The organism is uncultured Treponema sp. (genome assembly GCF_945873775.1).
Taxonomy (GTDB): domain Bacteria; phylum Spirochaetota; class Spirochaetia; order Treponematales; family Treponemataceae; genus Treponema_D.
Genome location: NZ_CAMCEC010000010.1, coordinates 1 through 57,671, shown reverse-complemented (window position 1 = coordinate 57,671; position 57,671 = coordinate 1). Strand labels below are relative to the sequence as shown.

Annotated in this window: 51 protein-coding genes, 2 tRNA genes, 1 rRNA gene and 1 pseudogene (1 of these 55 running past the window's edge); 34 read left to right on the top strand and 21 right to left on the bottom strand. The window is 36.7% G+C overall.

The features are described from left to right. From Q0N70_RS06805 to Q0N70_RS06770, 8 genes are all read left to right on the top strand, one after another. Positions 1–750: the 3' portion of a hypothetical protein gene (locus Q0N70_RS06805; protein WP_294015221.1), read on the top strand. The gene continues 204 nt to the left of window position 1, outside the view; the window shows 750 of its 954 coding nt (coding positions 205–954); its start codon lies beyond the left edge, outside the window; its stop codon occupies positions 748–750. Positions 751–764: 14 nt separating this feature from the next. Then, positions 765–3,299, top strand: coding sequence for a methyltransferase domain-containing protein (locus Q0N70_RS06800; protein ID WP_294015219.1), 2,535 nt, complete (start codon positions 765–767; stop codon positions 3,297–3,299). Between the two features lie 35 nt (positions 3,300–3,334). Continuing rightward, positions 3,335–4,903 (top strand): ATP-grasp domain-containing protein, encoded by a 1,569-nt coding sequence (locus Q0N70_RS06795; protein ID WP_294015217.1) that lies wholly within the window; start codon positions 3,335–3,337, stop codon positions 4,901–4,903. After that, positions 4,900–5,931, top strand: coding sequence for an N-acetylmuramoyl-L-alanine amidase (locus tag Q0N70_RS06790; protein ID WP_294015215.1), 1,032 nt, complete (start codon positions 4,900–4,902; stop codon positions 5,929–5,931). Before Q0N70_RS06795 ends, Q0N70_RS06790 begins: the two co-directional genes overlap by 4 nt. 2 nt (positions 5,932–5,933) lie before the next feature. Then, the gene (locus Q0N70_RS06785; protein WP_294015212.1) at positions 5,934–6,398 is read left to right on the top strand and encodes a GerMN domain-containing protein; all 465 of its coding nucleotides are present in this window, start codon (positions 5,934–5,936) and stop codon (positions 6,396–6,398) included. A gap of 128 nt (positions 6,399–6,526) precedes the next feature. Beyond that, on the top strand, positions 6,527–7,612 hold the full coding sequence (locus Q0N70_RS06780; RefSeq protein WP_294015209.1) for a flagellar filament outer layer protein FlaA: 1,086 nt from the start codon (positions 6,527–6,529) through the stop codon (positions 7,610–7,612). Between the two features lie 127 nt (positions 7,613–7,739). Further along, positions 7,740–8,993 carry a tetratricopeptide repeat protein gene (locus tag Q0N70_RS06775; RefSeq protein ID WP_294015207.1) on the top strand — a complete coding sequence of 418 codons (1,254 nt, stop codon included), beginning with the start codon at positions 7,740–7,742 and terminating at the stop codon, positions 8,991–8,993. A gap of 93 nt (positions 8,994–9,086) precedes the next feature. Beyond that, a tRNA-Glu gene (locus tag Q0N70_RS06770) sits at positions 9,087–9,158 on the top strand. A gap of 253 nt (positions 9,159–9,411) precedes the next feature. Here the strand turns inward: Q0N70_RS06770 and Q0N70_RS06765 are convergent. Next, positions 9,412–10,614, bottom strand: coding sequence for a YidE/YbjL duplication (locus Q0N70_RS06765; RefSeq protein ID WP_294015205.1), 1,203 nt, complete (start codon positions 10,612–10,614; stop codon positions 9,412–9,414). 185 nt (positions 10,615–10,799) lie between these two features. Continuing rightward, positions 10,800–11,807: a 2-hydroxyacid dehydrogenase gene (locus Q0N70_RS06760; protein WP_013701384.1), complete on the bottom strand. Its 1,008-nt coding sequence runs from the start codon at positions 11,805–11,807 to the stop codon at positions 10,800–10,802. A gap of 202 nt (positions 11,808–12,009) precedes the next feature. Here Q0N70_RS06760 and Q0N70_RS06755 point away from each other — a divergent pair. The 5 genes and pseudogenes from Q0N70_RS06755 to rrf all read left to right on the top strand — a co-directional run bounded on the left by Q0N70_RS06755 (position 12,010) and on the right by rrf (position 15,571). Beyond that, positions 12,010–12,231 (top strand): annotated as a pseudogene (locus Q0N70_RS06755) (DUF6110 family protein). A 48-nt stretch (positions 12,232–12,279) separates the two neighbouring features. Next, positions 12,280–14,352, top strand: a complete 2,073-nt coding sequence (locus Q0N70_RS06750; RefSeq protein ID WP_294015203.1) for a heavy metal translocating P-type ATPase — start codon at positions 12,280–12,282, stop codon at positions 14,350–14,352. A 3-nt stretch (positions 14,353–14,355) separates the two neighbouring features. Continuing rightward, positions 14,356–14,658: an HMA2 domain-containing protein gene (locus Q0N70_RS06745; RefSeq protein ID WP_294015201.1), complete on the top strand. Its 303-nt coding sequence runs from the start codon at positions 14,356–14,358 to the stop codon at positions 14,656–14,658. Positions 14,659–14,721: 63 nt separating this feature from the next. Then, entirely contained in the window at positions 14,722–15,324 is a 603-nt protein-coding gene (locus Q0N70_RS06740) for a flavin reductase (RefSeq protein WP_294015199.1), read from the top strand. Between the two features lie 138 nt (positions 15,325–15,462). Beyond that, positions 15,463–15,571, top strand: a 5S ribosomal RNA gene (gene rrf, locus Q0N70_RS06735). A gap of 285 nt (positions 15,572–15,856) precedes the next feature. On the opposite strand, the gene Q0N70_RS06730 is transcribed toward rrf, so the two are convergent. Further along, positions 15,857–16,201: a hypothetical protein gene (locus Q0N70_RS06730; protein ID WP_294015197.1), complete on the bottom strand. Its 345-nt coding sequence runs from the start codon at positions 16,199–16,201 to the stop codon at positions 15,857–15,859. Between the two features lie 114 nt (positions 16,202–16,315). On the opposite strand from Q0N70_RS06730, the gene Q0N70_RS06725 reads away from it, so the two are divergent. The 11 genes from Q0N70_RS06725 (at position 16,316) to Q0N70_RS06675 (ending at position 32,681) form a co-directional block, all read left to right on the top strand. After that, positions 16,316–16,534 carry a helix-turn-helix transcriptional regulator gene (locus tag Q0N70_RS06725; protein WP_276752278.1) on the top strand — a complete coding sequence of 73 codons (219 nt, stop codon included), beginning with the start codon at positions 16,316–16,318 and terminating at the stop codon, positions 16,532–16,534. A 3-nt stretch (positions 16,535–16,537) separates the two neighbouring features. Beyond that, the gene (locus Q0N70_RS06720; RefSeq protein WP_276752276.1) at positions 16,538–17,524 is read left to right on the top strand and encodes a restriction endonuclease subunit M; all 987 of its coding nucleotides are present in this window, start codon (positions 16,538–16,540) and stop codon (positions 17,522–17,524) included. Next, on the top strand, positions 17,524–18,564 hold the full coding sequence (locus tag Q0N70_RS06715; protein WP_294015192.1) for a virulence RhuM family protein: 1,041 nt from the start codon (positions 17,524–17,526) through the stop codon (positions 18,562–18,564). The genes Q0N70_RS06720 and Q0N70_RS06715 overlap by 1 nt, the downstream gene beginning before the upstream one ends. 1 nt (position 18,565) lies before the next feature. Continuing rightward, positions 18,566–22,591, top strand: coding sequence for an Eco57I restriction-modification methylase domain-containing protein (locus Q0N70_RS06710; protein WP_294015190.1), 4,026 nt, complete (start codon positions 18,566–18,568; stop codon positions 22,589–22,591). Between the two features lie 14 nt (positions 22,592–22,605). Then, positions 22,606–23,472, top strand: coding sequence for a hypothetical protein (locus tag Q0N70_RS06705; protein WP_294015188.1), 867 nt, complete (start codon positions 22,606–22,608; stop codon positions 23,470–23,472). After that, the gene (locus Q0N70_RS06700; protein ID WP_294015186.1) at positions 23,469–26,900 is read left to right on the top strand and encodes a DEAD/DEAH box helicase; all 3,432 of its coding nucleotides are present in this window, start codon (positions 23,469–23,471) and stop codon (positions 26,898–26,900) included. The genes Q0N70_RS06705 and Q0N70_RS06700 overlap by 4 nt, the downstream gene beginning before the upstream one ends. Before the next feature lie 248 nt (positions 26,901–27,148). Continuing rightward, positions 27,149–28,489, top strand: coding sequence for an ATP-binding protein (locus tag Q0N70_RS06695; protein ID WP_294015184.1), 1,341 nt, complete (start codon positions 27,149–27,151; stop codon positions 28,487–28,489). 1 nt (position 28,490) lies between these two features. After that, positions 28,491–28,775, top strand: a complete 285-nt coding sequence (locus Q0N70_RS06690) for a hypothetical protein (protein WP_294015182.1) — start codon at positions 28,491–28,493, stop codon at positions 28,773–28,775. A 205-nt stretch (positions 28,776–28,980) separates the two neighbouring features. Next, positions 28,981–29,160, top strand: a complete 180-nt coding sequence (locus Q0N70_RS06685; RefSeq protein WP_294015180.1) for a hypothetical protein — start codon at positions 28,981–28,983, stop codon at positions 29,158–29,160. Between the two features lie 260 nt (positions 29,161–29,420). After that, the gene (locus tag Q0N70_RS06680; RefSeq protein ID WP_294015178.1) at positions 29,421–31,025 is read left to right on the top strand and encodes a DEAD/DEAH box helicase; all 1,605 of its coding nucleotides are present in this window, start codon (positions 29,421–29,423) and stop codon (positions 31,023–31,025) included. A gap of 15 nt (positions 31,026–31,040) precedes the next feature. Next, positions 31,041–32,681, top strand: a complete 1,641-nt coding sequence (locus tag Q0N70_RS06675) for an ABC-F family ATP-binding cassette domain-containing protein (protein WP_294015176.1) — start codon at positions 31,041–31,043, stop codon at positions 32,679–32,681. Positions 32,682–32,758: 77 nt separating this feature from the next. On the opposite strand, the gene Q0N70_RS06670 is transcribed toward Q0N70_RS06675, so the two are convergent. From Q0N70_RS06670 to Q0N70_RS06630, 9 genes are all read right to left on the bottom strand, one after another. Continuing rightward, positions 32,759–34,711 (bottom strand): hypothetical protein, encoded by a 1,953-nt coding sequence (locus tag Q0N70_RS06670; protein WP_294015174.1) that lies wholly within the window; start codon positions 34,709–34,711, stop codon positions 32,759–32,761. 9 nt (positions 34,712–34,720) lie between these two features. Further along, positions 34,721–35,833: an RIP metalloprotease gene (locus Q0N70_RS06665; protein WP_294015172.1), complete on the bottom strand. Its 1,113-nt coding sequence runs from the start codon at positions 35,831–35,833 to the stop codon at positions 34,721–34,723. Beyond that, positions 35,830–36,945 carry a 1-deoxy-D-xylulose-5-phosphate reductoisomerase gene (dxr, locus tag Q0N70_RS06660; protein WP_294015169.1) on the bottom strand — a complete coding sequence of 372 codons (1,116 nt, stop codon included), beginning with the start codon at positions 36,943–36,945 and terminating at the stop codon, positions 35,830–35,832. Before dxr ends, Q0N70_RS06665 begins: the two co-directional genes overlap by 4 nt. Continuing rightward, entirely contained in the window at positions 36,945–37,826 is an 882-nt protein-coding gene (locus tag Q0N70_RS06655) for a phosphatidate cytidylyltransferase (protein WP_294015167.1), read from the bottom strand. The genes dxr and Q0N70_RS06655 overlap by 1 nt, the downstream gene beginning before the upstream one ends. Continuing rightward, entirely contained in the window at positions 37,823–38,536 is a 714-nt protein-coding gene (gene uppS / locus Q0N70_RS06650) for a polyprenyl diphosphate synthase (RefSeq protein WP_294015165.1), read from the bottom strand. The genes Q0N70_RS06655 and uppS overlap by 4 nt, the downstream gene beginning before the upstream one ends. Positions 38,537–38,541: 5 nt before the next feature. Beyond that, entirely contained in the window at positions 38,542–39,081 is a 540-nt protein-coding gene (gene frr / locus Q0N70_RS06645; protein ID WP_013701401.1) for a ribosome recycling factor, read from the bottom strand. A 91-nt stretch (positions 39,082–39,172) separates the two neighbouring features. Further along, positions 39,173–40,009: a translation elongation factor Ts gene (tsf, locus tag Q0N70_RS06640; protein WP_294015163.1), complete on the bottom strand. Its 837-nt coding sequence runs from the start codon at positions 40,007–40,009 to the stop codon at positions 39,173–39,175. A 19-nt stretch (positions 40,010–40,028) separates the two neighbouring features. Further along, positions 40,029–40,895 (bottom strand): 30S ribosomal protein S2, encoded by an 867-nt coding sequence (rpsB, locus tag Q0N70_RS06635; protein ID WP_294015162.1) that lies wholly within the window; start codon positions 40,893–40,895, stop codon positions 40,029–40,031. A gap of 136 nt (positions 40,896–41,031) precedes the next feature. Further along, the gene (locus Q0N70_RS06630) at positions 41,032–41,622 is read right to left on the bottom strand and encodes a nucleoside triphosphate pyrophosphatase (RefSeq protein WP_294015160.1); all 591 of its coding nucleotides are present in this window, start codon (positions 41,620–41,622) and stop codon (positions 41,032–41,034) included. Positions 41,623–41,677: 55 nt separating this feature from the next. Between Q0N70_RS06630 and Q0N70_RS06625 the strand changes: the two genes are divergently transcribed. Next, positions 41,678–41,751: transfer RNA gene (locus Q0N70_RS06625), tRNA-Arg, on the top strand. A 154-nt stretch (positions 41,752–41,905) separates the two neighbouring features. Here the strand turns inward: Q0N70_RS06625 and Q0N70_RS06620 are convergent. The 3 genes from Q0N70_RS06620 to Q0N70_RS06610 all read right to left on the bottom strand — a co-directional run bounded on the left by Q0N70_RS06620 (position 41,906) and on the right by Q0N70_RS06610 (position 44,083). Next, a complete protein-coding gene (locus tag Q0N70_RS06620; RefSeq protein WP_294015158.1) occupies positions 41,906–42,643 on the bottom strand; it encodes a HEAT repeat domain-containing protein in 738 nt (245 codons plus the stop codon). A gap of 69 nt (positions 42,644–42,712) precedes the next feature. Continuing rightward, positions 42,713–43,315 (bottom strand): hypothetical protein, encoded by a 603-nt coding sequence (locus tag Q0N70_RS06615; RefSeq protein WP_294015156.1) that lies wholly within the window; start codon positions 43,313–43,315, stop codon positions 42,713–42,715. Between the two features lie 96 nt (positions 43,316–43,411). Continuing rightward, positions 43,412–44,083: a hypothetical protein gene (locus Q0N70_RS06610; protein ID WP_294015154.1), complete on the bottom strand. Its 672-nt coding sequence runs from the start codon at positions 44,081–44,083 to the stop codon at positions 43,412–43,414. Positions 44,084–44,242: 159 nt separating this feature from the next. Here Q0N70_RS06610 and coaD point away from each other — a divergent pair, with 159 nt between their 5' ends. From coaD to rnc, 4 genes are all read left to right on the top strand, one after another. Continuing rightward, a complete protein-coding gene (gene coaD, locus Q0N70_RS06605) occupies positions 44,243–44,740 on the top strand; it encodes a pantetheine-phosphate adenylyltransferase (RefSeq protein ID WP_273352761.1) in 498 nt (165 codons plus the stop codon). A gap of 148 nt (positions 44,741–44,888) precedes the next feature. Next, the gene (gene rpmF, locus Q0N70_RS06600) at positions 44,889–45,077 is read left to right on the top strand and encodes a 50S ribosomal protein L32 (protein WP_013701408.1); all 189 of its coding nucleotides are present in this window, start codon (positions 44,889–44,891) and stop codon (positions 45,075–45,077) included. A 14-nt stretch (positions 45,078–45,091) separates the two neighbouring features. Further along, entirely contained in the window at positions 45,092–45,328 is a 237-nt protein-coding gene (acpP, locus tag Q0N70_RS06595) for an acyl carrier protein (RefSeq protein WP_013701409.1), read from the top strand. 153 nt (positions 45,329–45,481) lie between these two features. After that, positions 45,482–46,228 carry a ribonuclease III gene (rnc, locus tag Q0N70_RS06590; protein ID WP_294015147.1) on the top strand — a complete coding sequence of 249 codons (747 nt, stop codon included), beginning with the start codon at positions 45,482–45,484 and terminating at the stop codon, positions 46,226–46,228. A gap of 4 nt (positions 46,229–46,232) precedes the next feature. On the opposite strand, the gene Q0N70_RS06585 is transcribed toward rnc, so the two are convergent. Beyond that, the gene (locus Q0N70_RS06585; RefSeq protein WP_294015145.1) at positions 46,233–47,636 is read right to left on the bottom strand and encodes an HD domain-containing protein; all 1,404 of its coding nucleotides are present in this window, start codon (positions 47,634–47,636) and stop codon (positions 46,233–46,235) included. A 40-nt stretch (positions 47,637–47,676) separates the two neighbouring features. On the opposite strand from Q0N70_RS06585, the gene Q0N70_RS06580 reads away from it, so the two are divergent. Continuing rightward, positions 47,677–48,363, top strand: a complete 687-nt coding sequence (locus tag Q0N70_RS06580; protein WP_294015143.1) for a hypothetical protein — start codon at positions 47,677–47,679, stop codon at positions 48,361–48,363. On the opposite strand, the gene Q0N70_RS06575 is transcribed toward Q0N70_RS06580, so the two are convergent. Further along, complete coding sequence (locus tag Q0N70_RS06575) at positions 48,360–48,716, bottom strand: hypothetical protein (RefSeq protein ID WP_294015141.1); 357 nt, start codon at positions 48,714–48,716, stop codon at positions 48,360–48,362. The two genes, Q0N70_RS06580 and Q0N70_RS06575, sit on opposite strands and share 4 nt — an antisense overlap. 75 nt (positions 48,717–48,791) lie before the next feature. On the opposite strand from Q0N70_RS06575, the gene Q0N70_RS06570 reads away from it, so the two are divergent. Genes Q0N70_RS06570 through Q0N70_RS06560 form a run of 3 tightly spaced genes read left to right on the top strand, consistent with a single transcriptional unit; the run spans position 48,792 to position 51,601 of the window. Further along, on the top strand, positions 48,792–49,622 hold the full coding sequence (locus Q0N70_RS06570; RefSeq protein ID WP_294015139.1) for a hypothetical protein: 831 nt from the start codon (positions 48,792–48,794) through the stop codon (positions 49,620–49,622). A 19-nt stretch (positions 49,623–49,641) separates the two neighbouring features. After that, on the top strand, positions 49,642–50,022 hold the full coding sequence (gene aroH / locus Q0N70_RS06565) for a chorismate mutase (protein WP_294015137.1): 381 nt from the start codon (positions 49,642–49,644) through the stop codon (positions 50,020–50,022). A 1-nt stretch (position 50,023) separates the two neighbouring features. Then, complete coding sequence (locus tag Q0N70_RS06560; RefSeq protein WP_294015134.1) at positions 50,024–51,601, top strand: glycogen synthase; 1,578 nt, start codon at positions 50,024–50,026, stop codon at positions 51,599–51,601. 66 nt (positions 51,602–51,667) lie between these two features. Here the strand turns inward: Q0N70_RS06560 and Q0N70_RS06555 are convergent, their stop codons facing one another. The 4 genes from Q0N70_RS06555 to Q0N70_RS06540 all read right to left on the bottom strand — a co-directional run bounded on the left by Q0N70_RS06555 (position 51,668) and on the right by Q0N70_RS06540 (position 57,146). Beyond that, positions 51,668–53,368 carry a P83/100 family protein gene (locus tag Q0N70_RS06555; protein WP_294015132.1) on the bottom strand — a complete coding sequence of 567 codons (1,701 nt, stop codon included), beginning with the start codon at positions 53,366–53,368 and terminating at the stop codon, positions 51,668–51,670. Positions 53,369–53,433: 65 nt separating this feature from the next. Continuing rightward, positions 53,434–55,167 (bottom strand): hypothetical protein, encoded by a 1,734-nt coding sequence (locus Q0N70_RS06550; RefSeq protein ID WP_294015130.1) that lies wholly within the window; start codon positions 55,165–55,167, stop codon positions 53,434–53,436. Next, on the bottom strand, positions 55,164–56,384 hold the full coding sequence (locus Q0N70_RS06545) for a methyltransferase (protein WP_294015128.1): 1,221 nt from the start codon (positions 56,382–56,384) through the stop codon (positions 55,164–55,166). Before Q0N70_RS06545 ends, Q0N70_RS06550 begins: the two co-directional genes overlap by 4 nt. 108 nt (positions 56,385–56,492) lie before the next feature. Continuing rightward, positions 56,493–57,146, bottom strand: coding sequence for an HAD family phosphatase (locus Q0N70_RS06540; RefSeq protein WP_294015126.1), 654 nt, complete (start codon positions 57,144–57,146; stop codon positions 56,493–56,495). Between the two features lie 204 nt (positions 57,147–57,350). Here Q0N70_RS06540 and rpmE point away from each other — a divergent pair, with 204 nt between their 5' ends. After that, positions 57,351–57,566: a 50S ribosomal protein L31 gene (rpmE, locus tag Q0N70_RS06535; protein ID WP_013701421.1), complete on the top strand. Its 216-nt coding sequence runs from the start codon at positions 57,351–57,353 to the stop codon at positions 57,564–57,566. Positions 57,567–57,671 lie beyond the last annotated feature (105 nt).

Here is a 57,671-nt window from a genome sequence, read left to right as displayed (position 1 = left end):
AAAGCCGTAGATTCATTTGCAAGGCATTTTCCTACTGTAAAATTTTTAGTTGCATTGGAAAATGTATCGCAAGGCGAGCTTTTGAACATTGCTTTTTCTGAAGCTGAAACTCAGTATGTTTTAGTTGTTCAAGAAGAAATGTGTCTTGAAAAATTTTCTTTTGATGCTTCTATGGTTTTTAAGTTTATGAAGAAAAATCAGTTTTGCATTGCTCCAAGGCTTTTTTCTGACAGTTCTACAAAACTTCCTGTTGCGCTTTTTCCTTCAGCAAGAAAATCTGTTTTTGAAGTTGAAGCAGATTCCGTTTTTTTAGACGGGCAGCCAACTTTGTATCCGGCTGATTATGCAGGTTTTTATAACCGTGAAAAATTTATTCTTCTTGGCGGAATTGACTATACGATTTCTTCTGAATACTGGCAAAAAATTGATTTCTTTTTTAGATCATGGCTCTGGGGAGAAAAAATAAATTTATCCACAGGATTTGAGTTTAAATACACAGGTGCAATTCCCGAAGAAAACCTAACGGTAGATATTTCGTATCTTAGATTTTACTTGAAAAATCTTTTGCCTGTTTTTTTATCCGATCATGCAAAAATATCGTGGCTTTCATATTTTGCTTTTAAATTAAAAAGTTCTTGTGGATTTGTTGAGTCAATGCGACAATTTAAAGATGCCATGCGATGGACAAAAGAAAATCAGTATAGATTTAAAACAGACGCTGTTGCTCTTATTGAAAACTGGGGAAAGTAATTCCGAGGTAAAAGATGAATTTAAAAAAAATAAAAGAAGGAATTAAAAAAATTGTTGCTGGAAAAAAACGTGTTGTTGTGATTGTCCAGTGCCGTTTGTCTTCCACAAGGCTTCCTCGGAAAGCTCTTTTACCTCTTGGCGGAAAAACAATTCTTGAATGGACTTTAGCTTCAATGAAAAAAATTGAGGCTTCAAAATATTTTCTTGCCGTTGATGAGGAAAGCAGAGAAGAGCTAGAGCCTATAGCAAAAAAATGCGGCTGGGATTTTTACGCTGGCTCACAATCTGATGTGCTTGACAGATTTTGCAATGCTATAAAAATTTCCAAAGCCGATGTTGTTTTAAGAGCGACAGCAGACAATCCTTTTTTATTTTATGAAGCAGCGCAAAAACTTGTTAATGAATATTTTTTGAGAGAAAAAATTTCTCCTGTTGACTACATTACATTTTCAGGACTTCCTCATGGTTCTGGAGTTGAAGTGTTCAATGCGGACTCTTTGCTCGAAGCTGCATCAGAAACGGAATTGCCTTATGACCACGAGCATGTAGGCCCTGCGCTTTATAATCATTCTGAAAAATATATTTGCGCATTTGTAAAAGCTCCGCAGGAATTTTATTATCCAGATTATAGAACTACAGTTGATACTTTTTCTGATTATAAAAGAGCATTAAGAATTGTAAAGAAAATTTCCGGCAAGAAAAACCCATCAGAGCCTTATTCTACAAATGAAATTTTAGCTGCGCTTTCATTTTCTGCTGTGAAAAATCCTGTTCTTTTAATTCCATCTGTAAAGAAAGGACATGGAACCGGACATTTAAGAAGATGCCTTGAACTTGCAATTGCAAACGGATGGGATATTTATATTCCAGATGACGCTGATTTAACCCAACGTTTGGATTTGCTTGAAGAGGCTCGGAAAAATGGACTTGATGATTTTCAGATTGTAAATAATATTTCAGATTTATCTGAATATTGTCTTGCAATTACAGATTTATTTTCAGCTGATAATAATTTTATTCGTTCTATAGCATCAAGAATTCCAGTTGCAAGCATTGATGAAGGAAACTGCGACAATGGCTATGCAGAATATCTTTTTGATATAATTCCTTCTTTGAAATCGAATCGAAATGTAAATTACTACAATCCATCTTTTATTCCTTTGCCTGAAAAAAAACATTCTTCTTTTCCTGCAAAAATAAACAATGCGCTGATTTGTGTTGGCGGAGAAGATCCTGCGAATCTTATTTTAAAATCTGCTGTTGCGCTTGCAAAAAATAATGTTCGTGTTGTGGCAGTTGCGCCTTCAAAAGAAAAAGTTTTTGAAACAGAAAAAAATATTTCAGAAGAGTTAAAAAAATATATAACAGTTTCTTCTCCAATTGAAAATTTAAAAGAAGAGCTTTTTAAATATGATCTTGTTGTTACTCACTTTGGCTTTACTGCCTTTGAAGCCGCTGGCGCAGGTTGCGCTGTAATTCTTTTGGGAACAACACCTTTGCATATTCGTCTTTCAGTTGCAAATGGATTTAAGTGTCTTGCTCCAAAAAAGATAAATCAGAAAATGTTCAAGAATCTTTTGATTCAGCCTGAAAATCTTTTAATAAAAAATAAAGTTGAAACTTCTGAAAATCTTGCTTCCTTTGCAAAAAAACTTTCACTCGGAAGCCATTTTGAATGTCCTGTCTGCAAAACTGGTGAAGGCTTTAAAAACAAAATTGTTGCGAGAAACAAAAACAGAACTTACAGAAGATGCTCAAGCTGCGGAATGATTTATATGTCTTGGACTTTATCAGAAGTTCAGACTGAATATAACCATGCGTATTTTTTTGAGGATTACAAAAAGCAATATGGAAAAACTTATCTTGATGATTTTGATTCAATTAAGTCAGTTTGCTTAAGGCGAATTTCAATTATTGATTTTTTCTATAGGCTTACAAATAGAATTTCAAAAAACATTCCTTCTGTCTTGGACATTGGATGCGCAATGGGTCCTTTCCTTTCTGCTGCAAACGATTCTGGCTGGCAAGTTTTTGGCGCGGACATTTCTCAAAGCGCAGTCGAGTATGTTCAGCAGACTTTGAATTTTCCGGCTAGCTGTGTAAGTTTTCCAGACGCGGATTTTGTTTCAGAATTCGGAATTGAAAAATTTGATGCGGTTACAATGTGGTACGTTATAGAGCATTTTAAAAATCTCGATTCTGTGCTGAAAAAAGTTTCTGAAATTGTAAAAGACGGCGGAATGTTTGCTTTCAGCACTCCGTCTGCTTCTGGAGTGAGCGGAAAATATTCTACTGATGATTTCTATGAAAAAAGTCCAGCTGACCATTATACAATTTGGGAAATAAAATACGCAAAAAAAATTTTGAGAAAATATGGATTTAAAGTTGTAAAAGTTGTTTCAACTGGAATTCATCCAGAACGTTTTCCGCTTGCAAAAAAAATGAAATGGACTTCAAATTCTTTGCCAATGAAAGTTTTAACCGACTTGTGCAAACTTTTAAATTTGGGCGATACATTTGAGGTTTACTGCAAGAAAATTAAATCCTAAAATCAGTTTGCTTTTATGTCGAAAATAATAAGTAAATGAATGACCGTTATATTTTGATTTTAGGCGCGGGATTAATGCAGCGTCCTTCAATAGAGGCAGCAAAAGAACTTGGCTACAAAGCACTTGTAATAGATGCGAATCCAGATGCGGTTTGTGTTCCGTTTGCAGATCGCTTTGAAAAAATAGATTTAAAAGATACAAACGCAATTGTAGATTTTGCTTTATCTCTGGGAAAAAATCTTTGCGCGGTTTTTACAGCCGGAACAGATTTTTCAGCTCCAGTTTCTCTTGCTTGCCAAAAATGCGGATTTGTTTCTCACAGTTTTGAATCTGCTATGAATGCCAGCAATAAAATTCTTATGCGTGAATGCTTTAAGAAAAATAAAATTCCTTCTCCTGATTTTTTTGAAGCTGATGAAAACTATATAGATTTATTTCAGAAAAATGAAGCTCCTGAAATTCATTTTCCAAAAGTCGTAAAGCCTGTAGACAATATGGGAGCGCGGGGTTGCCGGCTTGTTAGAAATAAAGATGAATTTCTTCCTGCATTGAAAGACGCTGTTGATTTTTCCCGCACAAAAAAAGCTATTGTTGAAGATTTTATGGAAGGTCCTGAATTTTCGATTGATGCGCTTGTTGTAAACGGAAAAGTTATCATCGCCGGGTTTGCAGACCGCCATATTTTTTTTGAGCCATATTTTGTTGAGCTTGGACATTCAATGCCTTCTGAAATTTCAGAAAATAAAAAACAGGAAATTGTAAAAGTTTTTACAGATGCGGTTCATGCTCTAGGGCTTACAAACGGAGTCGCAAAGGGAGACGTAAAGTATACAAAGCAAGGTCCGATGATTGGTGAAATTGCGGCAAGGCTTTCTGGCGGATATATGTCGGGCTGGACTTTTCCTTATTCATCAGGATTTGAGCTTACAAAAGAAGCAATGAAAATCGCATTGGGGAATCCTTCTGATTTCTCTGGCATTATAGAAATTTCTTCTACAAAATTCAGCCATGAAAGAGCGTTTATTTCAATTCCTGGAAAGATAAAAAAAATTTATGGCGAAGAAAAAGCCTGGGCTTCTCCTTTTGTAAAAAATATTTTTTTCAGAGTAAAAGAGGGAAGCTCGGTTGATTTTCCGCGGAACAATGTTGAAAAATGCGGAAACGTAATATCTTCGTCAAAAGAACGCGAACTGTCAAAAAAAGGAGCTGAATCCGCTGTTGCCCAGATTGTGCTTCGCTTGGAGCCAAAAAATCCGCAGAGTGAAAATTTTCTTTCTGGTGTTGAACTTCCGCAAGAAAAAGGATTTCCGTTCAGCGCATTTGATTTCAATGTAAAAGACGAAAAGTTTTTAGCTGAACTTGAGCAGATTCCATTCATTGAAAAAAATCAGCCTGCGCAAAATTGTGTTCCAGAAAGCATAAAAAAAATCATGGAAAAACGCGACTGGAATTTCAGAACGATAAAAGACACTCTTTTTCTTTTTGACAAAATTTCACCTGAGCATCCGCGCCTTGATTCCAAAAAATTCTGGTGCTGTCTTTTGCGCGCCGGCATTCAAGGAATTTTGTATTATTCTGATTCTGTTCAGCTGGAGGAAAAATGAAGATAAAAACTTTTGCTTTTTTTCTGCTTTTAATTTTTCCATTTTCAATTTTTTCTCAAAGTGCAAAAGTCGATTTTCTTCAGAATGTGCAGAAATCAGGAATTTCCTTTTACTGGGATCCTCTGACTTCTTGCGGTCTTCTTGAAAAAAACGGACACAGAATTTCGTTCAGGGCAGGCGATTCTTTTTTTCTTCAGGATTACAAAACTCTTGTGCAGGAAGACGCTCCTTCATTTGAAAACGGAAAACTTGTTTCTTCCCAGTCATTTTTTAACCTAGCTGAAAATTTCTTTAAATTGCAGAGTTCAGAAGCCCCTTATAAGATTGGCGCTATTCTCATTGATCCGGGACATGGCGGAAAAGATCCTGGCGCAAGTTCAATCCATGTTTCAGACGGAAAGAAAATCAAGGTTGTTGAAAAAGATATAAACTTAAAAGTCGGGCTAAGGCTCCGTGATTATCTTAAAAAAGCTTATCCAGAAAAAAATATTTTGATGACGCGCAGCACGGATGTTTTCCTTACACTTTCTCAACGCACAGAAATTGCAAATTCAGTAAAACTAAAGGAAAACGAAGCGATTCTCTATGTTTCTGTCCACGTAAATTCCAGCCTTAGCGAAAAAGTTACTGGCTATGAAGTCTGGTATCTTTCTCCGGGATACCGTCGCCAGGTTTTGAATTCAAAATCAGTAAATGAGGACGCTTCAATTCTGCCGATTTTAAACAGCATGACAGAAGAGGAATACACAACTGAATCGATTCTGATGGCGAAATTTATAATGAACGGAATTTCAGCTCAGGTCGGAACATTGAGCAATTCCCGCGGAATAAAGGAAGAAGAGTGGTTTGTTGTCAGGAATTCAAAAATGCCGAGCGTCCTTATAGAACTTGGCTTCCTTACGAACAAAAAAGAAGGCTTGCTTTTGAACGATGACAAGTACTTGCAGAAACTGTCGCTTGGAATATATAATGGGCTTCAAGAATTTGTGACGAATTTTGAGCGGACCCGCGGATTTACAGGAAACTAAAATTGAATAGAAAATCAAAAGTAAATATTTTCGCGTTTGTTTTTGCAGGCGTTTTCTTTGGCTCGCTGATTGTTTCTGGCGCGGCTTTTTATTTTTACAAGTACCATTGCAGGCAGATTTTTTATTTTGAATCCTATGACTCAAGCCGGATCTGCACAGAAACTAGATATTCAGAAAAAAAGAGCGGAGATGAAGAGATAAGAGCTTTTGTTGACGACCTTTTGCTTGGGCCTATGACAAACCGCTTTAAGTTTCTTTTTTCTCCGGGAACAAGAACTGAATTCTGTTTTTCAAATGGAAAAGAGCTTTACGTTGGACTTTCAAAGCAGGCTCTTTTTGTCAATTCAGAAACATTTAATATGAAAAAAAATGTTTCGTTGCTAAGAAAAAATATTGTGAAGAATTTCACAAATATCAATAAAATTTATATATATATCGATGGAAAGCCAGCGTTTACGGAAAATTAGCTTTTGTTTGCCTGTTTTATTTTACTGTGTTTTAACCAAAAAAAAATAAAAGAAGTTGACAAAAATGTTTTCTTAATAGATACTATTATAACAAGGCTACATCATATATGTATTAAAAGGAGCTTCTAATGAAGAGGACTTTATTTTTAACCGTTGCTGCAATGATTTTGGCAGGTTCAGTTGCTGTTGCAAGAGAATCAGTTCTTATTGATTTCACACAGCTCGATGCAGACACTGTAGCAGACGAAAACGGAAATCCAACACAGAACAGCAGAACTGTAATGGATTATTCTGTTGCTGCCGGCGCAACTTTCACAAGTGATCAGAAAACACTTATGAAGACTTCACTGGCTCTTCCTGAATGGGAAGTTGTTCTTAATTCTTCTGCCAAGAACCCGGTTTCTGTTGCACTTTCTCAGGTAGTTGCTGCTCCTGTAAAAGAATCAGCAGATGTTCCTTTCGCTGGAAAGAATGTAATGGGCGTTCGTGTTATTTTCCCAACTTGGGCAAACAATGCAAATGCAAAAATCGTTCCTGCATTCGATATTCCTGCTTATGAACCACTCTCTGATGCTGATGAGAACGGTGAACGCCAGCAGCCAACAGATGAGCAGAAAGGAAAATATCTTTTTGAAGACGGATACGGTGTTGTAAGAAACGTTGGCACATTGAAATCAATTGCTGTTACAACAATGGGTATGAACTATCCACACGCTCTTTATGTTCTTCTTAAAGACAATGACGGAGTAGAACGCCGCTATCTTATGGGAAATCTCTATTTTGACGGATGGAAAACTCTTATTTGGAACAACCCAGATTATATTTCAGAAGTTCGTACTCGTGAAATCAGAGTTTACCCAATCTATCCACGCGGAATTCCATTTGTAAAATTCTCTGGATTCCAGGTTGCACGTGATGCTTCTCACATCGGAGACAACTTCATTGGTTACTTCAAAGATGTAAAGGTTATTTATGACCTCGCTATCCTTACTTCTGATCGCGACATCGATGACGAAGACCTTTGGGGTATTATTACAAAGAAAGAAAGAGACCGCCAGAATGGTGAGATGGCTCGCTTTGGAAACAAGCAGGTTAACCGCTATCTCGAGAAGTCTAAGATGGCTACAGAAGCAGAATTTACTTCTTCTCTTGAAGAAAACTCTGATTCTAACGCACAGTCTTCAACACAGGATTCATCAGCTACTGTTCAGTAATTTTTGAACTTGTGTTGCGTCAAAGACCGTCCTTACGGGACGGTCTTTTTTTATGAAATAAGATTTTCGTAAGTCAATTTCAAATAATAATAAGATTTTGAAACTGGCTCATTATTATATTTTGCTTATGCCTGAAAAAAATTTTACACTGCCAAACAAACTCGAAATTGAAAAACGCTATGAAAGCTATAGACCTGCATTCAATGAAATTCTGGAGAAAATTGAAAATCTGTTAAAGCAGAAAATTAATTTGCCTTCAAATCCTACTTATAAAGCTAGAATAAAATCTTTTCCAAGTTATTATAAAAAAATCCTAAGGCAAAAGGCTAAAGAATCTTCGGAAAGCAATGAGCTTGTTACTCTCACTGATATGATTGGCATTCGTGTAATTTGCGCTTTTGTTGAAGATCTTGCCCTTGTTGAAAAGCAGGTTGTGGAATCTTTTGATGTAAAAGAGATTGAACGTAAAGGCGCAGAGCAGTCATTTAAAGAGTTTGGATATGAGTCGGTTCATATTCTTATTTCAATACCGGAAAGCTGCTTGCCAGAATCAGGAATTTCCCCTGAGCTTAGAAAAAATCTTGTATGTGAAATTCAGGTTCGCACAATTTTGCAGGATGCTTGGGCAGAAGTAGAGCACGAGCTTATTTATAAGTCTGAATTCAATCCTTTTGACAAGCCTTTGCGCCGAAAACTGGCTTCCATAAATGCAAGTCTTACTTTGGCGGATATTATTTTTCAGGAAATCAGGGATTATCAGAAAAAACTTCAAACTGAGCTTGGAGCAAGACGCAGTTCTTTTTATGAAAAAGCTGATGAGTTTTCAGAAGAAATGCTTGGACAATCTCATCATCAGGCAGCAGACTCTTCTTCCATTGAAAGTCCGTTTTCCAAAGGCAGCATAGATGATTTGGTTCTTACAGCGTTGCACGAGCACAATACAGGAAATTTTAAAAAGGCAGTTGAAATTTATACGCAGATAATCAATTCAGAGCCAGTTCCTCCTGCAATGGTTTTGAGTGTAATTTACAAGCATAGGGGAATGGCGTATTTTGCACAAAGCCTTTATGAGGAGGCCTTGAACGACTTTAAGAAAAGCGTTGAACATGATCCGAAGTGCTTTAGGTCGATTTACTATGAAGGCATTGTATATTCTGTTCAGGGAAAAGAAAAAGAAGCTGTTGAATGTTTTGACCGTTCGCTTGCAATTGACGCTTTTCAGAGCCATGTTTATTACAGAAGAGCTTTGGCTCTTTTTAATCTTGGAAACTACACAAAGGCAATGGAAGATGTAAACAACGCATTAAAGCTTGGTCTTGAAGATGAAGATTTAAATACCTTAAAGTTAAAGCTTATAAAAAAATTTGATATGCAAATGTAAAAAAAATTGAGTTTTTTAATATTTTGCTATTGACATATAATGCTGATGTATGATATATTCTGATTATCGCAATGAGCAATAGCTCTTGTATATGTCTCCCTCGTCTAGTGGTTAGGACATCGGGTTTTCATCCCGACAACATGGGTTCAATTCCCGTGGGAGATGCTAAAGACCTTGATAATTTCAAGGTCTTTTTTTTTATTATCGAGCATGATTTATTGTCGGACTTGCACAGGCAATCTTGTTTCCGTAATTTATGCGAAAGTTAATACTTTTCAAGACAATAACCAGTTTTTTATTTAAGGCAAGCCAAATAATAGAATTTTTTTGATAAAAAATATTCCCCGATGTGCAGTGCACCGGGGAATAAAAAATTTATGTTAAGCAGCAATTATAATGCCTAAAATTTTTTAGTTCTTTATAGAATCATTACAATTATTTTTGCTGTCAGAACAACAGAAACAAGTGCGAGCGGATAAGTTGCCGCATAAGCAGAAGAAACTTCATCGGTTCCGGCAGTTGCAATTAATGAGCCCAACGCTGGTGTGCTTGTCATTCCGCCTGTTATAGAACCAAGGTTGTTGAAGAGGCTCAGCTTGAATACATAGTGTGCGATTATATATCCTACAACCATTGGAACTGTTGTCATAACTGCGCCGTAAATAAAGTATGAGAATTTTACATTTGAAACAAAGTTTACGCCGCCCGGAACTCCAGCTCCAATAAGGAACAAGACAAGTCCAAGTTCACGCATGAAGTTCAATGTCTGCTTGCTGATTCTGCAGTCAAGTTTTCCGATTCTTCCGAAATGGCCGATTATAAGCCCTGCGACAAGAGTTCCGCCGGAATTTCCGAGTGAGAAGTTGATTTTTGGAATTTCAATTGCGCCGATTATGCAGCCAAATGCAACTGCAAGGAAAAATGGGAAAAATCCAAATTCTTCCAGCTGAGTAAGCTTTGCCTTTGGCTCAGGAATTACTACAGAATTTGCCGCGACAAATGATTCTCTTTCCTTTGCCATGTCAACTTTTAAAATTTTTGGAACAAGCTGAACAAAAAGAACAACTCCAAGAACTCCGTAAAGATATGCAATTCCGTATCCTGCGCTGATTGCATCCTGATTTACATTTGGAACTTCTTTTGCCGCCGAAAATCCCGGTGTGCTTGTAAGTCCGCCTGTCAAAAGTCCTGCCGCCATTTCTGGAGAAAGTGTGCTGTCGAGTTTGACAAAAATTGCCGCTGTAATTCCGCCGATTGCAATTATTATTACTCCAAGCAAAAGATATGCAATTGATTTTTTGTTGAATGTGCGGAAAAACTTCGGACCTGCAATAAGTCCGACCGCTGTAACAAAGAGAGCCGTTCCGATATTTGAAATTAAGCTGAAGCTTGACTTTATTGAATTGCTCCATAAAGTGATTTTCTTTGCTTCAATTGAAAATTCTGGAAAATAATGGATTAAAATACCATAGGCAAGGGCAACAATAAGAACACCTGCTGTTCCCAGCGAAATTCCTTTTACATTGATTCCGCCGAGCATAAAGCCTAGCGCGCCAATAATAAAGACAATGAAAATAACCGACAGTGTGGAGGAGCACAGCCCGGCAAGATAAGTAAGCATTTTTTTACCTCTATAAAAAATATATTCTATTGATTATATCACTTTCAGATGAGTTATACAATGTGTTCTATAGAATAGTCAATTTTTACTAGAGAAAATATTCCTTTAGTTTGAAATTCCTAAAAGTGAAAAAAAATACCTTCTTAAAAAAGAAGGCATTAAAAATAATGAAAATCTATTAGTTTTTATTTGACTTCGTTTTTAAGTTCTTTTCCTTCTGTAAAATCCAGAATATTTTGAAGCGTTGTATCTGCGATTGCTTTAAGCGCATTTTTTGTAAGAAATGCCTGATGTCCAGTTATAATTACATTCGGGAAAGTTAAAAGCCGGGCAAGCATGTCGTCTTTTATAACGTCTGCAGACCAGTCTGCAAAGAAATATCGGCTTTCTTCTTCATAAACGTCAAGCGCCGCTCCTCCAATTGTTCTTTTCTTTAAAGCTTTTACAAGCGCATGAGTGTCGATTAAAGCGCCGCGTCCTGTATTTATTATGACTGCATCGTTTTTCATCATGGAAAGCGATTTTTCGTTTACAAGATGCTTTGTGTCGTCTGTTAAAGGGCAGTGCAGGCTTATAACATCGCTTTTTTGGAACAATTCAATGAGCGGAATATATGTAAATCCTTTTTTTTCAGCCCAGTCATTGTCTGGATAAGCATCGTACATTACGATTTTCATTCCGATTCCAGAAAGACATTCTGCCATTACTTTTCCGATTTTTCCAGTTCCAATGATTCCGGCTGTAAGTCCGCACAAATCCCGGCCTGTGAGTCCATTCAATGTGAAATTTCCAGAGCGAGTTCTTAAATATGCCTGAGGAATTTTTCTTGTAAGGGAAAGCAAAAGCGAAAGAGCGTGTTCTGCTACAGAATGAGGCGAGTACGCTGGAACTCTTGCGACTTTTATGCCGAATTCTTTTGCAGCTTCAAGATCCACATTGTTAAAGCCTGCGCATCTCAATGCAATCATTTTTACACCGCATTTTTTCAGTATGGAAATAACGGTTCTGTTTATGGTGTCGTTTACAAATGTGCATACAATGTCATAGCCTGATGCTGTCAATGCTGTTTTTTCTGTCAGATGAAAGTCAAAAAAATCAATATTGAATAGAAAGTTCTTGTTTTCTTCTGAAAAAGATTCCTTGTCATAGCTGCAGGCATCATAAAACGCAATTTTCAATTCCTTGTTTTCCATAAAAAATCCTCCGGTAAAAAGTTTTAATTTAAATATACAATTTTTTTGTTTAATTTGCATTAATTTATGCTTTTTTATTAAAATTTTGTGAAAAAGTTGCTTTTATTTTGAAAATGATTATTTTATTGGCTGCAATGTAGACTTGAAAAAATTTATTCAGTTTATATAATGAAAGAAAATATAATACTTGCGAGGTGTTTTTATGACAAAATTAGGTGCATTTGCTATTGGTGTTGCGGTTGGCGGAGTAACTCTTGCTTTGGTAAAAACAGCTGGATTCAAAAAAGTCTGATCTAAAGTTATCAGCGCGGGAATGCAGCTAAAAGATGAAGCTGCTTCTTTTGTTGAAACTGTAAAAGAAGACGCGGAAGATATAAAGGCAGAGGCCGCTTACAATAAAAACGCATCAAAAGCTAATGCTTAAAAATCAGTCTTAAATTATTTAAAAATATCTTTTTAAAAAGGGATTGCAATGGATTTTCAGATTTCGCACAGTCTTCCAGGCAGAGTAAGGCTTAGGTATGAGCGTCATATTCTGTCTTTGCGTCAGGCAATGCTTGTGCAGATGCTTGTTGGACTCCAAGAAGGAATAATTTCTGTTTCTGTTAATACAGTTTCAGGCAGCATCCTTATTGAATACAAAGATACTTCATTGGAAACGGTTCTTTCGTATATAAAGGCTCTTGACGGAAAGTATCTTGATGACGAAAATCTGCTTTCGAGCGTTTCTGTGCCTTCTGTGCAGGAAAGTCTTTTGGAATCGTTGCTGTCCCTTACAGTTGAGCATTTTCTAAAAAAACTTCTTCCGCTTCCATTGAGAAAAATAATTTCTCTAGTTTCAATTATTCCGCGTGTTCAAAAAGGCTTGGCAAGTGTGGCAAGAGGAAAGCCGTTCTGCGCGGAAACTCTTGATGCGGCTGCAATTTCTCTTTCATATTTGACTGGCGACATTGATACTGCTGGAACTATAAATTTCCTTTTGAATATCGGCAATACTCTCGAAGATTACACAAAGCGAAAGTCCCATGACAATTTGACTCAGTCGCTTCTTATAACTGATGAAACCGTTACAATCGTTCAGGATGGAGAAGAAAAAGAAATTTCCACACAGCTTTTAAAGGCGGGCGACATCGTTATTGTTCGCGCTGGCTCTGTAATTCCTGTTGACGGAACTGTTGTTGACGGCGTTGGAATGGTAAACCAGGCTTCAATGACTGGAGAAGCTCTGCCTGTTCAGCGTGAAAAAGGCTCGTCTGTTTTTGCTTCCACAATTATTGAAGAAGGCGAAATAAAGATAAAAGTGAAGGCTTGCGGAGGCGAAACCAAAGTAAGCAAAATTGCAAATATGATTGACCGATCAAATTCACTTAAGGCTGCAAGTCAGGAAAAAGCGGAACGTGTTGCTGACAATCTTGTAAAATACAATTTTTTAATTGCGGGTCTTGCGTATTTCTTTACACGTAACTTTACAAAGGCGGCTTCAACATTGCTTGTGGATTATTCCTGCGCCATGAAGCTTTCCGCGCCGATTTCAGTTCTTTCTGCCATGAGAGATTGCGCTCGTAACGGAATTCTTGCAAAAGGCGGAAAATTTCTTGAGGAATTCGCAGAGGCGGACACAATTGTGTTTGATAAGACAGGAACGCTGACAGAATCGAATCCTGTTGTAAAAAAAATTGTTGTTTTTGGCAATAGAAATGAAAATGAAGTTTTAAAACTTGCTGCTTGCCTTGAAGAGCATTTCCCGCATTCTTTGGCGCGTGCTGTTGTAAATGAAGCTGCGTCCAGGGGATTGAACCACAAGGAAGAGCATACAAAGGTCGAATATATTCTTGCGCATGGAATTGCTTCCAGCCTTGACGGAAAAAAGCTCCGCATAGGAAGCGCGCATTTTATCTTTGATGACGAAAAAATTCCGCTTACAAAAGAAGCCGATGACTGCATAAATACAATAACCGGCTGTTCCCAGCTTTATTTTGCAATTGACGGAGAACTTGCCGCTATAATCGTAATTGAAGATCCAATCAGAAAAGAATCTTGCGCTGTAATAAAAAAATTGAAAGACTCTGGCTTTAAGAATGTGATTATGATTACAGGCGACAATAAGCATACTGCAAAAGAAGTTGCGGAAAAAACTGGCGTAACAGATTTTGTTGCTGAAGCTCTTCCAGACACAAAAGTATCCTGGATTGAAAAGCTTAAGAAAGAAGGGCACAAAGTTGTTATGGTTGGAGACGGAATCAATGATTCTCCGGCTCTTTCTGCGGCAAATGTTGGAATTGCAATGGGAAAGGCAAGCTCAATTGCAAGCGAGACTGCGGATATTCTTCTTCCTGACGACGGCTTGGATTCTCTTCCAGTTTTGCGGAAAATAAGCCGAAACTTGATTTCAAGAATTCACGGAAACAACCGAGCTATAATCGGAATAAATTCTGCGCTCATTGCCGGCGGACTTGCTGGTTCCATAACACCGCAAATGGCTGCCTTGCTTCATAACAGCTCCACAGTTGCAATCAGCGTGAATGCAATGAGTTCCTTGGACTAAAAAATGATTGTTTCAAGTTTTTTCCCAGGAAGAATCCGTTTACGCAATGATGTTTTTAAAGATGATGATATATTTTCCGCATTGTATTCTGCTGTCGGAAGCCATTCTGCCGTAAAAAAAGTTGAGCGCAATGAAAGAACTGGCAGCGTGCTTGTTGAATATATTCCAGAAAATCTGCCCATGGAAAAACTTCTTGCCTTAAAAGATGAGCTTCTTGCGCTTGGAAAACTCGCAGAATCTTATAACAAAAAAAACAAGCCCGTTATCCTTGAAAAAATTCAGGAAATTGAAAAAAAACTGAAATAACTTTGCATATTTCATAGCTTTTATTATATTTAAAGTAATTCTCTTTCTTAACGGAGGTTCTTTATGGATAACAAGGCTATGTTCAATTTGTCTTACGGACTTTTTATTTTGACTGCAAAAGACGGCGCAAAGGACAATGGCTGCATTGTGAATACTGTGGGGCAGGTTACTTCCCAGCCAAACAGAATTTCTTTGACAGTAAACAAAGCGAATTATACGCATGACATGATTCTTAAAACAAAAGAATTCAATGTTTCCGTTCTGGCAGAAAATTCCAAATTTGAAACTTACAAGCATTGGGGCTTTCAAAGCGGCAGAAATACAGACAAACTTGAATCAATTTCTTTTAAAAGATCTGCAAACGGCCTTGTTTATATTGCGGAAGAAACAAACGCATTTTTGAGCGCAAAAGTTGTTTCTACCATGGATTTGGGAACGCACACGCTTTTTATTGCCGATGTTACAGATGGCGAAGTTCTGTCGCAAGTTCCTTCAGCGACTTATTCATTTTATCAGAATAACATAAAGCCAAAACCAGCTTCCGCGGAAAAGAAAAAAGGCTTTATTTGCACTGTCTGTGGATATATTTACGAAGGCGAAACTTTGCCGGACGATTTTATTTGTCCTATATGCAAGCATCCAGCCTCAGATTTTAAGCCGCTTTAATGAATTTTTTGTGTCATTGTCGGAGCGTTACATGCAATCTAGCTGTTTTCATACTGAAAAATTCAATATTTTCTAAAAAAATTGATATTTTTGCAAATTCATATTGACATTTTTTTTTGGAAAGTATATTTTCTTAACTACGGTAGCCAAAGTGAAGAGGTAATACCCGTTCCCATACCGAACACGGAAGTCAAGCTCTTCTACGCCGATGATACTGCTAACGCGGGAAAGTAGGAAGCTGCCGTGTTTTTATTTTAAACGCTTTTCTTTTTTTTCAATCAATAAAAATCTTATATTTTTAATATTTTAGTTATTATATGCTTTAAAAAAAACTTTATAATTCTTCACTCCGTTAGGACATATAGAGCAAGGAGGCTATAAAACTTCATTTTGTTTTGTAATGATGGATTCAGGTCATTGAGTTTTTTGATTGAAATAATTGATGAGCCTGGATTAAAATAATCCGGAGGACAAGCAAATGAGAAAAACTATAAAAATTTTTTCTTTGATTCTACTATGTTTATTCTTTATTTCATGTTTCGAAGCCTTTGGATGAAAATGAAAGTTTTACGCGACCAAAGTTACCTAACTGAATTTTGAAACCATTATTAAGATACTGAGGCAATTTTCTTACCAAAGATGTAAGAACAGCTTCAACGTCAGTTACGTTTAATGTACAAGCATCGGAAATATCCTTTGCCAAGTCCATTACTGTAAGCTCTTCCATGTACTGTGGAGCAGCATAAAATTTTTTTTCATCAGTATTAAGGGGATAGAATCCATCTTTATTTCCAGAAGTTGCAGCCAGTGCAATTCCTACACCTAGTGCAATTGCTGCTAACCCCAAAGCAGCCCAACCAGAAAAATCATAGGTCATTCTATGACACCGTTGTGTGATAAACTTCTACAAATAACGGGAATAAAAATATTTTGCGAAATCGTGATATTTTACACACTTAAAACACAAAGTTGTGATATAATTATCTATATTATGCAAGTAGACTATACAAAGCTTTGGTCTCGTTATAAAGAAATGGGACACAAGAATAAAACAGACCTTATTGAAATGGCAGGAATATCTACAAACATTCTTGCAAAACTGACTAAAGGTGAATTTATTTCAATGGATAGTATCCAGCGCATTTGTAAAGCTCTGAATTGTGATGTGGGCGATATATGTGTAATTAATAATGTGGAAGGAAATAGCTAAAAAATGTTGCCTGAAAAAAGTATTGATATAAAAGAAAATGACCTTCTCAAAATAGATCCGGAATTATTGGCAATTCTCTTAAAAGATAAAACAACAGGCAATAACATCATATGGGCAACTGATAATTATTCCAAATATGGTTTTTCTTATTCTGCTGAGAAAGAAATCAAAATAGAATTAATTACCTCACGTCATGGCGGAATTATAAAGCCTCGAATTGAAAAATCAAAAACAGAGCAGCAGCAGAGAGTGCGCCAGAAAGCTGAAGTTTTTACACCAAGTTGGATTTGCAATATGCAAAACAATAAGGTTGATGAAGAATGGTTTGGGCGAAAAGATGTTTTTAATTTAGAAAAAGAGAACTCTTGGGAAATAACGAAAGAAAAAATTATATTCTCTGATTCTGAAAAAAAAAGCTGGCAAAATTATGTTCTTTCTAAAAGACTTGAAATGACTTGCGGTGAGGCTCCATATATAACAAGCCGCTATGATGCAGTAACTGGGGACTATATAGAAGTTTCAAATAGAATTGGAATATTAGACAGAAAACTTAGAATTGTTAGTGAAAATACTGAAACAAGAGAAGAATGGATAAAGTGGGCTTATAGTGCAGTTCAAAATGTTTATGGTTTTGACTGGCAAGGTGATAATGTTCTTATTGCAAGGGAAAATCTTTTATTTACTATTGCTGAACACTATAAAGCAAAATTTAATGAAAAACTCGAAACTCAAGATTTGGTTGGTTTTGCAAAAGTAATTGCATGGAATATATGGCAAATGGATGGCCTCAAATATGTAATTCCAAATTCTTGCTGTACAAAAGAAATTATAGATGAAGATTTGTTTGAACGAAGAATAATTGCAAAGCCTTGTGTTGGATGTATAAAAGGTGACAATCGAAAACACAATGGCATTTACTGCATTATTAAAGACTGGGAAACTCATAGAAATATTCGCTTTGTGGATATGGTATTTGGAGGCGGGAAATAATGGCAAGAAAAACAATAAAAGAAGTTACAATCCGTAGTTCAGCCGCAGAATATTTGACTTTTGTTGCTGCAAGTGGTGACGACAAAAACAGCGTAGAAGTGCGCTACGAAGATGAAAATATCTGGATTACGCAAAAAATGCTTGCTGTTTTGTATGAAATCGATGTAGCAGGTATAAATTATCACATAAAAAAAATTTATGATGACAATGAATTAACTCCAGAGGCAACTATTAAAAATTTTTTAATAGTTCAAAATGAGGGCGGTCGTGAAGTTTCTCGTGAAGTAAAGCACTATAACCTTCAGATGATAATCGCTGTTGGCTTTAAGGTGAATTCTGAAAGAGCCGTGCAGTTCCGCAAATGGGTCAATAATATTGCAAAAGAATATACCATCAAAGGCTTTGCAATGGATGATGAGCGTCTTAAAAATGATGGCTCAATTCTTACAAAAAAGTATTTTGAGGAACAGTTGGAACGAATCCGTGAGATTCGTTCCAGTGAGCGCAAGTTTTATCAGAAAATTACTGACATTTATGCTACTGCAATTGACTATGACAAAGATGCCGCCGCTACAAAACGTTTTTATGCCACCGTTCAGAACAAAATGCATTTTGCCGTTCATGGGCACACAGCAGCAGAATTGATTGTAGAGCGGGCTGATGCAAGAAAAGAACATATGGGGCTTACGACATGGCAGGATGCCCCAAATGGAAAGATAAAAAAAAGCGATGTAACAGTTGCAAAAAACTATCTTACAGAAAAAGAATTAGGACAATTGAACCGCATGGTTTCCGCTTACCTTGATTTTGCCGAAAACATGGCAAACCGTCATATTCCGCTTACAATGGCTGACTGGGAAAAACGATTGAATAAGTTTATAGAGATGTTTGAATACGGACTTTTGCAGGATGCAGGAAAAGTAACGGCAGAAATTGCAAAGCTTCACGCCGAAACAGAATTTGAAAAATACCGAATTGTGCAGGACAGATTATACAAGAGCGACTTTGATAGATTTGTTGAAGATGAGGGGGCTTTGTAAAATGGCACAGATTTTTAATCAAGCATTTGAGCAAAAATTGATTTATGTTTATCGCATTAACGATACAGCCCATGAAGGTATTCTTAAAATTGGCGAAGCCTCTTGTAATGCAGGAATGGCTTATTTTGCTTTTGAGCCAAATTGCAAAGAATTAAATGCTGCTGCAAAAGATAGAATCCGCCATCAGACACAAACAGCCGGAGTGTCTTTTGAACTTCTATATACCGAAGCAACGGCTTATATGAAAGGAAAAAATCTTATAGTTTTTCAAGATCATGATATTCATGACATTCTTGTACGCTCTGGTATTAAAAGAAAAATATTTGATACAGAACATAAAGCAAATGAATGGTTTTACACAGATCTTGAAACTGTAAAGAAAGCAATTGCAGCTGCAAAAGAAGGAAGAACATCTCTCAATGCAAGTGAAATAACTACAGATAGAAGTCCTGTAATTTTCAGACCAGAACAGACGGAAGCTATTGAAAAGACAATTAAACAATTCAAAAAATCTGGTGGAAGTCATCAGATGCTATGGAATGCTAAAATGAGATTTGGAAAAACACTTTCTACATTAGAAGTTGTTAAGCGCATGAATTACAATCGCACTCTCATTTTGACACATCGACCTGTAGTTGATTCTGGTTGGTTTGAAGATTATGGAAAAATATTTTATGACCGTGATGATTTCTATTATTTTTCTAAGAAGAATGGGGGTGATCCAACAGAAGAAGAAAACTTCCATGAAATGATTCATAAGGCTGACGATAACGGAATGAAGGACTTCCACTTCATTTACTTTGCCTCAATTCAGGATATGAGAGGTTCTGAACTTGTTGGAGGAAAGTTTGCTAAGAATGAAGAAATTTTCAATATAGCATGGGATTTAATCATAATTGATGAAGCTCATGAAGGAACGCAAACTGAACTTGGTAAAGCTGTTCTATCAAAATGCCGCAAAGAAAACACGAGAGTCCTTCATCTCTCTGGTACTCCATTCAATCTTATGGATGATTTTAAAGAAGATGAAATCTATACCTGGGATTATGTGATGGAACAACGGGCAAAAGCCGAATGGGAAAAAATCCATCAGGGAGACCCGAATCCATATTCAGTACTGCCAAAACTCAGTATTTATACATATAACTTGGGAAAGCTTTATCCTGAATATGCAGATGCCGACATTGCATTTAACTTCCGTGAATTCTTTAGAGTTGATAAAGAGGGATACTTTATACACGAAGCAAATATAAAACAGTTTCTTGATTTATTAACAAAAGAAGATACTGATTCAAATTATCCATATTCAACAGAAGAATACAGACAGAATTTTCGTCATTCACTTTGGATGATTCCAGGAGTAAAAGAAGCTAAAGCTTTAAGTAAACTTTTACAAGAGCATCCTGTTTTTGGTCAATTTGCAATTGCAAATGTAGCAGGTGACGGAGACGAAGAAGAGGAAGAAAAAGAAGCTTTAAAGAAAGTAGAAAAAGCAATTGGTCCAAATCCAGAAGATTCATATTCAATTACTCTTTCTTGTGGACGACTCACTACCGGCGTAAGCGTAAAACCTTGGACTGCTTGTTTTATGCTGTCTGGTAGCTTCAATACTGCGGCAAGTACTTATATGCAGACAATTTTTCGTGTTCAGACACCAGCTATAATTGGAGGAAAGCAGAAAGAAGAATGTTTTGTATTCGACTTTGCTCCAGACCGTACTCTAAAAGTAATTGCGGAAACTGCAAAAATCAGCAGCAAAGCCGGTAAAACAACGAACAATGACCGTGAGATATTGGGCGAGTTCTTAAACTTCTGTCCAATCATTGGTTTTGAAGGCAGTCAGATGAAGGTCTATAATACCGAAAAAATGCTTGGTCAGCTTAAAAAGGCTTATATTGAGCGGGTTGTAAAAAATGGTTTTGAAGACAGTTATCTTTATAATGATGAACTTCTTCACATGGATAAACTTGCTCTTGAAGAGTTTTCTAAACTTAAAGAAATAATTGGTTCAACAAAAGCTCAAGGAAGTACAGGTGATATAAACATTAACGCACAAGGTTTAACTGATGAACAATATGAATTATTACAGCTGCCTGAAATCAGAGAAAAACCTGTTAAAGAACTTACTCCAAAGCAGCAGGAAGCATTAGCTCGCGAAAAAGAAATCAAGAAAAATCGTGATACTGCAATTTCCATCTTACGAGGAATTTCTATCAGAATGCCGCTTTTGATGTACGGAGCTGATTTGCAAAAAAATCTTGATGGAACAGAAGAAACAATTACTCTTGATAATTTTTGTGATTTAGTTGATGACCTTTCATGGGAAGAGTTTATGCCAAAAGGTGTAACTAAAGAAATCTTTGGACAGTTCAAAAAATATTATGATTCAGATGTGTTCCGTGAGTCTGGTATAAAAATCCGGGAAATGGCTCGCGCTGCGGATAAACTTAGTATAGAAGAAAGAATTGAGCGTATAAGTTCAATTTTTGCTACATTCCGAAACCCAGATAAAGAAACTGTTCTTACTCCTTGGCGTGTTGTAAATATGCACCTTGCACAAAGTCTTGGAGGCTGGTGTTTCTATGATAAAGATTATAATGAGCAAATACTTGAACCAGAATTAATAAAACAAAATGAAATTACTGATGAAGTTTTTAAAAAGAATACACATATTTTGGAAATAAACTCAAAAAGCGGTTTGTATGCCTTATATTGTGCTTATAGTGTCTATCGCACTCGGGCAAAACTTGAGCTAGGCCCTAAGCCTACACGAGAAATGGAAATTGATTTATGGAAGAAAGTTCTTGCAGAAAACATTTTCTTAATTTGTAAAACACCTATGGCAAAAAGAATTGCGCAAAGAACTTTGGCCGGATTCACAGGAACAAAAGTAAATGCTCATTATTTTGAAGACCTCGTAAATCAGCTGAAAAACAAACCAGAAAACTTTATAAGCAAAGTGAGCAAAACAAATTACTGGAAAAAGGATGGAAATGAAGATATGAAATTTGATGCAATAGTAGGTAATCCACCATATCAGATTATGGCAACAGGAGACGCAAACGGTTCAGATCCAATTTATCATCTTTTTATTGATGCCGCCTGCAAGCTTGGTGAAAAGGTAAGCTTTATTCATCCTGCAAGATTTTTGTTCAATGCCGGTAAAACTCCGAAAGACTGGAATGAAAAAATGCTTAATGATGAACATTACAAAGTTGTTCAATATTGGGCAAACAGTGGAGATGTTTTCCCAACAGTAGATATAAAAGGCGGTGTTGCAGTTACTTATTGGGATAAAAATAAGACTTTTGAAAAGATTGGAACTTTTGTTGCTTATGATGAATTACGAACAATATTAGAAAAAGTAAAAGCAAAAGATTTTGCAACGTTCTCGGAATTAGTATATGGTCGTGATTTATATCGTTTGACTGATAAACTTTATGAGGAAAATCCATGGGCTGAAAATCGTCAGAGTAAAGGTCATAAATATGATATCGGGTCAAATGTTTTTGATACATTCCCAGAATTGTTTTATGAAGAAAAACCTAATGATGATTATGACTATGCGAAGATTTTTGGTCGGGAGAAAAATAATCGTATTCTAAAATGGATAAAAAAATCTTATGTAAAAGTGCCCGACAATTTTGATTCTTATAAAGTATTTATTCCTAAGGCAAATGGAACGGGGGCGATAGGCGAAGTTCTATCGACCCCGATAGTCGGCGAGCCGATAGTCGGCTCTACTACAACATTTTTAAGTGTTGGAAAATTTAATTCACAAGAAGAAGCCGAAAATTGCATGAAGTATATAAAAACAAAATTCGCCCGTGCAATGCTTGGAACACTCAAAGTAACACAAGATAATCCTCGTGAAACTTGGCTTAATGTGCCTCTTCAAGATTTCACTGCAAACAGCGATATTGACTGGAGCAAATCTATTCCCGAAATCGACAAACAGCTGTATAAGAAATACAATCTTTCAAAAGATGAAATCGAGTTTATTGAGAGCAAGGTGAAGGAGATGTAAGGAAAAAAACTTATATGATAGAGCGATATTTTTCAATTAAAGAAAATGATTCTCAAACATATGATTTCCAATTTATTCGCATAACTGAGGACTGTGATAAAGATGATACATTAATTAATGAATTACAGAAATCTATTATTCGTGAATATCGTGAACCAAGTTATTTACAAAGAAAAAGAAGAAATCTTGATAGAGCAGGTTTGGAAGATTATATTCGTAAAAAAGTTATTCCTGATGAAATTACAAATTTTGATTTAGCAACTAGATATGGAGATTTTGGTGAAATCTTTGCTTCATTAGTAATACAATTTGTTGACAATAAAAAAACGTTTAATAAATTACAATGGAAATTTAATAAAGATAAATCTGTTTTTGGAACAGATATTGTTTCATTTGATTCTTTAGAAGAACCAAGTGAAATTTGTTATTATGAAGTTAAAACTAGAGAAAACTGCTTAAATAAAGAAGAAGTTTCAAGAAAGAAGATTGGTGATGATGAGATTATTGAAAAAGAATATATAAGTGTGATTGCTTATAAGTCGTTAGAAAAAGATATGCTTTCTGATAAAGAATCAATTTTAGACTATATGAGTAGATTTTATCATGCCACAGGTGATGAAGATATAAGTGATTTATTTTCAGATTTAGTTGACGGGGTAAAATCTGTAAATAAATCATATGAGGTATTTATTATTACTGATTCTAAGAATTTGTCAAAAGATTATAAATCATTATTAACAGCTCTCAATAGTTATCCTAAAACAATTAATCCATTAAAAGTTACTTTTATTTTTATTGATTCAATAAAACAATTAATGACAGAAACCTGGAATACGATTGTTGAACATGGTGCTGTATTTATAGAGGAAAATTCACTATGACAAAAGAAGAGTTTATCCTTAAATCTGAATCTAGATTATCTAGTCTAGAAAATGACAGTAAATTCAAAAATTATTCAAAACAATTACTTGCAGATAAGTTAAAAGCAGATTTTAACAAAAACTATAAACTTGATTACTTATGGCGAAAAAGTTTGATTGCTATTTCTTCGAGTTGTTTTATTTTAGAAAATGATACAAATTCGAAAATAGCTTTAAAATCGTTATATAAAATTGCAAATAATTTGGAAAATATATCTGAGATTGAAGAAAGTTCTAGTCAGTTTGATGTTGATTTTTTAAGGATTCTATCTGCTCTTTGTTATGATATTTCTGGATATCAGGCAAATGCATATTGCATTGCAAAAAAAATTAATGAGTATCAATTAAGTTCAGATTTAGATATAGATCTTACAGAAGATAATTATATCATTCAAATAATTCAAAATGCTTTATTAAAAAAGATTCCATTAATTAGACAGTTAATCTTATCAAAAAAACATGACTCGTCAAATTCAGAACCTTTTTCAACTCTTTTATGCGCATTTGAATTATGGACAAATCAAATACTTAATTTAGAGGAAAATAATTATTTTCCTCTTTTCAATGAGTCTTACGAATTATATTTGAATGCAGGTAATATTTATATTTCCCAATTAATTCTATTGTTTAAGATTCGAATAAAAATGTATGAAAATCGTTCTATATATTTAAAATTAAAAGATATTACCGATGGAAATATTATTTGGAATAAGTATATAAAACTTTTAGCAAATGATTATTATGAATCTTACAACAAGATAAAAGAAGTTACCGATAAAAAATCAATATTTGAATTTTGGACATCCCAAATACGTGCTATTGATGATGGATTATTGTCAAAAGATGAAAGCTTTGTTGTACAAATGCCTACAAGCGCTGGTAAAACATTTATAGCAGAATTATTTGTATTAAAATATCTTATAAACTATAAGAAAAAAATATTATATATATCACCTTTTAGAGCTTTAGCATCTGAAAAGGTGTCAGAGTTAGGAAAATATTTTTCATATCTTGGATATAAAGTTTCTTCGTCAACTGGCAGCTATGAATATGAGCCAATGTTTGATTCTGTATTTGATGATACAGATGTTTTTATTCTCACTCCAGAAAAAGCAGATTATATTTTGAGAATGTCACCTGAGGTTTTTGATAATATCGGTGCAGTTGTTGTTGACGAAGGGCATATAGTAGGTGATTTAAATTCAAGAGCTGCATTAACAGAATTATTACTCATAAAATTAAAAATAAAATATCCTGAAATAAAAACACTTTTTATTTCAGCAGTTATGCCTCCAATAAATGCTTCTGAATATGCACAATGGCTTTCTAATAATAAAGATAATGTTTTACGCTCCAAATTATTTAATGATTCCAGTGTCCAAGAAGAATGGGAACCTACTCGGAAGAATATTGGATATTTTGAATGGACGACAGGACAAGATGGAAAAAAGAATGGACAAATTCAATTTTCAAATGTAAAAACAGATGATGAAGTTGTTGGTGCAGAACAAAATGCATTTGTCCCATATTTTTTAATTGGTAATGAATATGGAATTAATTCTGTAAATAAAAAACCAGAAACAGCTGCTGTTTTAGGAATTAAATTTTCAGAATCAGGAAATACATTAATCTTCTGTGGACAGGTACAACGTATAGAATCTGTAATGGCAAGATACAAATTAATATTCAAAAAAAATCCTGATGGTGTAGAACATTTAATTCCAGACACAAATAAAGAATCATATTTCTATAGTAAGGAATGGTATGGAGAAAATCATCCTATTACAGAATCAATTTTGTATGGAATCGGAGTACATTATGGGGATATGCCAGAACAAGTTCGGGCTGCCGTTGAAAAAGATTATAAAAGCCAAAAATTGAAAATCTTGTTGTGCACGAATACCGTTGGTCAAGGTGTAAATTTTCCTATAAAGAATATAATATTTTATGACATTTCCATTGGGTATACACCTGGGAATGGTCTGGATAATATTCTATATCGTGATTTTTGGAATATTATAGGCCGCTCCGGACGAGCTGAAAAAGAAACCGAAGGAAACGTAATTTTTGTTGTTAATTCTTCAGCGGATATGAACCATTATAATGATTTTGTTAATAAAAATAATATAGAAAAATCACAAAGTCTATTATCCTATGCTTTAGAATTAAGACTTTCTGAATCTGTTTTAGATTCATTAGTTTTGGATATATTAGAAACTTTCCTTTTAGATATGATAACCGAAGAAGTATTCGAGAATGATGAAGAATTTATCAATAATATTATTGATAACGGTTTATTTAAGATTCAATCAAATGAGGAAGATATTTCAAAAATCCATGCATCTTTTCATAAAGCAATTTCTTCATTGAAAGAACAGGATGCAAATCTGGAAGAATTAAAAGAATTTGGAAAAAATGGTTTAAATTTACATGATAATGAAATTATTATTAAATTTATAAATGAACAAAAAGAATTGATAAATGACATTATCGAAACTGACGATATTAGCAAATTTATTGATATTTTCTTAAATTTAATTACTGAAAATGAATTAAATGTATTAAACGATGATAAATTGATGTCTTTAATTACAGATTATTCTTGGCATAATTATAAAAATATTATTAATTTATGGATTAATAATGGAAGTGTTGGCGAGATTTACTCTTTATGGAATTTGGAAATTAAAACTGATTTTAAATATTTCTATGTTTTATTAGCAAGAGGTCTTTTTTATCTTTTTCCTTGGATTTGTAATGCATTTATTATTCTGATTGCTTACCTTTTTGAAAAGGACTATTTTGATATTCCTGAGAAAATACGTTCTATACCAACATTTTTGAAATATGGATTAAATAATCGAATGTCATGTGTCGCTAGAGAATGTGGCATTAAAAATCGGGAAACAGCAATTTATTTGGCAAATGAAAGTCATAAAACAACTGATAAAGATTTTATTACATGGCTTGCTAATTTAACAAAATTTGAAATAGATAAAATGCATTTATCTTCATTTGAAAAAGAAAATATTTTGGATGTTTCATTTAATTTAACACCAAAAAACAACACATATGATCAAAGAAATTTTACAGTCAGTATTGTTGGAACAAAATACGATGAACAATGGAAAAAGAATTCTAAACATGTTGCTATTGGAGATAAACTTACACTAATAAGAGATAAAGACAATAAATATGATCCTTTTGCTATTTTTGTTGCATATAATGAATGTATTTTAGGTTATATTCCAAGAGAAAATGCAAAGTATATGGCAACGGAAATGGATTTAAATAATACAAAATATGAGACAATCGTATTAAGTATGAGTTATGTTCAAAATGAAGATTATAATATAATCAATATATCTGTTAATGTATCATTTTTTTAAATACTATTTTAGAAAAGCTTTATAAAATATAAAGAGGAATAAATGAACCAAGAACTTATAACAGCCGTAGAAGCAATAAAAACAGCAATTTTAAAGGATAGGTAAAAAGGTTATATAACGTTAGGGATTGTAGCACCGCCAAAGGCGTTCCGAAGCGAACAGAGTGAGCGTAGGAATGGAGCGATAGCGGAAGTGCGAAAAGCCCGACCTGCCGAAAGGTAGGGAACGCCCCAAAAAAGGAGAAATTAATGTCCGAATCCCAGTTAATCGAATACAAAGAAAGTTGGCGTGATGAATATCTCAAATGGATTTGCGCGAGTTTTGCTTGTCAAAACTCGTTTAGCAAGACGCGAAGCGGATTGCGACGTTTTCCAAATGCGCAGGGTGGTGTGCTTTATATTGGTAAGCGTGATGACGGCTCTGTTTGTGGCGTTGGTGATTCAAAGAGGCTTATGGAAGATATTCCGAATAAAGTTCGTGATGCTCTTGGATTGATTGTTGATGTGGATTTGATTACTGAGAACGGACTTGATGTTATAAAAATCACTGTTGAAGAAAATCCTTATCCTGTGAATTACAAGGGTGAGTATCATTATAGAACTGGAAGCACAAAACAACTTTTGCAAGGTTCTGCGCTGACTAATTTTCTTCTGCGTAAGACTGGCAAAAATTGGGATTCTGTTCCGCTTGAAAATGTGAGCGTTGAAGACCTTGATAAAGAAAGCTTTGATATTTTTCACCGTGAAGCAATCCGTAGCGGAAGAATGAGTAAGGATGACTTGAAACTCTCAAATCAGGATTTGCTTGAGAAATTGAATCTTCTTGACGGGACTTTGCTTAAGCGTGCAGCGGTTTTGCTATTTCATCGAAATCCGGAAAAATGGATAACAGGTTCATTTGTAAAAATCGGTTTTTTTGAAACTGACGCAGACTTGCGCTATCAGGATGAAGTTCATGGTTCTCTTATGATTCAGGCAGACCGCGTTATAGATTTGCTTTATACAAAATATCTGACTGCAGAAATCTCTTATGACAACATAACTCGAATTGAGCATTATCCATTCCCTAAAGATGCCGTGCGAGAAGCGGTGTTCAACGCGCTCATTCATCAGGATTTTTCTGTTGGCGTGCCTGTGCAAATCAGTGTTTACAAGGATAAGCTTTATATCAGCAATGACTGTGTTTTTCCTGCCAATTGGACAGCCGACACTTTAATGCAAAAACATCGTTCGCTTCCCCATAACCCGGATATTGCAAATACATTCTTTAGAGCGGGCTTTATAGAAAGCTGGGGCCGTGGCATAGAAAAGATTTGCAATCTTTGTAAGGAATACGGAATTGCCGAGCCTGAATATACGGTTCATCCCAATGATATTATGATGATGTTCAAGGCAAATGAGCCTGTAAAATTGGTTCTTGCCGTTATTGCTGATAATCCTAATTTATCAAAAGAAAAGATTGCTGAAAAAATCGGAATGTCACGGGCCACGGTAACACGAGCTTTGGCAAAATTAGTGGAAATCGGCGCGATTCAGCGTATCGGTTCGGACAAGTCTGGACACTGGGAGATTGTAGAGAATGGAGAATAAAATGAATCAAGAACTAATCACAGCAGTAGAAGCAATAAAAACAGCAATTTTACAATCTTCAAATTCATTAGCAGCGTCTACCGAATTAACAGCAATAATTCCAATTTCGGATTTTAAGATTTCAGGAATCAATCTTGCAGACTTTCCTGTAGAAGATTTTTTCAAAGTTCCTTTTTCTCATCATATAGCAATTTTCAGCAAAGTAAAAAAATCTTCAGGAACGCTACTATTATATCCATCGGGTTGTAGAAGAAAACTTACAGGTAGATACTCCAGTAACAAGTGAGGAAATCAAAGCCGTTGCCGAGCGGATCAATAGAAAACTCGCCGAAATAAATGGCCTTGATGACGAAGATTCAAAAGACGTAAAAAAAACTGAAGAAAGCAAAACGCCAGATTGAAAAGGATTATCTTCCAAGAAAAGAAAAATACGAAAAAGCAGACGCCACTTGGATGGGAGACTTTTGATGATTGACTTATAGAGGGGTTATATGAAGCGATTTGTTATTAATTTTTGTCTCTTGATTTTTGCATTACCATTATTTGCTCAAATGTCAGAAAAAGGGATTTCAATATTTATGATGACCCTTGCCGGCTGCTCTGGAAAAAATAAAACGGCAGATAAATCCCTTGGAAAACAGACTGTATGGCTGGCGAATCCGATTCATTAATCATCTGCAGAAGAAATTGCAGAACAGTTGAACGTAAAGTTTGCGGTTCCGAAAATGGCAGATAATAAAATCTAAATTTAGAAGTGAACAATGTTTTTCCCGGGGAATTTTCCTCGGGATTTTTTGTGTGAATAAAAATTCATTTATCTTATTTCAATTGATACTATCTGAAAAAACTTGTATACTTATTTAAATATTTATAATATAGAAAGAAATTTACTTTTATCGAAAATATGCAATTATATTTTTAGGATTTAGCAATGAAATTTACAGAATTTTCTTTACACGAGAGCCTTTTGCAGGGAATTGAAGGTGCAGGCTACGTGGATTGTACGCCGGTTCAGGAGCAGGTTTTAAAGTCTTCTTTGGAAGGAAGGGATTTGTATGTTCAGTCGCAGACAGGAACTGGAAAAACTGCGGCGTATTTAACAAGCGTTATTCAGGAGCTTTTGACATGCGGAGAGTCGGCTGGAAAAAAGGCTTTAATCATGGTTCCTACAAGAGAGCTTGCTGTTCAAGTTCAGGAAGAAGCTCAGAAACTTGCAAAGTTCACTTCTCTTAAATGCGCGAGTTTTTATGGCGGCGTTGGTTATGACAAGCAGGTTGCGTCTTTAAAAAAAGGCGTAGACATCATGATTGGAACTCCTGGCCGTGTAATCGACTTGAACCACGGAAACCAGATGGACTTGAGTTCTGTTGCTTTTCTTGTGATTGACGAAGCCGACAGAATGTTTGACATGGGATTTTACCCGGATTTAAGAACGCTTATAAAAGTTTTGCCTTCAAGCGAGCAGAGGCAGACAATGCTTTTTAGCGCGACTTTGAATTCTTATGTAAAAAATCTTGCCTGGGAATATACGCGCAATCCGGCGGAAATTACGATTGCCGCGGAAAATATAACTGTTGACGAAATTGCTCAGGAACTTTTCCATGTTTCAAGTGATGACAAGATGAAACTTTTGCTTGGAATTATTTCGCGTGAAAAACCTGAAAGCCTGATTGTTTTCTGCAACACAAAAAAAAGCTGCGAAATTGTTGCAAAACGCCTTAGAATGAACGGATTTGAAAGCGAATTCATAATTGGAGATCTTCCGCAGAAAAAGCGTCTTGCCATAATGGATAAATTTAAAGCTGGAGCTATAAAATGTCTTGTTGCTACAGATGTTGCTGCCCGCGGAATTGATGTGAACGACCTTGCAATGGTTATAAACTACGATTTGCCGAATGAGGCTGAAAACTACGTGCATCGAATTGGAAGAACTGCTCGCGCCGGAAAATCAGGAAAGGCATTTACATTTTGCAGCGAGCAGGACGTTTATTCTTTGCCGCCAATCGAGCGTTATATAGAAAAAAATATTCCTAGCTGTGTCGCAGATGAATCCATGTTTGCAGAAGATAAAAGCGCAGGCGTATATATAAAGCTTGACAGCTACCACGAAGATTACAATGATAAAAGCGAATTTGGCCGCCGCCGTGCAGCTGAATACAATAGAAAAAATGGCAGCTCAGGCAGAAGTCGCTCTTCAAAAAAAGGAAGCGGACGTTATTCTTCACGCAACGAAGAAGCTAAAAAAGAATACAAGCGCGACAGGCGTGTTTATATTGATGAAGATAAGCTTGCCAAAATGTCAACAGAAGAACGCATGAAAATTTACAAGGAAAAATATGCCTCTTTTGCTTCTGGTTCATCTTCTAACAAGCAGAAAGTTTCTGCAAAAAAACAAAACGGCGCAAAGAAAAATCCTTCAACGCAAAAAAATTCTTCGGGCAAAAAGAATTATTCTTCAAAGCCTGTGGAATCTAAAAAATCGCCTCAGAAAAAAAGCGTGTTTGCTAGAATAAAATCCTTCTTTGGAAAAAAATAAATCGGAGAAAAAAAATTGATTACAGTAACAGACGTAAGCCTAAAATTCAGTGAAAAACCTTTGTTCAAAGACGTGAACATAAAATTTATGAAAGGAAACTGCTACGGAATTATCGGTGCGAACGGAGCAGGCAAGTCAACTTTCTTAAAAATTCTTTCCGGTGAAATCGAGCATGACACGGGAACAATTACAATTACTCCCGGCGAGCGTATGTCGGTTTTGAGCCAGGATCACTTTAAATATGACGGATATTCGGTAAAAGAAACAGTAAAAATGGGCTATCCGAAACTTTATCAGCTTGAAAAAGACATTGATGCAATTTATGCAAAAGAAGATTTTTCTGATGAAGACGGAATGAAAGTTGCGGATATGCAGGCGGAATTTGGCGAGCTTGGAGGCTACGAGGCTGAAAATCAGATTGAACAGATGCTTTCCGGCCTTGGTCTTGAAGAAGAATTCCACGACAGAATGATGAGCGAACTGGACGAAAGCCAAAAGGTGCGTGTTCTTCTTGCTCAGGCGCTTTTTGGAAATCCTGACTATCTTATTCTCGATGAGCCTACAAACGGTCTTGATCTTGAGTCTATTATTTGGCTTGAAGAATTCCTTTTGGAATTTGAAAACTGTGTTATTGTTGTTTCGCATGATCGCCACTTTTTGAATGCAGTCTGCACATTTACTTGCGATATTGACTACGGAAAAATTACCCAGTTTACTGGAAACTATGATTTTTGGTATCAGATGAGCCAGATTCTTCAAAAGCAGGCGAAGGATCAGCAGAAAAAACGCGAGGACAAAATGGCGGACTTAAAGCAGTTTATCCAGCGTTTTGCAAGCAATGTTTCAAAGTCAGGCCAGGCTTCGAGCCGCAAAAAAATGCTTGAAAAAATGGAGCTTGAAGACATTCCTGTTACAAGCCGAAAATTTCCTTATGTTGGATTTCAGCCTGAACGCGAAATTGGAAACTTTGTCCTTACCGCTGAAAAACTGAATTCAAAGGACGACGATGGAAATGTTCTGCTCAATGATTTCAGCATTACAATTCATCCTGGCGAAAAAGTTGCTTTTGTTGGAATGGAGCATAACTCAATAACTTCATTCTTCGATATTGTTTCAGAAACAAAAAAGCCAGACAGCGGAACTTACAGTTGGGGGCAGACTACAAGCCATAGCTACATGGGACGCGACAATTCAGCGTATTTTAACAACGAGCTTACAATAACTGACTGGCTCAAGCAATATTCTCCTGATCAGGATGATGCTTATGTCCGTGGATTTTTGGGACGTATGCTTTTTTCCGGTGATGACGGACTTAAAAAAGTAAAGGTTCTTTCCGGAGGCGAAAAAGTGCGCTGTATGCTTTCAAAAATGATGCTTAGCGGCGCAAATGTTTTGATTCTTGATGACCCTACAAACCACTTGGATCTTGAGTCAATTGAAAGCTTGAATGAAGGTCTTGTAAAGTTCCCGGGCGTTGTAATGTTTTCAAGCCACGACCACGAATTCATTTCGACAATTGCAAACAGAATAATCGAAATTACTCCAAAGGGAATAATCGACCGCATGATGAATTTTGACGATTATCTCAAGGACGATCAGGTTAAGCAGCTAAGAAAAGAATATTACGCCGGCTTGAATAAAAAGATAAGAATTTAATTTCAGCGTGAATATGTATGAATATGAATCCGTGCATTGCATTTGTTTGCGTTGCGCGGATTTTTTTTGAGTGAAAATTAAAATTCTATCCAGTCTCCGTCTGTTGTTAAGTACCAGTCTGCAAGAAGAATCTGCGAGCTTGGATTGTACCAGGAAATGCTTCCGTTGTAGTTAAGAACTGCGACTCTGTCTTTTGATGCGGCGGCTTTTAGCGGCATAGAAGCGGAGCGGCGGAATATGGTTGTCTTTCCTGCTGAAATATTGTATGAGCGCACTTGGTTTTTGCCGATGTTCGTGAACACGAACGGATATTCAAGTTCTGTAAATGCAGTGGAATCTTCTGCCTGCAACGTAAACAGCGAATTTTGGATTCCAGACTTTGGATAGTAAGAAAATACAAGTGTCTTTGATGTGCCGTTTATCGAATCAATTGCGATTCCGTATATAGGAGAGGTTTCCTTGTTTTCATCATAGCTTAATGAGAATGCAACATCTCCATTGAATTTGAGCGGAACAGTTTCTTTTGTCTGGGTGTTTACAGAAACTATTGCGGAATCTCCTTTTCCTGTAGAAGTTTTTGCAACGACAACTAGATTTTCATTTACAAGAACCGCATCTTGAACCGAAGTTCCTGTGTATACAGTTGAATTTGCTCCTGTTTCCATATCATAGATTGCGACAATGGAAGTGCCAAGAATGTATACAATTTTATTTTTGAACACTCTCAAGTTTCTAAGCTGAGCAGATGGCGTGAATAAAGTTTTTGTATTTTCGCTTCCATCCAAGGACATCTGCTGAACTGGACGCTGTGTATTTTTTGACCACAAAATAAGAGAGTCATTGTATTTTAGAATATTTGTGTGAGAAAAACTTGAGCCTAGTCTGTACATGGCTTTTGTGTCATAGGAAGTTTTAAAAATTGCGTTTTGTGTCAAAAGATAGAAAAGACTTTCATCAGAATCAATGTCATAGATTTTCTGGTACATATTTTCTGTGATTGCAAAAATGCTGTACAATTCTGATTCTGGAATGTCTGTCATAGAATAGAGCGCGCCGTTTTGTGTTCCGAGCATTACAGTTTCTGCGTTTTTTGCAGCGCAGGTGAATTTATCGCGGCTCTTAAGTCCTGTGAAATTCTTTATAATAAGCGGTGAAACTGCCGATTTTCCAGTAAGAATTTTTTTCAATGATTCTTGATCTACAAGTTGCAACGAAAAATTTTTTCCGCCGTCAGCTATAAAATAAAGTCCCTGTTTGTCTTCGTGGCTAGATTTAGAAGCGAAAATGAGCGGCGAGTTTGCCTGGTACTGCGCAAGAGTTTTTCCAGACGTCGCATCAAGTATAAATATTGTGTTGTTTTTTTCTCCGGCAATAAATCTGTTTTTGAAGTTTCCTGTGCCAAAAAGTGTAAGCTGATTTAAAGAACTTGGCGCGGAAAATTTCGCCTTGACTTTCATTCCAATCAAATCGTAATAATAAAGCGTTCCTGACTTTGAGTACATGACAGCAGTTTTTTCTGAATCGCCTGTAAGAATGAGCGGAACAATTCCTGAAACATCGGTTGCTTTTTTTATTACAGTTCCAGTTCTCGCATTTAGAACAAAAGTTCCGTTTACCGCCGTTGTTCCGGCAAAAAGATATTTTCCCTTTGCTGAAAACGAAATTGAAACTATTGAGTTTGCAAATTTCTTGGAAAACTTTTTTGTGTAAGTTTTTGAATCTATTACGGTCAGCCTATGATTTGAAACTCCGTCTGTTTCATAAACCGCGATGTCTCCGTAAACTGGATTTTTTGCAACAAGCCGCACTTGCAGGTCGGAAACTTGGTAATGGTCTCCCATTCCGTCCGAAGTCCATTTTATAATGAATCCGTCGTTTCCAACTGAATAAAATGAGTCGTCAGAAGAAGATTCTGTTTCCGAAGAGAGCAGGGCATTGACTTTTCCTTCATGCGACTGAGTTGAAGCTATTGTCTGTGAATAAAGGCTGAACGATAAAAATAGCAGAACAATATTTATGAGTTTTTTCATGGAAAACCTCTATTTTTTTAGGAAATAAATTATGTCGCCTGTCATGGCAAATATAAAAAGAAGAGCTATAAAAAAAATTCCGACAAACTGAATGTAATATAAAATTTTCGGATTCATTTTTTTACGAGCGAAAAATTCTATGAGCGCAAAAAGAATCAAGCCACCGTCCAAAACTGGAATTGGAAGCAGGTTTGTTAAAAAAAGTGAAATGCTAATGAGCGCAAGAAATTCCAGTGTTGAAACTACGCCTTCTTTGAATCCCGCTGCAAATCCGTGCTTTACGGTTGTTCCCAAAATTGAAGTTATTCTTACCGGTCCTGAAACAGCATTTGTAAGATTGACGCCTTTGAATAAAATTTTTATGCTTTTTCCAGTTAATGCGATAATTTTTGCGCTTTGTGTGAATCCTTCTTTGCATGCGCCGAAAAATCCGTGCTTTGGATATTCGTGCGCAACAACTGATTCTGGATCTGAAACAATTCCGAGTTTTCCAGCTCCAGTTTCTTTGTCTAGTTCTGTTTTCACATCAAAGAAAAGAATTTCACTTTCGCGTTCAACTTCAATTTTTATGTTTTCATCTGGATGCGTTGAAATAAATGATGCGATTTCGCTGAAGTCATTTACTGCAGTTCCGTTCAGGCTTAAAATTTTGTCTCCGGTTTTCATTCCGGCATTGTGGGCAGGAGATGAAAGTTCAGGATAGATTTCGTCCGCCATGGAAACTTTTGTGCCTGCGCTGTAGTATGTGTAGCCGATAATGGCGATTGTAAAAAATGCAAGAAATCCAAACAGAAAATTCGCAAATGGACCTGCAAACGCTATTGCGAGCCTTTTTAAAGGATGAATGCCGTAAAACGAATCTTTTTCGCCTTGAATTTCCTTGAGATTTTTTTCCATTGCATCTTGGAAATCCTTTTCACCTTTCATTGCGCAGTATCCGCCCAAAGGAATAAGTGAAATTCTGTAGTCAGTTTCTTTCCAAGTGTGATGAATTAAAACCGGTCCCATTCCAATTGAAAAGGCTTCAACTTTTACTCCGAAAATTCTTGCGGCTATAAAATGCCCTAGTTCATGGAAAAATACAAGAAAACCAAGTCCTAGAATTCCCAAGAGAAATGTCAATGAATTCCTCCTGCCAGCAAAGAAAGCTGATGTTCTGCTTCAAGGCGGACTTTTTGGTCAATGCTTAAAATCTGTTCAATTGAAGCCGGCTGCGTGTTCCAGTCAAGCTCAAGTGTATTGATTACAATTTTTGCAATATCAGTGAATCCGCATTTTTTTTCAAGAAAAGCCTGAACTGCAATTTCGTTTGCTGCGTTGAATGCAATTGTGTAGCCAGCACCTTTTTTTGCGCAACTGAACGCTGTCTTTAAAAGTGGAAACGAGTCAAATCGTGGTGCGGAAAATGTCATCTCTTTGCAAGAGGCAAGGTCAAATTTTTCAAGGTAATTTTCTGAAATTTCCGGCCAGACTAAAGCCCCGAATATTGGATGGCGCATATCGGGATTTGAAATTTGCGCATACAGCATTCCGTCTTTTGTCCTTACAAGCGAATGAATCAGACTTTGCGGATGAACAACTACGCTTACTTTTTCAGGCGGAACGTCAAAAAGCCTGCACGCTTCAATAACTTCAAGGCCTTTGTTTGCAAGAGTTGCGCTGTCGATTGTAATTTTGGGTCCCATTGACCAAGTCGGATGCTTTAATGCGTCTTCAATTGAAACTGTCTTTAGCTCTTCATCTGAAAGATTTCTAAACGGTCCGCCACTTGCGGTTATTATTATTTCGCTTATATTTTTCGAGCCTATTTTCTGCACTAAGTTGAATATTGCCGAGTGCTCGCTGTCTACTGGAATTATTCTTGCTCCGTTTTTTAGGGCAGTTTCCTTTACAAGATTCCACGCCATTACAACTGTTTCTTTGTTTGCAAGTGCCAAGTCGATTCCATTTTCCAAAACAAGAGCTGAAGGTTTGAGCCCGGCAGCTCCAGCTATTCCGTTTACTGCAATATCGGCTTTGCTTTCTTTTATGAGTTTTTCAAGACCTTCGATTCCATCTTTTGAAAAAACAGTTCCTTTGCAGTTGAATTCGCGGCATAATTCTTTTACTTTTTCTTCATTTTTTCCAGCTGAAATTCCGCATACTTCAAAACTGCCGCTCATTTTGCGTGCAATGTCAAGAGTCTGGCTTCCGATTGATCCGGTGCAGCCTAAAACAAGAATTCTTTTTTTCATCAGTTGAATGGTCCGAATAAAATTGAAACTAAAAGATAGAAAATAGGAGCGGAAACAACGATGGAGTCAATTGAATCCAAAATTCCTCCGCGCCCAGGAATTATTTTGCCGGAATCTTTTATTCCAGATGAGCGTTTTAATACAGATTCTGTCAAGTCGCCGACAATTGAAGAAAGAGCCATGCAAAGTCCTGTAAAGACAATCTTAAGAATTGAGCCTGAAAAAATTTGCGGCCACAAGTAATAGCCTAAAATTCCAGCTCCTACAGAACCGATGAATCCGCCGATGAATCCGATGCAGCTTTTGTTTGGACTTGCTTTTACAATTCCGCGGTTGCTTTTTCCGAATAAAACGCCCAAAAACCATGCTATGCTGTCGCACATAAAAACCATCAGGATAAAGACGCAAACAACTGGAACTGTTATATTTTTTCCGTCAAGAGTCCAAGTTGTCATTCTTGAAATAAATGTAAGCAAAAATCCTGTGTATGTTATTATAAAAATAGAGGAGGCGAGCCGCGCGTTTGACTCTTCAAATTCTTTTGATGAAAAAACTTCGACCGTAAATGAAATTAAAATTGTTACGATATATGCGAATGTTATAATTTCCTGTCCGGAATAAAAACTGATTCCCAAAGACGGCAAAATAGCATAAAGAGCCGCCACAATAGGAATGAAAATGCTTTCCGCTATAATAAGTTTCTTATTCAAAAGCTTGTATTTTGCAGAAAAAATATCATAAAGTTCTGATGCTCCTAATGCGGAAATTACACAAACCAAAATATGAAGCAAAATGTGATTGCAAAAGGGCGCAACTATAAAGGCTATGACAATAGGAATTCCTATAAAAAAAATCAACAAACGGGAAGCAACTTTATTCATACTGGAACAGCTCCAAATCTTCTAGTTCTTTTTTGAAACTCTCCTATGTCCTTAAAAAATTCTTCCTTATAATAATCAGGCCAAAGCGTATCTGAAAAAAGCAGCTCCGCATAAGCTGAATGCCACATCAGAAAATTGCTCAGTCTTTTTTCTCCGCCAGTTCTTATAAGCAAATCTACATCAGGAAGTTCTGGAACATCAAAGCTTCTTGAAATAGATTCTTCTGAAATATCAGATTCAGTTTTTCCTTCCGCAATGAGTTTTTTTACGCCACGGATAATTTCGTCCCGTCCGCCATAGTTTATTGCAAGGCAAATTGTAAGTCCTGTAAGATTTTCTGTGTCCTTTTCGATTGTATCAATATCTTTTTTTACATTTTCCGGCAACCTTGACTTATCGCCGAGCATACGGACTCTAACATTGTTGTATTTGCAAAAATCGAATTCCTTTAAAAGATAGGAATGTATTAGATTCATCAAAAATCCAACTTCTTGCTCTGTGCGTTTCCAGTTTTCTGTTGAAAAAACGTAAAATGTAAGAAATTTTAAGCCAATGTCAGAAGCCGCTTTTGCAATTTCCTTTGCTCTTTTTAAGCCTTCTGTGTGGCCGTTGGTTCTGAGTAGATTTCGTTTTTTTGCCCAGCGACCATTGCCGTCCATAATTATTCCTACATGAACCGGCAATGCGTCTTTATTGAATGAATCAGACATGGAATTTATTCCATTATTTCCTTTTCTTTGGCTTCGTAAATTCCGTTGATTTCTTCAATATATTTATCAGTGAGCTTCTGAAGTTTTTCAGTTTCTGTCTTGAGCTGATCTTCTGTAAGTTCGCCTGCTTTCTGCTGCTTTTTCAAATCTTCGTTTCCGTCGCGGCGGATATTTCTGATTGTTGTGCGGTAATTTTCAGCTGTAGCTTTTGCCTGTTTTACAAGTTCTTTTCTTCTGTCTGCTGTAAGAGGCGGAATTGCAATGCGGATTACTTTTCCGTCATTGTTTGGGTTTAGTCCAAGCTCTGCTTTCTGAATTGCTTTTTCAATGTCGCCCATGATTGACTTGTCAAAAGGAGAAATTACAATTGTGCGGGCTTCTGGAATTGAAATGTTTCCAACTTGATTCAGCGGAGTAGGTGTTCCATAATAGTCAACACGTACTTTGTCAAAAATTGCTGCGCTGGCTCTTCCTGTTCTGATTGATTTGTATTCTTCTTTCAGTGAATTGACCGTTTTTTCCATTCGGCTTTCGTTGTCTGCCATAATTTCTCCAAATAATTAAGTCTGTAGTTTTTTAATTCATTAAAAAGAACTACGGCAAGCACTTTGCTTTGAAAATGCCTGCCGCAATATTTTATTTTCCTAAGAGCAAAAGATTTATGCTGGCAAATTCAAGAGTTGCGCCCACTGATTTTCCAACTTCATCAAGTTTTGCTTTTACAGACTTTTTGTCGTCTTTTACAAACATCTGGTCAACAAAGCAGATTTCAGCAAGGTGCTTGTTGATTTTGCCCTGAAGAATTCCGTCCTTTACATTCTGTGGTTTTGAAGCCATTTTTGGATCGTCTTCCATCTGTTTTGCAAAAATTTCTTTCTGCTCATTGATGTATTCAGTTGGAACATCTTCTGGTTTGTTGTAAGCAGGAGTAAATGCAGCAAGGTGCATACAGCAGTCGCGTGCAAATTCCTTTACTTTGTCGTCTGTAGAACCTTTGATAACTGTAACTGCGGCTGTCTTGAAGTCAGAGTGGATGTAAATTCCTGCAACTGAGTTTTCAGGAACATCGATAACCTGAATCTTTGACAAAGACATATTTTCGCGTGTGCGTGTTGCAAAGTCCAAAAGAACATCAGAAAGCTCTTTGTTGATTTCTGTGTATCCCTTTGCAAAAATTTCATCAAGAATTTTTTCACCGCAAGCAATGAATTCCGCGTTCTTTGCAACAAAGTCAGTTTCACATACAAGCTCAACGACAGCAACTTTGTTTCCGTTCTGGCGGATAAAAATGCGTCCTTCAGAAGTTGCACGTTCTGCGCGCTTTGCAACTGCGGCAAGTCCTTTTTCTTTCAAGAGTTTTACTGCTGCGTCAAAGTCTCCGTTTGTATCAACAAGAGCTTTTTTGCAGTCCATCATTCCTGCGCCTGTTGTTTCGCGCAAGTCTTTTACCATAGCGGCTGTAATATCTGCCATTTTCTACTCCGAGATATTTTTATTTTGTGTAGTTGTCCTCGTCCAAAAGCTCGCTTTCTCTTTTGTCAGCTTCTGTGTCTTCTTCTTTTGGCTCTGTAGGAGTGTAGTTTGAATAGTCAACAATTTCTTCATCTTCTTTCTTGGTTGTTGCATCTGTTGTGATGTCGTCTTCGTCTCCAAGAGTGTCGATGATTTTAAGTCCCTGCTCATTGTCTGCTTCGATTACAGCATTTGCAATAATAGAAGTAAAGAGGCTGATAGCGCGGATTGCGTCATCATTGCCAGGAATAGGGTAGTTGATTCCTTCTGGATTGCAGTTTGTATCAACAATAGCAATGATAGGAATTCCCATGCGGCGTGCTTCTGCAACAGCAATCTGCTCTTTGTGTGTGTCAATGATAAATACTGCGCCAGGAAGCTCCTTCATGTCTTTCATTCCGCCGTAGTTCTTTGTAAGAGTTTCTTTCTCTTTCATGTATGCGGCGACTTCTTTCTTTGTGAGCTTATCGAAAGTTCCGTCAACTTCCATTTTTTCGATTTTCTTAAGACGGAGAAGTGATTTCTTGATTGTCGTAAAGTTTGTAAGTGTTCCACCAAGCCAGCGGTTGTTTACATAATACATTCCGCAGCGTTCTGCTTCTTTTGCAATAGCCTGCTGAGCCTGTTTTTTTGTTCCTACGAAAAGAACCGATTTTCCTGATGATGCAACTTTGCGTACAACATCGTAGCTATCTTTGATTGCAGTGATTGTTTTCTGCAAATCGATAATGTGGATTCCGTTGCGTTCTGCGAAGATGTACTTCTTCATACGTGGATCCCAGCGTTTTACTTGATGTCCGAAATGAACTCCAGACTCAAGAAGACTTTTCATGGTTACAACTGCCATGATTAACTCCTTCACCGGAAAATTTTTCTTAATGCTGAAAATTTTCCACCGGCTTTGTTTCTCGTAGCTGATTTATCAGCCCGGATGATTTCGTAACAGATTTTCTTTGGGAAAAAATGTCCGGCAAAATCGTTTATCAAACTGTAAACTTATAATTTTGCTCTTTAAGCATATCATATAGCTCAAAAATAGGCAAGCCCATAACAGAGCTTTCAGTTCCTTCGATTTTCTTTATAAAGCAAGAAGCTTTTCCCTGAATTCTATATGCGCCCGCGGCTCCGTGCCATTCGCTTGTTTCAAGATAGGATTCAATTTCGGCTTCTGACATTGCGGCAAAAGTTACTTTGTTTACGCTTGTTCTTGTGGTCATGTAGTGGGCGGTTCCATTAAAAAGCGCGATTCCTGTGATTACTTTGTGAGTTGTTCCTTGCAATGAATTTAGGAATTCTCTTGCCTCATCCTGATTTTTTGGCTTTCCGAAGATTTTATTTTTGTGGAGAATTATTGTGTCCGCTGCCAAAATCCATCCGATTTCATTTTCCGCCGGAATTTTTCTTGCAACCGCATCGATTTTTCTTGCTGCTAAAAATTCTGCGGCTTCCTCTGGCTTTATGTCATCAGGAATTGTTTCGTCAATATCCGCAGGATTTACAATAAACGGAATGTTTAGGAATTTTAAAATCTCTTGCCGCCTAGGAGAAGATGATGCTAATATTATTGGTTCCATAATGTTTTTTCAGTTGACATTTTAAAAGCAAAAATATAATCTATTCTTGCTTTTCGGGAGATTAGCTCAACTGGATAGAGCGTCGGCCTCCGGAGCCGAAGGTTGTGGGTTCGAATCCCGTATCTCTCAGTCATTTTTTAGAAATAAAATTCTTTCCAAAGTCAAAACTGATTGTGTAGAAAAATCCGAATATAAAATCAAGAGTTTTTGTGGCAAAGCGACTGTGGTCTAATGTTCAGCCGCTTATGTAAAATTTGCAGGCGAATGAAACGCCCGCAGTTTTTTATTTTCCCTCTTTATTATTGTTTGAATTATTGCTTGCCTGAATGGACTTTAAAAGCTGAAATGCCTTTTCTCTTACAGGTCTTACATATTTATAGTTTGTTCCAATTGAAGAAATGGACTGAATCATTCCATTTTTATTCTGAACTGTAGGAGCAAGCTTTTCGTAAGCGTTAAGAACTTCGAGCGCAAGCGAACTTGTAGGATTGAGCGCGGCATATTTTTTATGCACAAATTCAATCATGTTTACAACATCGTCATCGTCATTCATTCCGATATTTCCCAATGAGCGGATTGCAGCTGTAACAACCATAGGCTCTTTGTCTTCTGTAGCAATTGAAACAAGCATATTCTTTGATTCAACTGTAGGAATTTCTCCAAGAAGATCGCAGGCTTTTGCACGAATGTCCGGGAAGTTGTTCATTACGCGGCCGTTTGTACGCGACTGGGTTTTTATTCCTTCACCTGCAAGGCGGGAAAGGGCTGCTGTCATGTCTGGAGAAGTTCTTCCTGATCCAACAGCTTCCTCCAAGTATTGCAATGCTACATTCTTATTGTCATATTCATCGGAAGCGGCAAGTTCTCCAATTATTACATCTTGTACGCTGCTTAAGTATTCATCTTCTACAGTCGTTTCGTTTCTTGAAGTCTGGTCTTTTTCATTTTGCTGTTCCTGTGCAAAAACTGCCTGGCAAATAAAAATACAACAGGCGCCTGCAATCAGCTTTGATACTTTCATAACTATTCCTCCTTATGGAATCTTTTCAAGTTTAGAATATATTTCGCAAAAAAGCAAGAAAAATGTAGCTTAGTCCGCGTTCTTTGGAAGCACAAGTTTCCATTGGTCGTTGACTTTGTGAAAGTTATAGTAGACAACATCTGTATTGTCCTGAACTTGAACTGCTTTTACGAGGGATTTTGTTTCGTAGCGGATTTCGTCAACTGTGTGCCCGGCTCTTGCTGGAATAAAGACAAATTTGAAATAGTCTTCGATTGTATTCAGCCTTAGGCCTTTTTTAGGAAGCCTGTTCGCCGCTTTCTGAAGATTCTGCCTTTTTGACCAATAGTTCAGGCTGTCTGCGTCAAGGTATGAAATCCAGCCGCGGTAGTCCAGGTTTTTCATATAAGTATCAAGATCTTTGATTATACTGAGAATTCTTGACTTGTCTTCGTTGAAAACTTCCTTTGAAACTGAAACAGCTGTTGTTGATCTTGTGTATTCATCGTCTACTTTTTCAACAACTACAGGCTCTTCTTCAATTTCCTGAACTGGAGCTGGCTCTGGTTCTTCTATTACTACTGGTTTTGCTGGCTGCTCTTCTATCTGCGGAGCTTTTTCTACAGGTGCGGAGGCGCAGGATAAAAATGCAAATACTGAAATTAAGCTTAGTTTTGTAAAGAATTTTTCCATGGGAGCAATTTTAATATCTTTGTCTTGTTTGGTCAATTAAAAGTATTGTTAAAAAAAGGCGCTTGCATTGCTGCAGGCACCTTTTTGCGCAGGAAGTTAGAATTTCCAGCAGATTCCTACTGTAGGAACAAATTTAAAAGCTCCTTTGTAGTCATACTTTTCATCGCTGTCAAAAATTTTTGTTCCATTTTCTTTTAGCGTCTTTTCTGCTTGTATTTTTGCTGGGAACATATAGTTTGCGCATACTGATGCGAAAAGTGAAAAATGCTTTGCTGGAGTGTAAACGAATGTTGCGTTTGCTCCAAGAACAGAGGCTGTATGTGTCAAGCTGTATTCACTTTCAGTTTTAGAATAAGATGAATAACTTGTTTTGTCGCGGTAGAGCACAGTTACATCTGCTCCAAGAACACCGTAAACTCCGAGGAACATTTTGTCTGTGCAGATTGGCGCGTATCCAGCTCCAACAAGAAAAAGTCCGTTCAAGCCTTTCAGTTCGTCATCATCATCTCCAACTTTGAGGTTTGAATTTGAATAATTGATGTCAAGAATGGCGCGCATAGAAAATCCGCTTTCGTGTGTTCCTGCGTAGTCAAGTGAAAGTCCTGTCTGGTTCTTGAATTTGATGTCAAAGTCCATGCTGCTGTCGTCTGATTTTACAGTTGTCGAAGTTGGAATTCTCCAACCAAATCCTGCGTAGTTTGTCCAAGTTTTTGCTGAAACTGAAAAGCACAATGCGAGCGCGGCAAAAAGTGTTGTAATTTTTTTCATAAAAGAAATCTCCTAATAAATATAACAGTTTTTATTTATAAGATATGTTATGTATCATAAATGTAATTTTATTGCAAGCCACATTTGCGAAAAAAATTTCAGTATTTTATTGATTTTGTTTTCATTGTTAAAAATCATGAAATCTGCTAAAATATCTGCATGACTACAGCTGTTTTTCCGGGTTCCTTTGATCCTCCGACTTACGGACATTTGAATATAATAGAAAGAGCGAGCCGCCTTTTTGATAAGATTGATGTTTTGATTTCTGTAAATCCTGACAAAAAATGTCTTTTTTCTGACAAGGAACGCTACGACTTGCTTATAAAGCTTACTGAAAACTACAAAAATGTTACTGTTCATATATGGAATACACTTGTTGCCGACTACTGCAGAAAATCTGGCGCAAATGTGCTGATTAGGGGAGTGCGGAATGCCATGGACTTTTCGCATGAGTTTGATCTTTCCCTTATGAACAAGCACCTGAACAGCGATGTTGAAACTCTTTTGATTCCGACTGCGCAGAAATATTTTCTTGTGCGCTCAAGCAGCATAAAGGAAGTTGCCCGTTTTGGCGGCGACATAAGCACAATGGTTCCAAAACTTGTTGAAATCGAGATGAGAAAGAAGTTTTTTGAGCAGAATTCTGTTTCAAAATAACAAAAATCGTCAAAATGTCATAAAAAGATGATGAAATTCATTGACAAATGTTTCATAATGCAAGTATAATTCTTGACAAGAAATAGGAATCTGTAGTAATATCAAAAACCGTTATACAGACGACTAAAAATTATAGCGAGGATATATTATGGCAGTACCTAGATCGAAAACTTCAAAAGCTGTAACCAAGAGAAGACGTGGCGTTAATATGCATCTTGACACACCGAATCTTGTAGCATGCGGAAACTGCGGAAACTTGGTTCTTCCGCACCACGTATGCAAGAAATGCGGTTTCTACAAGGGCCGTCAGGTTCTTACTCCAGAAGTTAATGGCTAAATCAGGAGACTAAAATGGACGAATTGTTTGTAAAGATTCAGAAGCTTATCGCTGAAAAACTCGGAATTGATGAGTCAAAAGTTACAATGGATGCATCTTTCCGTGGCGACCTTGGAGCAGACAGCCTTGACACTTATGAGCTTGTTTATGCTATTGAAGAGGAAATGGGTGTTTCTATTCCTGATGACAAGGCTAATGAATTTGAAACTGTAAAAGATGCTTACGACTACATCAAGTCTCAGCAGCAGTAATTTCTGATTTTCAGTTTTAGCGAGGCACAGTCTGATGGCTGTGCTTTTTTTGTTTATTTGCTGTTTGCCAAAATGTAAAATCGGTGGATTCAAGCCTTTGAATTTGGTTTGTTTTGTTTCGGTGTTTTTTTTTAATTTTGTTCGGATTATAAAATGGGTTTTAAAGGTCTTTTTTATCCAGAAAAAAGTTTGACAAGAGAAAGAAAAAAGGAGCTTGATGAATTTTGCAGGCATTTAAAGCTTCATTTTAAAAATTATTCTTTGCTGGATTTGGCGTTTCATCACAGATCTTATTCAAACGAAAATACTTCCTATAAGAGATATAACAATGAGCGTCTTGAATTTCTTGGGGACAGCGTGCTTGGACTTGCGACTGCTGCATTTTTGTATAATGATATGTCGCAGAACAAAGAAGGCGATCTTGCAAAAATAAAAGCGAATGTTGTAAGCGAGCAGTCTCTTGCGCCGATTGCTGTTGAAAAAATGCACATTGACAAATATCTTGTGCTTGGAAAAGGCGAGGAGCTTTCTGGCGGAAGAACAAAAAAGGCTATTCTGGCAGATGCTGTTGAGGCTGTTATAGGTGCTTTGTATATTGATTCTGGATATGAAAGCGCGGAGAGGCTTGTTCTTGAACTGATTATTCCTGAAATAAGAAAAGTTCAAAGCGATCACGGAAGCAAGGATTATAAAACTTTGCTTCAGGAATTTTATCAGAAAAAAACAAACGCTTGTCCTTCTTATTCGCTTGTAAAGACAACAGGACCAGACCATGACAGAATTTTTTATGTTTCTGTAAAACTCGGAGATGCTGTTTATGGACCTGCTAGCGGAAAAAATAAAAAGTCGGCGGAGCAGGCTGCGGCTGGCGTTGCTTGCAAAGCTCTTGGAATTGAGTAAAATTCTAAGCAGAATATTTTTCGCTGAATAGTTTTTTTGCAAGGCTGATTAGCTTTTCTTTGTCGTTCATTTCTGGAGAGTCAGTTACAGTTTCAAAAAGCTCGTTTAGAATTTTTCCCATTATTTTTCCGCTTGGAATTCCTTCCGCCATTAAATCTTTTCCGTTCACTTTTAAATCTTTCAGGCTTAGCGCAGAATTTTCGTTCAAAAGTTTTTCAATCCGCTTTTTCAATTCAACAAGAAGATTCCAGGACGGACTGTTTTGCTGAAGCGGAACTCTGTGCATTCCGTAAATGTCCGCAAGCCGCAAAAGAAAAATGTCATCAAGATTTTCCGCGCCAACTCTTATTATAAATCTGCGCACTGCCGAATCTGTCCAGCTGCTTTCATAGTGAAACATGTGTTCTTTTACAAGGTGGCTTACTTTTTTTATTTCATCATTTGAAAATTTTAGGGAAGCCATTGACGCTTTTGCTTTTTCCGCTGAAATCTGCTCATGTCCGTGAAAATGAATTCTTTCTTTGCCGTTGACTGTTTCGATTGTTTTGGATTCAGGTTTTCCTATGTCGTGATAAAAAGCTGCAAGACGGACTGTAAGATTTTCTTTTGGGCAGCCATCGCAGGCGTATAAAATATGATCTGCAACATCAAATTCATGGAATCCTCGTTCGTCCTGCTGGAGACAATTTCTGCAAACAGAAAACTGCGGAATAAATATTTTTAGAATTCCTGTCTGTTCCAGTAGTTTAAGCCCAACGCTAGGTTTTTCTGTCTGAAGGATTTTGCAGAATTCGTCGCGGAATCTTTCTGTGGAAATGCCTTCAACTTTTTTTAGAATTTCTTTTTGCGAGATTGCGTCAAATGTTTTTTCTTCAATTTCAAATCCGAGCTGCCCAGAAAATCTTATTGCTCTTACAGGCCGAAGTCCGTCTTCTGAAAATCTCTCTAATGGATTTCCGACTGTCCTGATTATTTTGCCTTGAATGTCTTTTTGTCCGTTAAATGGATCTGTGATTTTTCCTGTTGAAAGCTCTGCGGCAATTGCATTCATTGTAAAGTCGCGCCGTGAAAGATCTTCTTCGATTGTGTCTGCGTATTTGACTTTGTCAGGATGCCGTCCGTCTGAATATTCTGTTTCTGTTCTGAAAGTTGTTGTTTCAAGTTCAAGTCCAAAAATGTGAATTGTTACAGTTCCATGCGCAATTCCAGTCGGTATTACATTTCTGAAAATTTTCATTACCTGCTCTGGAGTCGCATTTGTCGCAATGTCGTAGTCGTGGCAGGCTTTTCCCATCAGCATATCACGGACAGCTCCGCCAACAAGATATGACTTGAATCCGTTGTCTGAAAAAATTTTGCTGACTTTGATTAGTTTCTCTGGAATTTTTACACTTTTTGATGAAAACATGGTAACATACAATATCAAATTTTGAACGGAATTTCTATCTATGAACATTTTTATTTTTACCGGGGGAGAAGCTCCGTCTCCAGAAACCTCGCAGCCTTTTTTTGAAAGATGCAAGCCTGACTATGTTATTGCCGCTGATTCTGGACTTGAAACTTTTGATTTGTACGCGGAGTTTTTGGGTGAAGATTTTGCGCCGGATTTGATTCTTGGCGACATGGACAGCTTGAAAAATTTTTCTTTGCTTGAAAAATATAAAACTGCAACGCGGGAGCTTTTTCCAAGCGACAAGGATTTTACAGATACTGAGCTTGCGCTTTTTACTGCAAGGAAAATTTGCAAAACTGCAACGGTTGTTCTTGTTGGCGGAAACGGCGGCTGCCTGGATCATCTTATTTCAATTTATGATTCCTTTTCTGAAGATTTTCATGCTGACGTTTGGCTTTGTGTGAATCAGGCTGTTTATTTTCTTGCTGAAAAAAAATCTGCGGAAGTTTTTAATTTGCAGATTGAAGACAGAATTTCAGTTTCGCGCCTTACCAATAATTTTGACAATTCTTTTATTGAAGCAGAAGGATTTGAATGGAACTGCTTTAGAAAAAAAGGAATGGCAAGCGTTTCAAATAGAATTTCAAAAGAAAATTTTTTGCATAAAAATCCGGCGAAACTTTTTGCTTCAAAAGGCGCTTTTTTGATTTTTGCTCCGTATCATTGCGAAGTAAAAATTTAAATTCCTTTTGCCATGATTGAAATTGTTCTTGCAAGAAAAAAAATCCCCGCGGAAAAAACGCACGAAAGAATATATACAAAAAAATAAATCCAGTATGATTTTCTTTTGGATATGAAAAATAAAATAATGCTTTGAAGAATTCCGGCTGCGGAAAAAACAAAAAGGCCTAAAATAGTTGCTGAACATGAAGTCAAGATAAAATTCAGCGTGCTGTCAAGAAAATCTTGGTAAGAGCCGCTAACATAAAGAACTATAAGAAAAACGGAAAACAGAAATAAAAAAAGAGAAGTGCGTCCTGTGAGTTTAAAGAGAAAAGAGCGGTTGATTTTTTTTAATCTGTTTAAGGAATCCATTTTCTGTGAATTTGCTTTAAAATATTTATATAAAGCAGTATAATAGAAAAAGCATAATTTATCGAGTGGGGCAAAATGAAAGTAAAGAAGTTTTTTGCTAATTTTATAGTTTTGTTGATTTTTTCAGCGGTAGTTTTTTTTATTGGATGGATTCAATTTTATGTGCGCCCTGGAACTTGCGCTATAATGAAATCAAAAACAGGCGGATTGTATCATTCTGCTGTCGTTCCCGGAGTTTTCACTTGGAGATGGGAGCGGCTTCTTCCAACAAATGTTTCGCTGGAAATTTTTGACCTTGCAGTTTACAAAACAAATCAGTCTGTTTCTGGAGAACTTCCGAGCGCGGCATTTTATAGTTCACGTTTTTCTGATAAAAAAGTTGACTTTTCATACAATGTTGAAATTTCAGTTTCGATGAGCCTTTCTCCTGAAGGAATTTACAAGCTGGTTTCTGAAAATAAAATAACTTCAAATGAAGATTTAAAAGGATTTTACGATGCGAAGGCAAAACTTGCGGCTTCACTTGTTGCGGAATATCTTGTTTCATCTTCTTCCATGGTAAAACCTTCCGCATTAAGCCAAAAAGAAATTCAAGAGGTAATTGAAAAAAAGGCTTCTGAGTTTGATGGAATTTTAATTTCTTCAGTCGAGCTTCTTGATTCAAAAATTCCAGATGTTGAGCTTTACAATCTTGCGAAGGCGAACTATGCGTCTTATCTTGATCTTTTGAATTCTAAAATGGCGAAAAAGGCTGAATCGCAGGCGGAATTTTTTGTTGAGCAGGACAGAACTTTGGCGCAGCTTGAAAAACTTGGAGCGATGCTTCAGAAATTTCCGCAACTTGAGGAAATGTTTAAAACTGGAGATGCTGCCCAGATTATAAATGCTGTAAAATCAATGCGCTAAAAAAAATTTGAGGATAAAAATGGAAAAAAGAATTTTTGGAATTCGCGGAGCTGTCTGCGCAGAAAATACTCCGGAGTCAATAAAAGAAAATGTCGGTGAAATGTGCCGCTTGATTTTTAAAGAAAATAATTTGCAGCCTGATGATATTATTTCTGTTCATTTTACAATGACGCAGGATTTGCACTGCATGAATGCCGCCGCTGCTCTTAGAAAAAGCGAGGTTGGAATTGACACATCTTTGCTTGCGCTTTTTGTTTCTCAGGAAGCTTCTATAGATGGAATGTTGCCTCAAGTTGTAAGAGTTCTAGTTACAGCTTATCTTCCTGCTGAAAAAAAGCCTGTTCATGTTTACATTAATGGCGCAGAAAAACTTCGGCCTGATTTTTCAAAAGGAAAATAAATTGAACATTTGGCTTGTTTCAAGAGAATATGCAGGAATTGCGGAGGCGGGCGGTGTAAAAAATGTTGCCTGTTCTTTGGCTGAAAGCCTTTTGCATTTAGGACACAAAATTTGTGTTTTTATTCCGCTTTATGGCTGCACCGATTTGTCCCGTGTTGAAAATTTTTCTGAAACTTGGCGGGATTCTGTTTCTTTTGACATAAACGGAATTTCTACTGAAGTTTTTTTCTCGCGCGGAATTTTCAATGGCGTTGAAATAATTTTTATCCGGCACAATTCTTTCTCTGAAAAAAAAGCTGTTTACACTTACACTTTTGATGAGCAAAAGCAAAATCCTGAACATCGGCAGGGAGAAGGTCATGTTGATAAAGGTTTTCTGAATATGCTTTTTCAAAAGTCTGTTGTGTACTATTCAAAAAATTGCCTTAATGATGAAATTCCAAACATTGTGCATTGCCAAGATGCTCCTGCAGCAATGATTCCAGTTTTTGCGCGTTTTATGCCTAATGTAAGCGATTTTTTTTCAAAAACAAAATTTGTTGTGACAATTCATAATGCCGGTCCTGGGTATCATCATGAATTTAAAAATATTGAAGAAGCCGAGCGTTTTTCAGGACTTCCCCAAAAAATTCTTGAAAAAGGAAAAAATGGTTCGTGCATAGAGCCTTTTCTTTTGGCTTCGGAAAATGCCTGCCTTACTACGGTTTCTCCAGAGTATGCGGATGAAATTATTTCTGGCAAAACTGATACAGCTGGGCTTTCAGAAGGATTTAAGAAAAAAGAAATTGAGCTGATTGGAATTACAAACGGAATTGATTTTTCAAAGTATGAGCCTTCTGATAAAAAAAAGTCGCTTCTGCCTTTTGAGTTTGATCCTTTAAAAAATGACTTGGAAGGAAAATATAAATGTCGAGATTTCTTTTTGGAAAAATTCGCTTCAAAGAAAAGCCTTGATTCCAAAAATTTTGCGGATGGAACTTTGCAGTTTGGCTTTATTGATTCCGCTGAAAAAAAATCTGATTTTACTTACATTGCATATCACGGGAGGGTTGTTCATCAAAAGGGAATTGAAGTTATGCTTGATTCCGCCGAAAAAATGTTCAGTTCGGATTTACCTGTAAGATTTATTTTTGCAGGACAAGGTTCTGTTGAGCTTGAAAATTCTTTGATTCGTTTTACTGAAAAATGGCGCGGAAAATGTGTCTATATAAAAGGATACAACAAATCCATTGCCCGGCTTGCAGTTGCCGCTGTTGATTTTTCATTGCATCCAAGTTATTTTGAGCCGTGCGGACTTGAAGATTTCATTGCGCAGACGTTTGGAACTTTGCCTGTTGCCCATGCTACTGGCGGACTTTGTAAAATTGTGGATGATGAAACTGGCTGGCTTTATTTTCCCAATACTTCTGAATCCTTGCAAACTGAACTTGCGTCCTTGGTGAATATAATGCGTTATGCTGGGCGCGATATTTTTAAGGGCATGATTTCTTACGCTTCAAGATATATTCATGAAAAATATTCTTGGAACAAAGTTGCGCTGATTTATGAAGAGCTTTATAAAAAACTTCTTGCTAGCTGATTTTTTTTGAATAGATGTCTGACCAAAAAATGCAAATTTTCTGGCCAGCCTTTTTTATGAATTTTACTATTCTATAACTGACAAATCAGAAACTGAAAGAAGCACAGGAATATTATTTGAATTTGTAACAACAATTCCTTTTCCTGTAATTGTAATCGGAGTGCTTTCTGAAATGTTTACCGCGCTTTTCTGAATCAAGTTGAGGGATTTGTCATAGCGGCCAAGAACCCAGCCAGATTTATCCTGAATTACACAGTAAAAATTGCTTCCGTTGTTTACAAGAACTGAATGCTCAGAAACATTTTCTTCTGATTCCTTTTGAATCTCCATTTTGAATGCGTCAATCAGGCAAAGTTTTATAGCGCCTTTTCCTGAATTTTCACCGCAAATAGCCATGTAGAATGTTGAGTCTCCGGAAGTTTTCGGGAATGAGGCCCCTGTCGCAACTCCGACAACTGCATCCTGAACTGCGATTATTGTTCTTCCGCGGATAACTTTTACCGGCGATTCTTTTACGACTTTTCCAGTTTTTGAGTTTACTTTTACAAGTGTGCTTAAGTAATCCGCTTCTTTTACAACTTTCAAACCAATTACAGTGCCGTCTTCAAGCTGTTTAAGTTCTGATTCAAGAATTTCCTGCTGATCTTTTGCAATTTCCATTCTTTCGTTTTGAGCTTCATCAAGTTTTTTGTCGGCTTTCTGCTGCTGCTCTTCAGCTTTTTTTGCAGATTCATCGGCTTTCTGCTGTTGCTGCTGAGTTTTCTGCTGTTCCTGTTCAGCATTTGATTTTGCCTGGTCAGCTTCTTTTTGAGCGTTTTCAGCTTTTTGCTCAGCTTGTTTTGCTTCATCCTGCTTTGCTTTGTTCTGCGGATCTGCGGCTGCTTCTTTCTGGGCGTTTTCAGCATCTTTTTTTGCTTTGTCTGCTTCGTTTTGTTTTGCCTGCGCTGTTTTTTCAGCTTGAGCCTGATTTTTTTTCTGCTCGTCTAAAGCCTGCTTGTCTTGAGCCGCTTCTTTTGCAGCTTCCTGAGCTTTGGTTTCTGCGTTTTCAGCTTCGCGCTCTTTTATATCAACCATATTTTTGCGCTCGTCAACGCCTTTGTCATCGTCTTCCTTCATGGATTCTACGACTTTTTTGTCGCTGATAACAGAAGTGTCTACAGAAGAAAGTCCGCCTTCTGCATATTCTCCAAGCGGAATTACAATCTGCGAATTTCCTGGCCATTCGTTCCATTTTATTGAAAGTCCGCATTTTTGCGCTGTGAGATTGTTGATTACAATGTTTTTGTATTTTGATTTGAATGTGTCGAGCTGATTTCTATAAACTGCATTGTATACAGTAACAAATGTTGCGACCGTTGAAGCGTCCTGCTGCGAATATCCGTAAGCCGCGCTCAAATAAGATGCAATGATTCTTCGCAAGTTTCTGATGTGGTCAACTGTTGCATTCGGATTTATAAGGATAATATCTGCGTCAAGTTTTCCTTGTTCGGAAGGATCAACTGCATGAATAACTGTATATTTTCCATTTGCGCCGAATGTTCCGCTTGATTGAGTTCCTGCGTTTTTAAGCTGATTTCCAAGTCCTGCTCCAATTGAATTTATAGCGGCTGCTGTTTCAATTACAGAATGAGGACCTTCGTAGTTTTCAAAGACAATTGTGCTTGCGTCTCCTGCGCTTCTAAGTTCCCTTTCGTTTACATTTTGCGCCGAAACGAAAAATACTGAGCCTGCCGCAAAAATCAGCGAGGCTAAAAACTTTCTGTTCATATTTCCTCCAGACTAAAATATTTTATCATGGTTTCTTAAAAAATTCTACGAAAATACATTTAAAGTTAAAGCTGGGCTTCAATAATTTTATCGAGAGTTTTTAGAGCGTAATCTTTTGTTTCTTTGTCATACTGCGGATAAAGCATATATTTTAAAATTTCCTGGCCTTTTCTGAAAAATGAAGGCCGTCCCATAAAACGGCAGATTTCGTATGTTGAGTCAGCGATTTCCTGCAAAAGCTTCTTGTCGTTTTTGCTTGTTTTTGTTTTTAAAATAATTTCAATAGAAGAAAGAAGTTCTCCTTGCGGATCGAAAGAACTTTTTCCGGCGGCTCTTACAAGGCAAAGCAATAGTGAAGGGTCGCTTGTTTTCTTTAGAAGTGAAGAAATTTTTCCAAAGTAAATTCCGCTTTCGCTTTCCAGTTCTATGAGTTCTTGGCAGTAATCAATGTTTCGCTTGAAATAAGGCTTTTCGTTGTAAAAAAGATTTTCTGTTTTTGTCCAGTCTTCGTAAAGAGAATCAAGTTCGCTTTGAATTAAGGAATTCCAGTTTTCTTCTTCCGTCCCGAAATTTCCTTGTGAAAATTTTTCTTTCATTTGAAATGCAAGATTTTCATTTATTGCGCGCCCTGAAAAATCATTTGACTTTATTCCGGAATACTTATAGCTGTATGGTGAAACTTTTTTTTCTATAAATGAATCTTGCGATTTTGAAAAATTCAGCCTGGTTTGAAATGCTTCTAAAGCCCAGTTGCTCATGCAGAAAACAAGGTAGCCGGAATCTGAAGCAAAAACGAAATTCCATTTTTTCTGCGGACTGAATTTTGCTTTCCATGAAATTGTTCCATCTTCCTTGTAGCAAGCTCCGTTACGCGCGCCGCAAATTACAAGGCCTTGAGACGTGTGCTCATAATAGAAAAAATTTTGCACTTCATTTTTAAATTCTGAAATTTTTCCGCCATTTTTTTCATTTAAATAGTAAACTGAGTCTCTGTATATTGCCGCTATTTTTCCTGAAATTTCTGAAAGTTTTGCCGAACCAGAATCTTTTTTTAGAAAAGTCCATTTTGAGAAAGCTCCATTTTCGTTTACAGAGCAAAGTCCTATGCTTCCGTCTGAAAATGCGAGCGCAACGCCTTCTTTGCATGAAACTGCCTGCAAAACTTGGCCTGCAAAAATAATTTCTTCTTTTTCTATTCCGAATGGGGAAATCCTTTTTGCAATTGATTTTCCATCGTGAGTTCTTGAAAGAAATGCTAAAATTGTGCCGTCATTTAGCGCTACAAGCGGAATTGAAATATTTTGCTCTTCGGTTTCAATCTGCCACCTTTTTACGCCTTTTAATCCGTAGCAAGAAATTCCGTTTATTCCGCGGATAAAAATTCTTCCGTCTTTTCCGCACAAGGGTGCTTCTTCTATGCTGAAATCCGATTTTTGTGTCCACAAGACAAGTCCTGAAGAATTCATCATAAAAAGAGTGGAATCTGTTGTTGCTCCGTAAATTAAATCCGCCGGACCTTCTGTAACAAATGGCTTTAGTCTTCCAGGAGCTGCTCTTTGCCATAATAATTTTCCAAGTTTTGAAAAGCCCAAAATCTGTTTTCCGTCTCCTGCGGCAATGTAACCGTAGCTTGTTTTTATAGGTTGGCACAATATGTTTCCGCCAAGCACAGACACAAAAGAAGGATTTTCAGTTGTTAAATCAATTTCCTGCGATGTAAAAGAATTTTGCGCAGATAAGAACATTATTTTTGCTATAAAAAATATTATGATGTATATTCTTTTAGACAGTTTTCTCATTTTTCAAAATATCCAAGGCTTTCAATATGTCCAGTTTGCGGATAAAAATCCAAAAGAAACAGTTTTTCTAATCTGTACCCGGAATTTATAAGAGCTTTTGCATCCCTCGCGTGTGTTGAAGGATCGCACGAAAGGCTTCTTATCTGAGGAATTTTAGAATCTTGAAGCCATTTTTGCACGGATTTTTCCATTCCGCTTCTTGGAGGGTCTATTACAATTGCATCAAAATTTCCGCATTCCTTTATACAGGTTTCAGCATGATATTTTACCCAGACATCTCCGCTTACGCCAAAACTTTTGTGTTTTTTTTCTGCGAGATTTTGCTCGGCATAAACAACTGCGCTTTTATTGTGTTCTACCAAAACAATATTTTCAAAACTGTCTGCAAGAAAAACAGAAAATGTGCCAGCCCCGGAATACATATCAAGCACGTTTTTTCCAGAAATTCCACCCGTTATAAGAGGTATTGACTTTTCTAGCACTTCAAGGTTGGACTGAAAAAATCCCAGAGCATCAAAAGTTATGCTTTTGTCAAGAATTTTTACTGTGCAGGCGCTTCTTGATTCTGAAAATGTTCCTTCGTACCGTGCTTTTGCCTTTTTTTGTTTTTTTCCGTTATTTTTTATTGGAATTTGCTTTTTCTCTGATTGTTCTGCAACCACGATTTTGTCGAATCCGTCGGGAATTGAAGCTATGTTTTTGCTTCCGAAAATATGAATTCTTCCTTTTGGACGCTCTGTGAATGGAATTTCCTTTAAATATTTATTTACTTCTTCTGTGGCGCAAGGACACTGGTCAATTGGAATAATTTCATTGCTTCTTTTTCCCATTAATCCGCCGTCGTGCAGCTGAAACCTTGCTCTGTAACCTTTGTCTGTACCTGAGACAATCTGGATCTGCGGAACTTCAATTCCTTCGCGGAAAAAAGCGTCTTTTAAAGTTTGAACTCTTAGCTGCCTTTGAAATTCTGGCTCTATGTGCTGAAGGTTGCATCCTCCGCATTTTCCGTAGTAAGGACAAAAGGGGACAGTTCTGTATCTGGATTTTTCTATTATATTTAGATTTTTCGCAACACTGTAGTCTTTAAAGTCTTTTTCAATTTCAATTTCGACTTTTTCGCCGGGAATTGTATATGGGATAAAAATTTTCTTTTCGCTGTTTTCCGCTATGCAATCTCCGCCAAAGACCATTTTTCCTGCGATTACTTCCATTGACATTCCAAAATTATATCTCAAAAAAACATAGTTTACAATGGTTGCATTTTAGTTCTTTTGGGCAATGGTTTTTACAATAAATTCTCTTTTTAATTTATGAGGCGCGGAATTTTAAAATTTCAGTTTAAGTTCACTTAAATTTGAGCAAAGAAAATTTACTTTTTTTAGAAGCTCTTCATCTGGCTCTATTCTGTCTGGAACCATGATTGTAAAAAGTCCTGCTGATTTTGCGCTTTTTATTCCGTTTGGGCTGTCTTCTACTGCCGCGCATTTTTCAGGCGGAAGATTTAAGCTTTTGCAGGCAAGTCTGTATATTTCTGGATCCGGCTTTGAATGGGAAACTTGATCTCCTGTTGACAATGACTCAAAAAATGAAAGCAATCCTGCGTTTTCTAGCTGTCTTTTTACGACCAGGCCTCTTGTTGAAGATGCAAGCGCAAGTCTGTAACCTTTGTCTTTTAAATATTCTAGCGTTTGTTTTGCAAAAGGCATAAGCGCAATTCCTTCTGATTTTTCAATTTCCGAGAAAAAAACTGAAGTTTGCTCCATAAATTTTTGAGCCGCAAAATCATCACCAAGAGAAGATTTTAGAATATTGAATGTGTCGTTTTTGTTTGTTCCGATGCATTTTTTGAATAGTTCCATGGATTTTTTATCTTGAATTCCAAATTCTTTTCCTGCTTTTATCCAAGTTTTTTCACATATAGTTTCTGTGTCAAGAAGGATTCCGTCCATGTCAAATACAAATGCTTCTATTTCTTCCATGTCAGAATTATAGGAAAATTTTTATGAAAATTCAATTTGAATATTGACCATAATATGCTGTTTTTATATACTAGTTGAACAATAAAATTATCTTGTGGCGTTAATTTGTTGGATAACGGTAAGGGAATGATACAACACTACTTTTTTAAGTGTATGTAGTGCTGACCGGTCTTTCTTTAATGCCGGGCAAGAACAGGAGTTGTTATGAAAAAGGGAATTCACCCAGACTACAAACTTACAAAAATCACTTGTGTATGTGGCAATGTGATTGAAACTCGCTCAACAGTGTCAGATATTCATGTTGAAATTTGCTCTGCCTGCCATCCATTCTATACTGGAAAGCAGAAACTTGTTGATACAGCAGGACGCATTGACCGCTTTAACAAGCGCTACGGTGTAAAAGCTACAGAAACAAAATAAGTTTGTTCTTTTACATTTTAAAGCAGGCTGCAATAAGCCTGCTTTTTTTCTTTTTATCGGGCTCGTGAGCCCGTGAAAATATGAAGCGAAGCGGAATATTTTCAC

Coding starts and splice junctions, on each gene's coding strand:
- Q0N70_RS06550 (WP_294015130.1), bottom strand. CDS start 55,167: ATGAGAAAACTGTCTAAAAGAATATACATCATAATATTTTTTATAGCA.
- Q0N70_RS06765 (WP_294015205.1), bottom strand. CDS start 10,614: ATGCTTACTTATCTTGCCGGGCTGTGCTCCTCCACACTGTCGGTTATT.
- Q0N70_RS06670 (WP_294015174.1), bottom strand. CDS start 34,711: ATGAAAAAACTCATAAATATTGTTCTGCTATTTTTATCGTTCAGCCTT.
- Q0N70_RS06570 (WP_294015139.1), top strand. CDS start 48,792: ATGAAAGTAAAGAAGTTTTTTGCTAATTTTATAGTTTTGTTGATTTTT.
- frr (WP_013701401.1), bottom strand. CDS start 39,081: ATGGCAGACAACGAAAGCCGAATGGAAAAAACGGTCAATTCACTGAAA.
- Q0N70_RS06685 (WP_294015180.1), top strand. CDS start 28,981: ATGAAGCGATTTGTTATTAATTTTTGTCTCTTGATTTTTGCATTACCA.
- Q0N70_RS06575 (WP_294015141.1), bottom strand. CDS start 48,716: ATGGATTCCTTAAACAGATTAAAAAAAATCAACCGCTCTTTTCTCTTT.
- Q0N70_RS06615 (WP_294015156.1), bottom strand. CDS start 43,315: ATGGAAAAATTCTTTACAAAACTAAGCTTAATTTCAGTATTTGCATTT.
- coaD (WP_273352761.1), top strand. CDS start 44,243: ATGACTACAGCTGTTTTTCCGGGTTCCTTTGATCCTCCGACTTACGGA.
- uppS (WP_294015165.1), bottom strand. CDS start 38,536: ATGTCTGATTCATTCAATAAAGACGCATTGCCGGTTCATGTAGGAATA.
- Q0N70_RS06720 (WP_276752276.1), top strand. CDS start 16,538: ATGTTGCCTGAAAAAAGTATTGATATAAAAGAAAATGACCTTCTCAAA.
- Q0N70_RS06710 (WP_294015190.1), top strand. CDS start 18,566: ATGGCACAGATTTTTAATCAAGCATTTGAGCAAAAATTGATTTATGTT.
- Q0N70_RS06555 (WP_294015132.1), bottom strand. CDS start 53,368: ATGAACAGAAAGTTTTTAGCCTCGCTGATTTTTGCGGCAGGCTCAGTA.
- Q0N70_RS06540 (WP_294015126.1), bottom strand. CDS start 57,146: ATGGAAGAAATAGAAGCATTTGTATTTGACATGGACGGAATCCTTCTT.
- Q0N70_RS06690 (WP_294015182.1), top strand. CDS start 28,491: ATGAATCAAGAACTAATCACAGCAGTAGAAGCAATAAAAACAGCAATT.
- dxr (WP_294015169.1), bottom strand. CDS start 36,945: ATGAAAAAAAGAATTCTTGTTTTAGGCTGCACCGGATCAATCGGAAGC.
- Q0N70_RS06800 (WP_294015219.1), top strand. CDS start 765: ATGAATTTAAAAAAAATAAAAGAAGGAATTAAAAAAATTGTTGCTGGA.
- rpmE (WP_013701421.1), top strand. CDS start 57,351: ATGAAAAAGGGAATTCACCCAGACTACAAACTTACAAAAATCACTTGT.
- rpmF (WP_013701408.1), top strand. CDS start 44,889: ATGGCAGTACCTAGATCGAAAACTTCAAAAGCTGTAACCAAGAGAAGA.
- Q0N70_RS06725 (WP_276752278.1), top strand. CDS start 16,316: ATGCAAGTAGACTATACAAAGCTTTGGTCTCGTTATAAAGAAATGGGA.
- Q0N70_RS06750 (WP_294015203.1), top strand. CDS start 12,280: ATGGATTTTCAGATTTCGCACAGTCTTCCAGGCAGAGTAAGGCTTAGG.
- Q0N70_RS06745 (WP_294015201.1), top strand. CDS start 14,356: ATGATTGTTTCAAGTTTTTTCCCAGGAAGAATCCGTTTACGCAATGAT.
- tsf (WP_294015163.1), bottom strand. CDS start 40,009: ATGGCAGATATTACAGCCGCTATGGTAAAAGACTTGCGCGAAACAACA.
- aroH (WP_294015137.1), top strand. CDS start 49,642: ATGGAAAAAAGAATTTTTGGAATTCGCGGAGCTGTCTGCGCAGAAAAT.
- Q0N70_RS06680 (WP_294015178.1), top strand. CDS start 29,421: ATGAAATTTACAGAATTTTCTTTACACGAGAGCCTTTTGCAGGGAATT.
- Q0N70_RS06775 (WP_294015207.1), top strand. CDS start 7,740: ATGCCTGAAAAAAATTTTACACTGCCAAACAAACTCGAAATTGAAAAA.
- Q0N70_RS06585 (WP_294015145.1), bottom strand. CDS start 47,636: ATGTTTTCATCAAAAAGTGTAAAAATTCCAGAGAAACTAATCAAAGTC.
- Q0N70_RS06740 (WP_294015199.1), top strand. CDS start 14,722: ATGGATAACAAGGCTATGTTCAATTTGTCTTACGGACTTTTTATTTTG.
- Q0N70_RS06620 (WP_294015158.1), bottom strand. CDS start 42,643: ATGAAAGTATCAAAGCTGATTGCAGGCGCCTGTTGTATTTTTATTTGC.
- Q0N70_RS06545 (WP_294015128.1), bottom strand. CDS start 56,384: ATGTCAATGGAAGTAATCGCAGGAAAAATGGTCTTTGGCGGAGATTGC.
- Q0N70_RS06630 (WP_294015160.1), bottom strand. CDS start 41,622: ATGGAACCAATAATATTAGCATCATCTTCTCCTAGGCGGCAAGAGATT.
- Q0N70_RS06705 (WP_294015188.1), top strand. CDS start 22,606: ATGATAGAGCGATATTTTTCAATTAAAGAAAATGATTCTCAAACATAT.
- Q0N70_RS06790 (WP_294015215.1), top strand. CDS start 4,900: ATGAAGATAAAAACTTTTGCTTTTTTTCTGCTTTTAATTTTTCCATTT.
- Q0N70_RS06780 (WP_294015209.1), top strand. CDS start 6,527: ATGAAGAGGACTTTATTTTTAACCGTTGCTGCAATGATTTTGGCAGGT.
- Q0N70_RS06580 (WP_294015143.1), top strand. CDS start 47,677: ATGAACATTTTTATTTTTACCGGGGGAGAAGCTCCGTCTCCAGAAACC.
- rpsB (WP_294015162.1), bottom strand. CDS start 40,895: ATGGCAGTTGTAACCATGAAAAGTCTTCTTGAGTCTGGAGTTCATTTC.
- Q0N70_RS06760 (WP_013701384.1), bottom strand. CDS start 11,807: ATGGAAAACAAGGAATTGAAAATTGCGTTTTATGATGCCTGCAGCTAT.
- Q0N70_RS06610 (WP_294015154.1), bottom strand. CDS start 44,083: ATGAAAAAAATTACAACACTTTTTGCCGCGCTCGCATTGTGCTTTTCA.
- acpP (WP_013701409.1), top strand. CDS start 45,092: ATGGACGAATTGTTTGTAAAGATTCAGAAGCTTATCGCTGAAAAACTC.
- Q0N70_RS06695 (WP_294015184.1), top strand. CDS start 27,149: ATGTCCGAATCCCAGTTAATCGAATACAAAGAAAGTTGGCGTGATGAA.
- rnc (WP_294015147.1), top strand. CDS start 45,482: ATGGGTTTTAAAGGTCTTTTTTATCCAGAAAAAAGTTTGACAAGAGAA.
- Q0N70_RS06715 (WP_294015192.1), top strand. CDS start 17,524: ATGGCAAGAAAAACAATAAAAGAAGTTACAATCCGTAGTTCAGCCGCA.
- Q0N70_RS06700 (WP_294015186.1), top strand. CDS start 23,469: ATGACAAAAGAAGAGTTTATCCTTAAATCTGAATCTAGATTATCTAGT.
- Q0N70_RS06655 (WP_294015167.1), bottom strand. CDS start 37,826: ATGAATAAAGTTGCTTCCCGTTTGTTGATTTTTTTTATAGGAATTCCT.
- Q0N70_RS06795 (WP_294015217.1), top strand. CDS start 3,335: ATGAATGACCGTTATATTTTGATTTTAGGCGCGGGATTAATGCAGCGT.
- Q0N70_RS06730 (WP_294015197.1), bottom strand. CDS start 16,201: ATGACCTATGATTTTTCTGGTTGGGCTGCTTTGGGGTTAGCAGCAATT.